Below are 57,671 nucleotides of genomic sequence, written 5' to 3' on the forward strand. Positions count from 1 at the left end.
AATAACTTCAGGCTTACATGAAAGTGCTATTGCAATCATAACCCTTTGCCGCATTCCTCCCGACAATTCATGTGGAAATTGTCTTGTTATACGTTCAGCATTTTTTATTCCAACGTGATTTAGCAGTTCAAGTACACGTTCTTCCCTTTCCTTTTTAGATAGTTTAGTATGATAAATCATCCCCTCTTCAATCTGATCTCCAATTCTCATAAGCGGATTAAGAGCTGACAATGGATCCTGAAATATCATCCCAATTTTATTTCCACGGATTTTATTATATTCCTCCTCTCCAAGTTTTAAAAGATTCTTACCCTCAAAATTTATTTCTCCCTCTAGCTTTGTATTATTCGGATTATGAAGCCCAATAATGGAAGTAGCAAGCGTGCTTTTCCCACATCCCGATTCTCCCACTATTGCCAGTATTTCATTTCTTCCAAGTTTCAATGAAACATTGTCAACAGCTGGAAAATATTCATCTTTTATCCGAAAACTTGTAACAAGATTGTTAATTTCTATTAACGTTTCTGCCTTTTCCATGCTCTTCTCCTTAAAAAAACTTTTTTAATTTATTTTATACCCATATTGTAGCATAAAATTAAATTTTTTACTCTTTTTTTTTAAATTTATAATTTCTATTTTGAATTTCTTATACAGTAAAACTGATTTAAAACCAAACTCAAAAACTATGAATATTTTACTCAAACCCTAAGTTTACATAATTTTTAATAATTCAATTTTAAACGGATTTGGGTATATTACTAATTTTCTTTTTTTAGCAGGGATACTTAGCTAGTCTACGACATTTTTAAATATTAATTGACATTTTTAAATTTTGAATGTATAATATTTTCAGGGTTCAATAATTTAAATTAAAAAAATTTTTAATATGCGAGTGTGGTGGAATTGGTAGACACGCTATCTTGAGGGGGTAGTGGCTTTTAGCCGTACGAGTTCAAGTCTCGTCATTCGCACCATTATAAAAAATTAATATCTTTTAGTATTTATAAGACATCCAATATTTTAATGCGAGTGTGATGGAATTGGTAGACATGCTATTTTCAGAGGGTAGTGGCAGAAGCCGTACGGGTTCGACTCCCGTCACTCGCACCATTAATACTCTCATTAAAAATATACATATCTAAAAATTATTTATACTAATATCATTTTTACTATTGATTGAAGAGAGCACTAATCAAGAAATTACAGTACTTCACTCAATACATAATCTAACTAAAAGTATACTTGAATTTAGAAAAGCTCTAACAGAAATGAGATATCTATTTTTTAATCAAAAAGATGAAATGATTGGAATCACATCTAAACCAAATAAAGTTACAAAAAAATAAAGTAATTTGAAGAAAGACTAGATACTGAAAATCCAAAAGTTGATAATTTAACTTACGAAGAAAAAAATTAAATTCTAAATAGTTAAATATAAATATAAAATTAAACAATTATAAAACGAAAAAAGAAAATTAAGTACATAAAATTTTGTTATCTAATCAAAATATTTTTTGAGTGCCACGATGGCACTCAACTTTTTTATTTCTCTAAGAAAGATTCTAGTACAATTATTTGGGATTTCCCACAAAATAGTTTTCGATTTTCTTTCAAGTTTTAATTCTTCCCCCATACTTCATCAGCAACTTCCTTAATGAATCTAAGTTTTGCCCATTGCTGTTCTTCTGTAAGGTGATTTCCCTCCTCTGTCGAAGCAAATCCACATTGTGGACTCAAATAAAGTCTGTCAAGCTGGACATATTTTGAAGCTTCTTTTATACGGGCAATCACAGCCTCTTTTTCCTCCAAAGTTGGATTTTTAGAAGTTATAAGCCCCAATACAACTTTTTTATCCCCAGAAACTTTTGCAAGTGATTCAAAAGTTCCTGCTCTTTCCGTATCAAATTCCAAATAATAAGCATTTACATCTTCTTTTCCAAAAAGTTCATCAGCAATTTTGTCATACCCACCTTGTCCAAACCAAGTTGACGCATAATTTCCACGGCAAACATGCGTATTAATTACCAAATCTTCTGGATTATTTTGAAATACTCTATTATTTATATTTAAAAATCTCTCTGCAAATTCACGCCTGATAACTTCCTTATCCCTGTCACTTTTTTCGATAAATGAAGCAATGAAATTGTCATCCACAAGACATCCCCAAGTGCAGTCATCAATCTGCAAAGTTCTAAGCCCTTCATTATACAATTCATTTATTACCGTTTTGTAAGCATTCACAATATCATCTTCCAATCCTTTGAAATCAGGATAAACTTTAAGAAGTGCCTTGACATGCTTATCTTCCCTTACCAATTCCGCATAAAACTGTGCTGGAGCTGGTATTGTAAATCTAGCTTCCACACCTTTTTTATTTCTTACCAAATCTCGCAAAAATGTGAAATGCTTTACAAATGGATGATTTTCCCCGCTAATTTTTCCAGTAACAATCGCAGTATCATCACGAGTTACAACTCCATTAAATTCATATCCCTTATCAGCATGAATATGCCCAATTCCATTAAATCCCCAGAAAAAGTCCAAATGCCAGTAACTACGTCTAAACTCTCCATCAGTAACACTTGTATATCCTAGCTCAATTTGCTTATCCACAATTTTTTTAATTTCTTCATTCTCAATTTTTGTCAATTCTTCCCTGTCAATTTTCCCTTTTTCAAAATCATTTCTAGCTTTCTTCAATCTTTCAGGTCTTAAAAAACTTCCTACTACGTCATGTCTATGAGGCGCATTTATTGTACACATATTTATCAGCTCCTTTATTTATTATTTATTTATAAATTTATTATATTTTTTGCATTTTTTTATTTTTTTTAATAATATTTCTATAATCTACTTTTCACAATTTTTGTAGCTTCAACAAGATTTTCCAAACTTTTTACAGTTTCTGTAATTCCTCTTGTCTTTAATCCGCAATCAGGATTTACCCATAATTTTTCTTTTCCAATTTTTTCAACCATTATTTCTAAAGCTGCTACAATTTCTTCAACTGAAGGTACTCTAGGAGAATGAATATCATAAACTCCAGGACCTACCTCTGTTTCAAAGTTATTTTCTTTTAGGAAATCAAGAATTGTCAATTTTGATCTCGAAGCTTCAAATGTTATAACGTCGGCATCCATATTGTCAATGTCTTTTATTATATCTTCAAACTGGCTGTAGCACATATGTGTATGAATCTGCGTATCCACTTTTACTCCGCTATGGCAAAGCCTAAATGCCTTCAATCCCCAATCAAGGTATTCTTTATGCCAATCTTCCTTTCTTAACGGCAATTTTTCCCTAAGTGCAGCTTCATCTATCTGAATTATTTTTATTCCTGCTTTTTCTAAATCCAATACTTCTTCTCGTATGGCAAGTCCAATTTGAAATGCCATTTCGCTTAATGAAATATCTTCTCTTGGGAATGACCAGTTTAGTATTGTTACAGGTCCTGTAAGCATTCCTTTAACAGGTTTTTCAGTTAATTTTTGAGCATATTCAGAATATAGAACTGAAATTGGTTTTGTTCTTTTCACATCTCCAAAAATTATTGGCGGTTTTACACATCTTGTTCCATAAGACTGAACCCACGCTTTTTCTGTAAATATATATCCTGCCAGATTTTCTCCAAAAAATTCAACCATGTCATTTCTTTCATACTCTCCATGCACAAGTACATCAAGTCCAATTTTTTCCTGCAATTCAATACATTCTTTTATGAAGTTAAATACATTTTTATCATATTCTTCTTTGCTAATTTCACCTTTTCTAAATTTGCTTCTATTTAGCTTCACTTCCTTTGTTTGCGGAAAAGAACCTATTGTAGTTGTTGCAAGTAAAGGAATATTCAACTCTTCCCTTTGAATTTTCTGTCTTTCCTTTCTTGCTCCCTCTCTTACAAAATCACTGTCTTTCAATTTTTTAACCGTATCTCTAACTTCCTTATCTTCCATTCCTTTTTCAGAAGTTATAATTTTTTGGTTTTTTACATAAAATTTATTTTCCTGTACTTTTTCCAGCGAATTTTCCCAAAGAACTTGACTCAATTCTCCCAACTCTTTTAATTCTGATAATTTTTCCTCAGCAAACGAGAAATGTCTTAATATATTTTCTGATAATTTTTTTTCATTTCTCAAAGTATAAGGCACATGAAGCAGTGAACAAGATGTCGTTATTACTACATTTTTAACCTTTTCCTTTAAATTATTCAATATATTTAAAACTTTTTTATAGTCACATTTCCAAATATTTTTCCCATTTACAACTCCTGCAAATAAGATTTTATCTTTTGGAAATCCCTTTTCAGTTATTAATTTCTCAGTTTGTCTTCCTTCAGCAAAATCAAGACCTATCCCATCAAAATTAAGCTCTGTTATTGTCTTGTAGCAATCTCTCACATCTCCAAAATATGTTTGAAGCAATACTTTTACATCTTTCTTATTCTTCAAAATTTCTGTATAAATTTCTTCAAACAATTTTATATCTTCTTCTGTCTGATCTGTTACTAATTGTGGTTCTTCAATTTGAATCCAATTGATATTTTTTTCATTACATTTTTTCAGTAATTCTACATAAACATTTACAACATCAGTTAAATATTCTTTTTTCTCTTTATTTCCTATTGTTTTAGCTAATTTATAAAATGTAAATGGTCCAATTACTGACGGATGAGTGTTCACTCCTAATTTTTTAGCTTCCTCAAGTTCATTAAATATCTTATCTGCATTTAATTTAATCTCTGCATAATCATCTAGTTCAGGAACCATATAATGATAATTGGTATTGTACCATTTTCTCATTGAAAGAGCTTTTACATCCCCTTTTTCCCCTTGATAACCTCTCGCAATTGCAAAATATGTATTCAGTTCATTCAATCCTAAATCTTTATAATGTTTTGGAATCGCATTCAATAAAATTATTGTATCCAGTATTCCATCATAAAATGAAAATGTATTTCCCGGAATAAATGAAATTTTTTCTTCCTTCTGTTTTAACCACTGGTCTTTTCTAAGCTTTTCCGCTATTTCCAAAAGTTCATTCTCTGTAATTTCATTTCTCCAATATTTTTCTATCGCAAATTTTAATTCTCTATTCTCCCCAATTCTAGGGTATCCAATAATCGCTGTTTTCATAATTTATCTCCTTTATCTATTTGTTACACTAGTAATATTTCTAATTATTTTTGATAAAATTATTATATACAAATATATTATTTCTGTAAAATACATTTATTTTTTAGTTTGTTATAACTATTAGTTATAGAATATTTCATAATATATTTGAATAAATCTAAATTTACAAAAACGTCCCTAAAAATTCTATCAACAGAGATTGGAATAAAAAAATATCGACTCATTAGTAAATTTCAACTCAATAAATCGATATTTTTTATTTTAATTAAAATAAATTTTAATCTTTCAGTAATTCCATCGCAGCTCTATAAATATGCTCCACAGTCAATTTATACTCATTCATTAGAAAGTCTAATGTTCCAACTTGCCCAAATCTTTCCTTTATTCCAATTCTTCTTAATTTTGCGTTTCCAGTTTCAGCAATTACTTCAGCAACTGCACTTCCTAAACCATTGTGAATACTGTGGTTTTCACAAGTTACTATTTTCCCTGTTTTTTGTGCATATTTTTTGATTGATTCCCTATCTATTGGATTTAAAGTAAACATATCTATTACAGCGGCATTTATTCCTTCATTTTCCAATTTTTCTGCTGTCTTCAAGGCTTCTGCTACCATAATTCCATTAGCGATTAAAGTAATATCCGAACCATCTTTTAATAAATTTCCTTTTCCAATTTCAAATGTTGAGCCTTTTTCATAAATTGTTGATGCATTTTTTCTGATTGTTCTAATCCAGTAGAAGCCATCTTTTGTGGCAACTTGTTCGAGGATATTTTCAAACATTGTGGCATCTGTCATTTCCATTACAACTGTATTGGCAAGTCCTCTCATTATTCCCATATCTTCAAAAGACATGTGAGTCCCTCCATTATGGGCGGAAGTTACTCCAGCGTCAGAGGCAATTACTTTTATGTTGTTTTTTTGATATGCTCCAGACATAAAGAGCTGATCAAAGCATCTTCGGCTTGCGAAAGCTGTAAAAGTGTGTGCAAATGGATATTTTCCAGCGATGGACATTCCAGCTGCAATACCTATCATATTTGCTTCCATTATTCCACAATTTATTACTCTTTCAGGATACTCTTTCTGTACTTTGTCCGTTGTAATTGCGTTCATTAAATCAGCTTCAAGAGCTACAATTTCATTGTGTTTTCCCATTAATTCACCAAGTTTGGAAGAATAAACTTTTCTCATTTCGATTTCATCTTTTTTTGGAGTTCCGTTATAAATTTTTATCATTTATTCCACCTCGCTTTCCAAATCCTTTATCGCCTTTTCAATTTCCTGCTTTAGTTCATCAGTTAATCTTAGATGATGAGAATTTTTCATTTTTTCGATGTATTTGACACCTTGCCCTTTTATAGTGTCAAGTATTACAAATAGTGGTTTTTCATTGCTTTTACGAGGCACTTTCAAAATATCGTACATTTTTTTAATATCATTTCCTTTTACAGTAACAACATCAAAGCCGAATGATTTCATTTTTTCCTCAAAAGAGAATGGCTTTATTATTTCATCCAAAGCACCGTCCAGCTGTTTTTTGTTGTAATCGAGGAATACCGTTAAATTATTTAAGTTATGATGAGCGATAAACTGAAATGCTTCCCAGCACTGTCCTTCGTTTATTTCCCCATCTCCAACAATGCAGAATACCCTATTAGACTTTTTATCCATTTGCAAGGCTTTTGCAATTCCTGTGGCAATTGAGATTCCTTGTCCCAGAGAGCCTGTTGTGGCGTCAACTCCTTTTGTTTTGAGTCTATCTGGATGGCTTGGCAAATTTGTTCCATTCTGATTTAATGCGTAAATTTCTTCAAGCGGGAAAAATCCTTTTAAAGCTAAAGTTGCATATAGTGCAGGACCTGCATGCCCTTTTGACAGCACAAAGTAATCTCTTTCTTCCCAATGTGGGTTTTTGGGATTGATATTCATGATGCCACCATACAGTACCGCCAATATTTCAACGATTGATAAACTTCCACCATAATGCCCAAAGCCTAGATTGGTAAGGGATTTTAATGTGTTTATTCTAATATTGGCAGCCAATTTTTTCATTTCTTTCACTTTTTCAATATAATCACTATTCATTTCTGGCTCCTTCCAAATGATAGTCAATTGTTATTCAGTTTTAACAATGATTTATTTTGATTTTTTTGAAGGTACAAATCCAAAGGCTACTAAAATAGCAGTTATTCCAACAATTATTCCAGAAATTACTACTGGAGATATATGTTTTGCCATATTTCCTAATACGATTCCTACTGTTACAAAATCTGCATCAGAGAATGTTGTATTTGCAAATCCTAGATTTCCTAATACTGGTAATAAAATTACAGGTAAGAATGTTAATAATAATCCATTTGCAAAGGCTCCGATTGAAGCTCCTCTTCTACCACCAGTGGCGTTTCCAAATACACCCGCTGTCGCTCCACAGAAGAAGTGAGGTACTACTCCTGGTAAGATAAGAGTCCATTTTAACATACCAAGCATAAATAATCCAACAATTCCTCCTAAAAAGCTGCATAAAAATCCAATTAATACGGCATTTGGCGCATAAGGGAATACGATTGGGCAATCTAACGCAGGTTTTGCATTTGGTACAAGCTTTTCAGAAAATCCTACAAAGGCTGGAACTATTTCTGCAAGGACAAGTCTAACACCTGATAAAATAATGTAAACTCCAGCTGCAAATGTTATAGCTTGAATAACTGCAAATACCAAATAATTATCTCCGCCGCTTAGTTCCTTTTCAACATAGCCTTTTCCTGCAACTAATGCCAAAATTAAGTAAATCATCATCATAGTCAATGAGATTGAAATAGAGCTGTCTCTTAAAAAACTCAAGTTTTTAGGCAATTTCATTTCTTCTGTTGATTTTGAACCTTTTCCAACTAGAGAACCGACAAATCCTGATAAAACATATCCTATTGTGCTGAAATGCCCAAATCCAACATCATCACTTCCAGTAATTTTTCTAACATAAGGTTGTGCCAACGCAGGAAATATCGCCATTACAAGTCCTAAAGTAAGTGAGCCGATGATTATTAATAAAGGTCCGTTAAATCCTCCAACTTTTAATATTATTCCAATCATACATGCCATATACAAAGTATGGTGCCCTGTAAGGAAAATATATTTTAATTTTGTAAATCTTGCAATAAATATGTTCCAGAACATTCCAAGAGCCATTATTAGTGCTGTTGCTGTACCATATTCTTTTAACGCCATTGACACAATTGCTTCGTTATTAGGAACGATTCCTTGAACGTGAAATCCTTGTTCAAACATACTACCCATAGGCCCTAATGAACTTACAACAAGTCCTGCTCCCCCACCTAATACCAAAAATCCTAAAATAGTTTTAATTGTACCTTTTACTATGTCTGTAAATGGTTTTTTCTGAACTAATAACCCAATCATTGCTATTAATCCAACTAAAATTGACGGGACTTTTAAAATGTCCACAATAAGAGTTAATAAGCCTTTCATTTTGCCCTCCTAAATTTTATATTTTATTTTTTGAAATAATCTGTTAATTTTTCTTCCAGTTCAGGCATACTTATAATGCTGTCTAAAACAATTAATTTATCAGCTGGAACTGTTGCGCTTTCTGCAATATCCTTTCCCATTACAAATACATCTGCCGCTCCAGGAAGTGCTGATGCCAAGTCAGAATGCTCAACTTCAGCTTCCACACCAATTTTTTTAAGAACCTTTTTAATGTTCATTTCCACCATAAAGCTGCTTCCTAATCCTGATCCACAAACTGCCATAATTTTCATAATAATCTCCTCCTAATTTTTTTATAAATTATTTTTATTTTTTTTAAGCAATATTTTTTATAATTTCTAATATTTCGTCATAATCTTTTGAATTTATTAATTTTTCAATACTTTCGTCATCTTGAAACAATTCCATTAATTGCATAAGTATTTCCATATGACTATCAGCATCTTTAGTTGCCAGCACAAATACCAGCTGTACTTTAGAATCGCCATAATATACTGGATTATTGAGTTTTAAAAGGCTCACTCCAGTTCCCAATGTACCATCTTCGGGCCTTGCATGCGGCATTGCCAGGTTTTCCCTTAAAATGACGTAAAAACCTAGTTTTTCAATGCTTTCTATCATAGCTGTTATATAATTTTCCGTTATTATATTTTTTTGTAGCAGAGGTTTTCCTGCGATTTTGATACTTTCTTTCCAGTCAGATACTGAATCTATTATTTGTATATTGCCATCAAGTATTTTTTCTAACATATGAGTTCCTTTCTGAAGTATTCTTCTAATTCTTCATATTTAGTTATTTTTGAGATTTTTTCAATAAAGTTATATTTTGTAATTAATTCAAATAAGTCATTTAAAATGCCTAGATGCTCTGTCTTGTTGGCAGTTGCAAAACTTAAAAATATGTTTGCGCCTTTTCCATTTGGAAATAGAACTTTTTCTTTTACAACTAATAATGAAATTCCCGTTTTTAATACATTTTCTGAAATTGGTGCGTGCGGAATTGCGATTCCTTCTTCAATAATGATATAAGCGCCGTGCTTTTCAATCATTTTTATCATTTCGCTTATATAGTCATGTCGTATAATTTCATTTTCTTCAAGTATATTTCCTGCCTTAGTTATCGCTTCTCTCCAATCTTTAACTTTATTTATAAACTGAAATTTGTTTTTGTTAAGCATTTTTTTTAAAATAATTCCAACTTCTAATAAATCATCATTAATTTTGTTTTCAAATTTGTTTTTTAGTTCATTCACAAGTTTATTTTTGTCTATTATAGTTGTATTATTTTTTATTATTTCCATCAGCTGTTTTAGTGAAATTTTTGTTATATTTTTTCGTATTCCGTATTTTGACAAAAGAATAAAATCTTCCTCTTTAAGCAATGGATTTATTTTTACAACAGGAATATCGTAGTTTTCTTCCAAGTCAATAGTAGACAAGATTAAATCAATATTCGCATAATTAGGCATTGAAGTTTTTATCAAGTAGTATGGCAAAACATCCACAATATCCAAGTCATAATTTTCCTTGAGGCTCTGCTCAAGCACCTTTGAACTGCCATAACCCAGTCCACAAATTAAAATTACTTTTTTAGTTTTTTCAGAAGTGTTTCTTTCAATGGAAGCCTTTATATGAAAGCCCATAAGAGCAATTTCATCTTCCGGAAACTTTACTTCAAAAAGTCCTTCAATTTCCTTTATAGCTTTATTTACTACTTCCAAAATAGGATCTTTTTCTAAAATTAATTCCTGAAAAACCGAATTTGTAATTTGAATATTATTTTTTATTCTATACATAGCAGGCTTTATATGGTATAAAAGCCCGTTATATAATATTTCATCACGTGTCAAGTCAGTTTTTACAATTTTGCTCACTTTAGAAATCATTTTTTTTATAATCAGTTCCTCATTTATCCAGTCTTCAAACGAATTATTTTTTAAACTGTTTATATTTATCCCCATTATTAAATCTGTTATTTCAATCAATATCTCAGTCTTTATTTCATTTTTATTCAAAATATTTTTTAAAATTTTTTCAATTTTTTTGTATTCTTCCGTATTAATTAAAAATTTCTTTGCGGTCAAATCATTGCTGTTTTCATAAATTTTCTCGAAATTTAATAAAATTAACACATAAGAAAATATTTTATTATAGCTTTCCTCATTTATATTTAAAAACATCACTTTTTCAATTTCTACAATAAATTTTTTCGTATTTTCAATATTTTTTTGTTTGATATATTTGAAGAAATAACGATAAACCTGTGCTTTTGCTACTTTTGAAGAATTTTTATCATTAAGGGAGTCAAATATTTTCTCCAAAAGTTCAATTTTTTTTATGAGAATGTCTCGAAAGTTACCATTAAGGCGATAACCATTAGCATTTTTATAAACTAGCTCAATTTTCTGCATTTTAAATTCTTTTGACATTAATTTCAAATCTTTTTTTATTGTCGTTCTGGAAATTTCAAGTTCCTCACATATTTTCGTAATATTAAGTCCTTTTTCATCAAAAAATAATATTAGTTTTAAAATACTTATCCTATCTTCCATAGATAATTTACGAATTTTTTCCAAAATCTCAAATAAATTTTTAAAATCCTGATTAGTGTCAAGAGAAATGCTATTTTTAGCCTTTTTAGTAATTTTATAGTCAAGTAACCGCAAAATGCTGTCGATGTTATTAATATAATATCTGGCCGCCCTGTCTGAAACTCCATATTTCTCAGATACTAATTTAAAATTATATTTTTTCCCTTTAATAAGGTTATTTAATATTTCAGTTTCCCTATAGTTTAACATAATATTCACCTTTCTATAATAAGGATACCTCTATAAATTAAAATAATCAATTTACATTACACTTCAAATATATTTGAAAAAATGTTACCATCTATTTTTATTTATACTTTTTCTTTCATAAAAAAATTACAAACTGTATAATATTTATACGTAAAATTACACAAATTAGTACGCATAATATTGTTTTCAAATTTTACAAAATTTCCGTATATTTCAAATGCTCCTTCAAAGCCTCAACATAAACTTTCCCATAAACACTAAGTTTGGTATTTTTCTGCATTATAATTCCAACTTTCATATACTCGTCAACTTCCAGCGGTCTTGCAATAATATTTTCTCCATTTAATTCCTTACTGATTATCCCAGTACTCACAGTATATCCGTTAAGCCCGACTGCTAAATTAAACAAAGTCGCTCTATCTCTAACTTTTATATTTTTATCCCTCTGAACCTCCCACTTCTTGCGTCGCAGGGTTCTTGGGTAGTAGTTGCTTTTTTTAGCCAACTAAATTTACCAAGCTATCCCCATAGTTCCTACGGTTCATATATTCTTATTTAAGCACTTATTTCTAATATCCTTAGTCCTTCTTTTAATATGTTTTTTGCTGCATTTATATCCCTATTATGTACAGCTCCACAGAATGTACAAGTCCATTCTCTTACGCTTAAATTCTTTACTTTTTCGTTCTTATATCCACAACAGTTACATATTTGACTACTTGCAAAAAACTTATCTACTCTTACTATTGTTCTTCCATACCACTTCGCTTTATATTCCAGTATTCTACAAAATTCACTCCATGATACATCTAGTATATTTCTTGCTAATTTATGGTTTCTACCATATTTTTTACTTGTAAATCTTCCATACAAATAATATCATATTTTCTTATTAGCTCTGTCGATAATTTCTGCAAAAAGTCTTTTCTTTGATTTGTTACTTTTTCATAGCATTTTGCCACTTTTATTCTAGCCTTATTTCTATTTGAACTGCCCTTTGGTTTTCGTGACAGTTCTCTTTGACATAAAGCTAATTTTTTCAAAGATTTCTGTAAATATTTTGGATTTTCTATTAAGGTTTCATCACTGGTAATCGCAAAGTCCTTTATACCTAAATCTATTCCAACATTCTTATTTGTGCTCTCTAGTTTTTTTACTTCTACATCTGTACAACATAGAGACACATAATATTTTCCACTAGGTGCTTGTGTTATTGTTGCATTTATTATTCTTCCTTGTGGCTTCATCTTATCTCTTATTTTTAGTTTTCCTAACTTAGGTACTTTTATCCATTTACCTAAAAACTCTATATTATTATTAGTATAACTAGTTCTGTATGATTTTCTATTATCTTTCTTAGATTTAAACTTTGGATAACCCTTTCCACTAAAAAAGTTCTTATAGGCTACATCTAAATCTTTTAAAGAATTTTGTAAAGAAAATTTATCTACATCTTTTAACCATTTATTTTTTTCTTTTAAAACTGTTAGCGCTTTACTACACTCACTATATGACATAGATTTTTTCTCTTTGTTATATAAGTCTTGTTTTAAACCTAAAAAATGATTATAGACGTATCTTACACAACCAAAAGCACAATTTAACTTTTCTATTTGAGTTTTAGTTGGATAAAATCTGAACTTGTATGCTTTTTCCATTTGATTTCACCTCCATTTACTTATACCTAAGTATAATATTTTTTATACTGTAAGTAAATGAAAAAGTAAAATTTTTCTAAATATATGAACCTAAAAACCGACTTAGTCGTTTTAGAGGTTGTCGTTCACATAAGTACGCTACCACTTATGCAGTTCTCTTATGAACTTCTTAATATTTCTATTAAGCACAGACTATATCTTATCCCACAGCTCTACCTGTTTGGGTCTACCCACTTCCACGAAGCTTTTCGTGTACTTCCCTCAGGAGGAATAGTCGTTGAACCTTACCTTGCGGTCTTGGCTGCTGATTGCCCATTATCTTAACACTTAGGGTTTAACCTTATGTCATCTAGTATATTTTTTCTGCTTTCGCAACGTTCACACTTGCCTCTCTCCTTAATTTGTTAAGGTGGAGTTGCTATGTTGTAGTTATACTAGCTTTAGGGGTTTCCAGCAATTCGAGCAGTATTGGGTAACTTCTTTTAAGTTGCTACCTCTACATACATATTTCTATATATGCTGACTATACTTAATGGTCTAACTCACTTCTTACGTCACAAGTGTGCGACCATATTTTTAATCAATCGTACTAAGTATTTCTTCCGAAAAATAAAACGAATTGTAATCCCCTTGCTCAAACGATAAATATGGATATTCCTTCAAGTCTTCAAGGCTAATACTTTCCTTTTTTGCCAAAGGATGATTAAAACTAATAAAAACATGCGGCTTTGCAGTAAATAATTCAATAAATTTCAGATTATTTCTTTTTATCATTTTCTCAATCACAGTTTTATTCGCTCCCGAAGTATACAAAATCCCAATTTCACTTTTTCTTTTGCTCACATCTTCAATAATTTCATTAGTCTGAGTTTCCCTAAGCGTAAAATCGTACTTATTTTCCCCAAACTTCTTAATCACATCCACAAAAGCATTTACTGCAAACGAATAATGCTGTGCAGACACTGAAAAATGTCGAGTTATCTTATTTCCTTTCTTATACTCTTTCTCCAATAAATCTGTCTGTTCTAAAACCTGCCTTGCATACCCTAAAAATCTATCTCCCTCAAGAGAAACAATCACTCCCTTATTTGTTCTGTTAAAAATTGATATATTCATTTCATCTTCCAATTCTTTTATAGCCTTAGTCAGTGCTGGTTGAGAAACAAAAAGCTCTTTTGCAGCATCACTCAATGTCCCTTTTTCAGCGACTGTAACTACATACTTTAATTGTTGTAATGTCATTTTACCCCTTTCTTTTTTTATTAAAATAATTGATAATTACTTTAAGCCCTGTTCTGTCGCCTTAGTCCGCATAACAAAAAAAGCTGATATTTCTACCAGCTTCCTCCACCTCCCCCGCCGGAACCTCCGCCAGAGAAACCTCCTCCACTAAAGAAGCCGCCTCCGCCTGAGCCACTCTTGGATGAACTAAATTTTTCACTCATAATTTTCGATTTTCCACTGCTATAACTTCTTGAAAATGCGTTCGTAAAACTATGATTACTATAAGCGTACATATGAGTGTGGCTATTTATATAAGATTCATTTATGTCGAAGTTGTATAATTTTATTGTTTTTTTCATTAATTTTATTGCCTCATTTTTTACTCCAAGCGCTACTGCAAAAGGCAAGATTCCATTAAAATATTCGATTAATTCCTTTACATTGTCAAATTTTCTTATCTGATTCTCTTCTGCCGTTTTTATATACATTTTCATACCTTTCAGGTATTCTTTTTTTCTCAAGCCTTCATTTGTATATTTCCCAATTAACTTTGAATACGTAATAAATAGTATTACAAAATATGTTACAAAAACAAAAATCTCAATTCCCTGATAAAAAGATACACCTAAAATCGCTATAATTATTAGCCCTGTTAACAGTTTTTTACTAACAGTTATCCAAATTCTATGAAAAAATGAGCCTAATGTTATAAGTATATACAGTATTATAAAAGGATTGAAAATCTCAAAATTTGTCTGTGAAAATATAAAAATTATAAAAACAGGAGCTGCACAATAAAATGGAACTAAAAAACTTCCATTATTTTTATAAATTATTTTATTATACTTATCCTTCAGGATTTCAATAATACTATTTGCCTTATTATAAATTCTTTTTTCACCACCAAAAATATTATTCTTTTCTGAAGAAAGAGCATCAAGCAGCATTCTTTCCTCTTCAGCCAGTTCAGTTTCCTGTGTATACACAGTTTTGAATCCCTTATTATATTTAATTTCACCATTAACTCTATTTGCTACTATAAACCCTTTTGTAAGTAATGTAAATATTCCTGCATTTAATATTTCCACTGTGTCTCTTTCACCATTTATATATGCCGCAAACATTGGAGAAATGTCTTTTGGCAAATTAAATTCTGGAATTACAGATTTTCCTTGCGGATCCCTTCCAAAAAAATTCCATGTTACGATTGAATAAATTGTAAGAAACAATAACAAAAATGGCAAAATTATAGTTGCAGGATTGGAAAGATATACAATTCTCAGCTTATCTGCCAAAGTTGGACTTATTTTATCTGTTTTCAAATTTAGCATAAATGTAAGCCCATTTTTGGGCTCCAGCTCTTTTGTTGCAATGTGTATTTCTACATCATTTTCTAAAATATCATAATTTTCACCTTTTTCTCCATAACTTCCAGTATAAACTTCCAATTTTTTAATTTCATTTTTTTTAATTTCCTGTCCATCAGAAAATCTTATAATGACGCTTGCCCGTTCAACAGGAACATTCCAGAACTGCCCAATCGCATTGTAATATACTTGATAAATTCCATCTTTTTCAAATACTGCATTATATATCACATAGTTAAACTCATATCTGTTTACGCCATTTTCCACAAATCTGTCTGCAGAACCTACTCTGTATCTTACTCCTTCATTAAAATTTTTCGTTGAATACTCTTCTGAAAGCCCATTTCTCTTTATCGAATTCATTTTTATGTAAGATTTGTAGATATCCACCCCATTTTTCTTTGAACGTAACGGAATATCCCTATAAATCCCATGCTTTGCCGCATCATCAAATTCATAGTCAATTACTTCATTTACTGTCAAAGTCCCATTTTTATTTATCTGAACTGTAACGTCATAATTTGTTATTTTTTCAGCAATTAACGATTTTGTATTTAAGAAAAATAACGTGAAAAATACAAAAATTATTGAAAAAATATTATTTAATTTTTGTTTGTTAAAACTTTTCATAACAATCCCCCTTCTAAAAATCCATTTAAACAAATTAAAATTTAACTTCTGGAACTTTTTCCGCCTCTTCCACAGCATTAAAGAACTCAGCCTTTTTGAATCCAAAAATTCCTCCAAAAATATTATTTGGAAAAGTTTCCACAAAAGTATTTCTATCTCTCGCTGTTCCATTGTAATATTTTCTTGAACTTTGAATTTCTGTTTCTATTTGAGTTAATTGGGATTGTAAGTTCAAAAAGTTTTCATTTGCCTTCAAGTCTGGATAATTTTCCTGTAGCATCATTATCGATCTTAACGTTTTTGTCATTTCATTTTCAAGTTTTTGAATTTTTTCAATATTATCAATATCCTTTGTATCAATTGACATCATCTGACTTCTCAATTTTACCACATTTTCCAGCGTTTCCTTTTCATGTGTTGCATAACCTTTAACAGTATTCACAAGATTTGGTATTAAATCCAGTCTTTTTTGCAAATATACGCCTATTCCGCTCCAACCTTCCTCATTCAAATTCTTCAATTTGATATATTTATTGTAAATCCCCATTGCCATCAGAACCAAAATTACCAAAATCCCTATCAAAACAAATACAATATTCATAATTCATTCTCCTCTTCTATTTTTTATTTTTATTTATTTTATTTAACATAAATCCAATTAATATTACCACAACAGCTCCTATAAAAACATTATAATAAACCGTGTAATCCCTTGGCTTTGAAACTTTCTTTCCATCTGCTTTTTCCAATTTTCCTACAAAAACTTCATCCCGTTCCTTTATTGAATCGACAAATTCTGCAATATCGTATTCTGGCTTATCTAAACTTTCATCTCCAAAGGTTATTTTATAATCTTCCCCTTCTGTAGCCCTAAACACAATTCTGTCTGGAACATAGTTTCCTGTTACTTCATTTATTTTGAGCGGTGAATTATCTCCATTCTGTATTTCAACGATTATTTCAGACAATTTTGGAACATTTTCTAAATTTATTATCAAATTTGACTTTTCCCCAACTTTAGAAATTATCCCTTCCGCATAAAAATTATCTCCGCTTCTCACGGTATAATTTCTCTGAAACTCATCATTTACATCTAGAACAATATTTTTTAATGGCAAAAACTTGCTCTTGATTTTCAAAATTGTACTTTTTCCTTCCTGCTCAACTTTATAATCCAATTTTTTCCTTATAGTTCTAAATTTCCCAGCCTCACTACTTGACAATTTCAAAATTGCTTCACTAAAAATATTCCCTTTATCTAACGGCGTTACAACTTTATAAAATTCATATCTTTTTTCCGAAAATTCTATTGTCAAGTTTGACTTATCAGGTGTCTTATAAATTTCTCCCGAAGCTATCTGTTCCCAATCTGTACCGTTATTACTTCCAAGCAAAGTATATTCGGTGTAAAAATTTTTGGAAGGAATCAGCGCAAGCCTATTTCCAATTATATCCTTTAACGAACTATCAGAATTAAATTTTACAATGAATTCCATCTTATCCTTTTTCGTCAATACTTCATCTATTTTTGCCCTTGCCACAATTTTTTCGCTGTGCTTTTCCTGCTCTTTTCCAGATTCAATAACATAAGGAACTTCTTTCCCGTTTTTATCAATTATCCGTATATCTCCAAGATTATTTTTACTATTCTCATAAATATCCTCTGTCAAAAAAAATTGCTTGTATGCAGACTTTCCTGTTATTTTTATAGTTTTAAAATACTGGCTGGAAAAAAGCTGAACAATTGCTATTAAAAATAAAAACAATATTATTTTATTTATTTTCTTCATTTTTCTCACCTTTTCCAAAATCCTTGTCACTCAAACTCTCTTTCACTTCCTGCTCCAATTTCTTCAAAGCCGTCTGATAAATATAAGAAGTTCCAATCAAAATAGCCCCCATACTAAAGTAAGCAATCAACTTATAGGAATTATCAAATCGTAAGAAATCCCATAAAAAACTTTTTGCCACAAAAAATATTCCTATTCCAAGCCCAATTCTTCTAACATTTCTATTTGGCACTCTAAATCCTTTCCAGACTAAATATCCACATAGTAGCAGCCCAACTATATCCAAAGCTAGTCCAGCTCCTAAAATTAATACACCTGAATGTTCATATATTCGTAAAATAATATTTGCTACACAAAGGAAATATATTGATTCTCCAAGTATCCACAATGGTTTTTTCTCATTTTTTCTGAAAAAGCATAAATGAATATCATTTTTAGCCACAATAAACAAATAAAGATTTACAAAAATTAATAAAATTAAAGATAGTAGATAACTTATTGGTATTTTCTCTTCTTGTACATTCCAGCTCCAACCAGAAATATATAAGATAAAATTAATCATATTTATGAATAGTAAATAAATTATTTCAATTATTACTAAAAATTTCAAGCTAAAACTATCCTGCAATTTCTTTATTTTATACGTTACCGTTCTTAAAATAAAAAGTGAAAATAATACGCCAAACAATACATCTTTACCATAATTTATCGCTTCAAATGAAGTGACTACATCAAAAACAACTTTATTTATAAAAAATATTGAATATGCAAAAATCAGATATTTAAATATTCCATTTAAAATCCTAACTTCTGTCTTATAACTTTTTTGTTTTATCAGGAAATAAAGCACAAATGAAAAAGATATAATCATCAAATCCTGAATATACACAAGCAAATATTTTTCTTCCCGCACAATTAAATTACTCACTAGCGAAACTAGATAAATCGCAATCGTTCCATATCGCATTTCCTTATTTTTATATTTTCTATAAAAGAAATATAATAGTGCAGTTTCAGCACCCCATGCAATCACAACAAATTTTTCTGGCACAATTAACGGGATAATCAGGATAAAACTTCCTAATGCCACGATATAAAAGATTTTTGCAACTTTGTTGTCCTTGAGCCTGTCGCCAAAAAATCCGTAAATTATTCCGACTGTTCCGACTAATACCACTTTTAGCCAACTTGGCGTTGTCTTGTCAAACAGGCTGTAAATCAATGAAAATTTTATAATTAGATTTAAACTTAGAAATATGTAGTCGATTATATTGCTTTGACGGTTTTCTTTCTTGTGTGAATTTAGGAAAATGAAACTGTATGCTGTTGTAAAAATTACGATGTAGAAAAATGCCGTGATCTTATCATGAACACTGTAATTTAAGTAATAAATCAGCCCCATCATATTTACTATACCCGTAACAAATCCAAAAATCTTGCTGTATATCCAGTCCTTTTTCCAAGAAACTCCAAGCACAATTCCCTGCAAAATCAAAGAATATGCCAAAACATAATAAATCTGAACATTGCTCTTATTCACCCAAATATACGCTCCGTAAGGCAAATATCCACCAATCAGCGACAATACTCCAATTATCTGGCTATCATATCGCAATGAAAGAATCACAACCAGCCCTGTCAGTATTACCGATATAAAAAGTCCCGCTGTCATTGGATAAAGTTTGAGATAAAGCGTGGAAAGAAGTGTAGTCAAATAAAGAATCCCAATTCCACCACCAATCAGCCCAACTGCAAAATGCTTCTTATTTTTCTGATAAAATTTTTCTCCAGCAAAAAGAAAAAACATCCCAAGCAAATACGAAGCCGAACTTTTCACATAATTATTTGCCAAAATTTTTGCAAACTGTGTCCGAAATACCAAAAAAACTCCCAAAAAGATTGATATTATCCCTAAAAAGTTAAAACCCTTCAAACCAATAAGTTTTTCAAATACAAATCTTTTTTTCTCTCTTTCAAAAAGAAATTCTCCTTCCTTCAAAGTCACTTCTTCCTTTATCTTATTATGAAACACCGAAGATTCCTCTTGTAGAAATACCTTATTTTCAAAAGTTTTCCTATTACTTTTCTCTAAAAAATCACCAATTTTTTCATTAATTTTTTTTAGCTCATCTCTTAAAGAATCAGCTTCATCTGAAAATTCGCCATCAAGATTTCTTTCCAGTATTTTGACTTTTCTCTTCATTTCCTCTGCATAATTAGAAAGTCTTCTAGTCACTCCACTTTCCAATTCCACATTTATCTTTTCAGCCAAAATATTCTGAAACTTATCAATCTCACCATTTCTCCTAATCTTTTTAGCTTCCTTCAATTCCTCAATAAGCACTGCATTACTATTTTTAAGCCTTCCAATTTCCTCTTCCCTATCTTTCATCTTTTCATGAAATGCCTTTAAATCTTTTGATAGCCTTTCATTCTCTTCCAAAAGTTCCTTTTCCCTGCTTATTCCAGCCTCATTTTTTATATTTGCAATTATTGATTCTATCTCTGAATTTATTTTCCGAATTTCCTTATACTTATTCTCAAGATTTTCCAATTCTTTTAGTTTGTCAATCATTGTAAAACCACCTCAAAAGTTTCAAAATAGAGAGTGTCCAAAATTTTGTATGAATCTCTGGACAAATCCAGTAACATAAGGATTTTTTATTTTATTCATACAAAAAATTTACACTCTCTCCAAATTTAGTTAATGAAACTAACTTTATTAGAATTTTCAATATTTTTTTACAAGTTCTTCAAATACTCAGAAAGCGAAGTAGCTTTACGCCCTAAAACCTTCTCAATGTCATTAGAAATCCCAGATTGTTCACCTTGAGCAATCGCAGTATAAGTCGAAACCCAAGAATCATATTCCCACTGTTCAGCTTTCCAAATTTTACGGCTTTCATAAGCTTCTTCCACAGTTTCATCAATATACTTAATTTCTTTACCAAAATGTTCACTCACAATTTTTACAATTTTATTCATTGTAAGTTCCTCAGGCCCTGTCATATTCAAAGTCTGATTTTCCCATTTTGTTGGATTTTCCAAAATTTTTGCAACAACTTCCGAAACATCTGAACGCACCACAACTGAAACTTTCCCGTTCCCAGCAGGTCCTTTTATTTCTCCGTATTCTCTGCACAAATTCACAAAAAAATCTGCATAAAAATTGTCTCTCAAAAATGTATATTTGAATCCATTTTCCTTAATACACTCTTCAGTCGCATAATGATCTCTTCCTAGTGTAAATACAGAGTTTTTTGAAGCATTGTAAAACGAAAGATAAATAATGTGCGAAACTTTTGCCATTTTAGCCGCATCAATAAAATCCTTATGCTGTTGAACACGATTAGGATTTTCCGAACCTGACACCATAAAAAGCACATCAATTCCCTCTAGCGATTTCACAGTATCTTCTGATTTATCATAACTCGACTTAAAAACATTATAAAATCCCATTTTTTTAGCTTTTTCCACATTTCTAGCCAAGTTTCTAACTTCTATTCCATTTTTCTTACACAATTTTGAAACAATTCCACCTAAGTGTCCTGTCACTCCAGTTACTGCTATTTTAGCCATTTTAATATTACCTCTTATCTTTTTTTGTTTTTATTCTTTTTATTTTACATTTTCCATTTAGAATCTATTGAAATTATTGAAGTTGGCATTCCTACAATTTGAATATCAAATTTTAAACTTGTTTCCACTTTAGAAGAAGCATTATGTATTCTAAATGTAAATTGCCAACCATTATTTAAATACAGTTCCAAAGTATTTAGACTACCTGGTTTAAAATCCAGACTAACTATTCTATTCGGTAAAAGAACAATCGGTATTTCTATTTTTCTTTTTTTATGTACTCCTTCTTGATTTAATGTACCATATAAGTTATAACTTTGCACTCTTGTAATTCTTTTAGTATCGATACTAATAACTTTATAAAAATCAAACTTTCCTAATAAGTATTTTAACATATTTTCTAATAATCCAATTTCTTCTTTATTTTGTTTTAAAATTTCTATTTTAAAAGCTTCCAACAATGGAAAATATACATCGTTATCTTTATTTAGTATTTCTTTCCAAAGAGTTTTCTTTCTTTTTTCTTCTTCTAAAAAATCAAAAATTGGTTTCACTTTTTTCCAGTATTCTTCTGAACAAGAAATATTGTACCATTTTTTTCCAAAATCTAATTTTTTAGATAATCTGCTGTGCTTTACAGCAAAATGATTATGTTTTAAACTTAACCCTATTTCCCAATTAATATTTTCTCTCATAATTATTATATCCCTTACATCCCCTTTTTTTCCGTTATCATCAGCTTGAATTTTTAGATTCAATGTATCATTATTTTTTTCAAGAATTAATGGTTCTAAATCTAAAACAGTATTTACTCCTGTTAAAGCACTTAACTTATATATTTCTTTTTCTTCTTCTGATAAAGTTTCCCAGGCTTTTTCAGAAGCTGAAAAACTACTATTCTTCTCAATCCAAACTTCCCTAATTTTAGATATTTCATCAAATAAAACATTTAAAAATATATATTCATATGCTCTTCCCTGATTATTGCTTTTACTACTCATTAATTTTACTTCTCTCTTTCTTTTCCAATACTTCTCTTATCTTTTTAGCAATTTCATAAGCAAGATTAATAGGTACAGCATTTCCAATCATTTTATAACCATCATTTATATTATCATAATAAAATAAAAAATCATCTGGAAATCCTTGTATCCTAGCACACTCTCTAACTGTCAATCTTCTATACAAGTGTTCGTAGCCTTTAGCAAAAATATTTTTATCTTTCTCTATTTTAGGCATTACAGGTGCTTGTGGATGTAATTGACATTGTCTTCCGGAAGCTTGAACAGTAAAAGCTTGTTCATCCCATTGCCGCACCCTATTTCTACTCATAAAAATTGTAGAATATGATCCTAAATAATATTCATGATTAGGATAAATACATTTTTCCTTATTCGCTTTATTTTTTTCCAAGGCTTTTATTGGCGTTTCTTTTAAATCATATATTACATCCTTTAAAGTCAATTTAAAATCATAAGGTTTCGGAAATTCAAAATTTACTTCTAATTCTTTTTTGAATCCAATATAAAAAACCCTTTTTCTATCCTGTGCCACCCCATAATCACTAGCATTTACTTGAAATATTTGAACATTATATCCTATTTTTTCAAATTTTCCTATTATTTCCTTAACTGCTTTATTATGCCTTTTTGCCATCATTCCACTTACATTTTCTGCTAAAAAAAATAATGGCTTTTTATCTTTTAAAATTCGTATATATTCGTAAAACAGTTTTCCTCTAGGGTCATCAATTCCTCTTAATGAACCTCCCACACTCCAAGATTGACAAGGCGGTCCTCCTATAATTCCTTCTATATTGTTAGGAAATTCATCTAAAGAAACTTTTGCAATATCTTTTTTTATCAAATGTGCTTTATGATTTTTTTCGTATGTCTCCCATATTGTCTTATCATACTCATTAGCTGCTAAAATATCAAATCCTGCTTTTTCAAATCCTAAATCTAAACCTCCAGCTCCTGAAAAAAGGCTTATCAAATTCATATTTTATTTTCTTCCTCCCTTTTATTTTTCACTATAAAAAACCTTTAACCTCCCTAATATTTCAAACTCCCCCTTCTATTTAAAAATATATTCTACCCTTTCACAACAACATTAACCAATTTATTAGGTACAACAATCACTTTCACAATTTCTTTCCCATCAATAAATTTCTTAGCCTTTTCTGATTCCAGCGCAAGTTTTTCAGCGTCATCTTTTGAAATTCCGATTTGAGCCGAAACCATATCTCTCACTTTTCCGTTTACTTGGATTACTAAATTGAAAGTATGGTCTTTTGTCAATTCTTCGTCATATTTTGGCCATTCTTCTTCAAAAGTAAATGTTTTATTTCCTAAATAAGCCCACAATTCATCAGCTACATGCGGTGCAAACGGTGCGATTAACAAGATTGTTTTTTCCAATACTTCACGCCATATTTTTTTACTTTCTGAAGAAATATTTTCTTTGTCAATCACTTCTTGCTTGTAAGTCGTCATATCATTCAACAATTCCATAACAGCTGCAATTGCGGTATTGAAATGGAAATCATCTTCGATACTTTCTGTAACTTTTTTAACTGTTTGATGCAATTTCTTTTGAATTTCTTCATCTTTTTGATTTCTCTTTTTCAATTCAACTCCATAATGATTTTCTGATTTCGCATTATGGTCAGAAAATTCTGCAGTTCCAGAAACTAACAAATACAATCTATTTATAAATCTGTATGCTCCTGCAAGTCCATTCATATTCCATTCCAATTCTTTTTCAGGCGGTGCAGCAAACAATGTAAACACTCTTGAAGAGTCAGCTCCGTATTCTTTCACGATTTCTTCAGGATCTACTCCATTATTTTTCGATTTACTCATTTTTTCTACTTTTGTAACTAATTCTTCCCCTGTTTCAATCGAAAACGCTTTCCCATCTTTAAATTCAGCTTCTCTTGGGAACAAATATCTTCTCTCATTTTGCGAATAGAATGAAGGTCCTAAAACCATTCCTTGCGTCAACAATTTTTTAAACGGCTCATTTGTATCAACATATCCCAAATCTCTAAGTGATTTATGGAAAAATCTAGCATAAAGCAAGTGCATTACCGCATGTTCAATTCCACCAATATATTGATTTACAGGTGTCCAAGCATCTGCATCCGCTTTTTCAAAAGGTTTTTCCACATTGTGAGAATCCAAATATCTCAAATAGTACCAAGACGAGTCAACGAAAGTATCCATCGTATCAGTTTCTCTTCTACCTTTTTTCCCATTCGGCAAAATCACATTCTTAAACTCTTCCGAAGTTTCAAGCGGATTCCCTTTCCCATTAAATTCAATATCAGTAGGAAGTTTCACAGGCAAGTTTTCTTCTTCTTCCAAGTAAATATTCCCATCTTCATCATAAATCACAGGAATTGGAGTTCCCCAATATCTTTGTCTACTAATCAACCAATCATGAAGTCTATAATTTACAGTTTTCTTACCAAATCCAATTTTTTCCAATTTTTCAGTAATTTTTTCTTTTGCTTCATTACTATTTAATCCGTTAAATTCTTCTGAATTTACCAATACTCCTGGAACTGTTAAAGCATTTTCCAATTTTTCAACAGAAACTTCTTCTAAATTTCCATTTTTATCAACAGGATTTACAACAATTTTCAAATCCAAGTTATATTTCTTAGCAAATTGAAAATCTCTTTCATCGTGTGCAGGCACCGCCATAACAGCTCCTGTCCCATAATCCATCAACACATAATTTGCAACCCACAATTGCACTTTTTCTCCATTTACAGGATTAATCACATAAAGTCCAGAAAATACTCCTTCTTTTTCCTTATCTTCTGCTGTACGAGCGATTTTATCCTCATTTCTCATCGCTTCAATCTTTTCTCTAATGCTAGGATTTTCCTTTAAAATAACTTCCTCAACCAACGGATGTTCTGGTGCAACAGTTGCATAAGTAACTCCATAAAGCGTGTCAGGTCTTGTCGTAAATACAGAGATTACAACTTCTCCCTTGTCATTCAATTTCAAATGCGTATGTCCATTATTTTCAAATTTATAATCTAAAATAAAGTCAACTTCAGACCCAATTGATTTTCCAATCCAGTTTTTTTGCATAGTCAATACTTGTTCAGGCCAATGTCCTCTAAGTTCTTCATGCCCTTGCAGCAATTCTTCAGCATAATCAGTTATTTTAAAGTACCATTGCGACAATTCCTTTTGAATAACATCAGTTTTACTATGTCTCCAGCATTTCCCATCTTCGACTTGTTCATTCGCCAAAACCGTATTACACTCAGGACACCAGTTTACAAAAGATTTTTTCTTGTAAACCAATCCTTTTTTATACATTTCAATAAAGAATTTTTGATTCCATTTGTAATACTCTGGAGTGTAAGTGCTAAATTCTCTATCCCAATCATAAGAAAGACCCATAAGTTTCAACTGTCTTCTCATATTGTCAATGTTCGCTTTAGTCCATTTTCCAGGATGAGCCCCATGGTCAATCGCCGCATTTTCCGCAGGTAACCCAAAACTATCCCATCCAAACGGATGCAGCACATTAAACCCTTTCATCTTCTTGTATCTTGCAATCGCATCTCCAATCGCATAATTTCTCAAATGCCCAACATGCAATTTCCCTGACGGATACGCAAACATCTCAAGCACATAATAATTCTCTTTCCCATCGGCTTTATTTTCAGACTTAAAAACATCTTTTTGGGCCCATTTGTCTTGCCATTTTTTCTCAATTTCATTAGGATTATATTCCTTAATCATTATTTTTTCTCCTTCATTTTTCAGTATTTATAAATTTTATTTTTTTATCCATTTTATAAATCTGTAGCTAAATTCTATTGTTTTAACAGTACATAATACAATTACTGCAATCTCAAGCCACTTCATAATTTCTCCTTCTAGATTATTAATAAATATAATGATTGTTTGAAATTTAAATCATTATATATTTTTTACTTAATAATTGTACTATATTTTGGAATTTTTGACAATTATTTTTCAATTTATACTAAAATATATTTTATATTTCTGCCTATTTACTTTTTAATATCTAAGAAATCCTCTATTCCTTCTATATCAAGTTTATTGTCTATAAAATATTTAATTTTTAAATTATTAGGTACTAAAAACATATATTTATTTGAACTTAAATAACCATCTACTATATTTATTTTTCCTAATTCTATAGATTTTTCTATATCTTTTTCAAGAAAATCTTCTATTTTTTCCCTATCTATTCCATTTATTGCAATTTCACTTATACTTTCTTCTATAACTTGACTATTTGATAAAATCATATCATTTAATTCTCTAAAATCTTTTAAATTTAAAAATATCAACAATAATATCATCAATGTTCTATCTATTTTCGTACTTCTAAATGTTTTTATTGATTTTTTATTTTTTTCTAAATAAAAATATATCTTTTGTTTTAAAATAATACTTTTAGAAATAACTTCTAGACCTTTTCTTATATCTTCAGAATAATTTCCCCATGTTTTACTATTAAATAAAATTTTTTTCATTTCTTTTCTTAATTCATCAGTAATTTCTCCAACTTCTCCCAAAAACATGGGAGGTTTTCCGTCTTTTGCTTTTTCTACAAATATTTTTTTTATTTCTTCTTCTACTTTTTTTATTTTCCAAATTCCAGCAGCTAAATATATATTATCATTTACATTTAATCTTATATCTAATGGTAACTCACCTATTTTACTTTGATTATTATATACTGAATACATCTCTTCTACTTTAAATTGAGTATAAAACTCTGCTTTTTTTAATAATTTTTCAAGATTAACTCCTGCAATGATGCTATTATCCAATATTTCAATATATTTCTCTTTTAAAAGATGATTACAAATATTTGAAAACTCTTCATATTCAATATTTTTCCAAGTTTGATATTTTTGAATAATTTTTTTAAACTCTGATAAATTTATTTCACTCTTTTCAACTATTAAAGATAATATTTGATGAGCCATTACATCATAAGGCTTCTTCACAACATCTATTTTGTCAACTTTTCCTTTTTTATAAATTGAAATCGCTGATAATCCTTGTAATAAATCCCATTTTTCATCTGAAATAAAATGTAAATTATTTATTCCTGTTCTTCTGCCACTTCTACCTAATCTTTGAGCTAAGGATGATACAGAATGAGGAGCATTGTATTGAACTATGCTATCAACTGCTCCTATATCTATCCCTAATTCAAGTGTTGATGTACAACATATTGTAAATAAATTTTTATTAGATTCTTTAGCAAAATTTTCTACCATTGTCCTGATGTTTTTGCTTACTGAAGCATGGTGAGAAAAATAACTTATATATTTTTTTTCTTTTTGAGATTTTTTCTTTAGATTAGCTGCTATCATTTCAACTTTTTGTCTTGTATTTGGAAAAACTAACATTGTTTCAGTTTTAGAATATTCATAAATCTTATTTAATGCTGCAATTTCATTAGAATAAAAATTACAATCTATTTTTAATTCATTTTTCCCTTTATCTCTAATAATTTTTGTTATTCTTTTATTTTGAAATATTTCTTTTAAATCTAAGTAATTTTCTTCTGATACCGTTGCAGACATTCCTATCATCCTAGGATTATTATTTTTTATATACAGGCTCATTCTTTCAAGTAAAGATTTAAGTTGAATTCCTCGATTAGAACCAATAAAACTATGAATCTCATCTACAATTATATTTTCAACATTGTAAAATAATTTCCTCACTCTATCTGATTTTGTTACAAATAATGCTTCCAGACTTTCAGGAGTTATTAACAATATCCCCTTGGGATTCTTTAAGATATCTCTCTTTTTACTTTGAGAAGCTTCTCCATGCCATCTAGTAACAGTTATTTCCATATATTTACATAATTCTGAAATCCGATTAAATTGATCATTAATTAATGCAATTAATGGTGAGATATAAACTATCTTAATACCTTCTTCCCAATTTTCAATACTATTAATTGCAGGTAAAAAAGCTGCTTCTGTTTTTCCTGAGGCCGTAGGTGCAATTAAAATTAAATTATCTTCGCTTTCACTATAAAGTTTTATAGAATGATCTTGTATTTTAGTAAATTGCTGCCATTTTTGATCATAGATATATCTTCTGATTTCTTTTTTTAACATATTATAAGTGTCCATTAAAATACCTCTATTTCATCATCAAGATTATTTTCATCCTTTTCCACTTTATTCATTTTTCCTAATTTTGCTTCTATTATTGCTATTATATTTTCATTTGGATTCTGTCTTATTAAATCTAAAATTTCAATATAATCCTTTATTACTGCTCTCGGTGTCAAAAATTCATCTGCTCCCGGAAGATTTAATTTTCCTTCCATGTATAATCTTATTTCATTTGCATCTAGTTCTATAGAAGTTTTATAATTTACATTGTAAATATCTCTCAGTCTTTCTAAAAGAATAAATATCTCTTCATTATTCAAAGGTTTTAATAATAATACAGATTTCTTCGTATTAATTAAATTTGATAAATTATCATTCTCTGTCCCTAATCTCCCTTTTAATGCTTCATAACTTGACATTCCTCTGCCTTTGTCATATACTGTTTTTTTAGTTGCGCCAAAATTTATAAACATTCCTCTTGCCTTATTAGATTTACATTCATTAAAAATATTTAATATCTTTTCATAATTTTTTTCTCTTGTTTGTGATTGAGGTATCTTATATAAATTAACTAATTCATCAAAATTAACTACAAAACCCGAGTATCCCATATCTAAAATTAATTCTCCAAATGTTTTCAAGGCCTCATACCAGTTATCATCATTGATTATTTTTCCAATTCCTAATTCCTTTTTTGCTTCAGTTTTAGTTTCAATATTTCCTCGTAACCATCTTAAAGCTTTCTCTTTCTTATCATAATCTTCTTCTAATATTCCTATATAATATTGAATAATTGCTTGACCAAATTCATAGGAGATTGATGATGTCGTAAACGAAGAAGTTAAATTTAATATTTCTTTTTCAATAAATTGTGGATTTTTATCCAGTTCTTCTGCTTTTAAATTTTTATTATTTATGATTTGATTCTTGACTTTTTCTATCCAGATTTCTATTATTGTATTTATAGCTCTTCCATTTTGAGCAGTTTGAACTACTATATTATCTATTATTTCACTGTAAAGAGCTTTTGATTTTCCATCTGTTGAATAAAATCTTCTTGTAGGATTCAAGTCAACTGTAGAAACAGCAAAATTCTTTTGTAAGGCAATGGATTCTATTGTCCTCAACATAAAACTTTTTCCTGAACCAAAATCTCCTACCCAAAATTTTATTTCACTATCTCCTTCAGTTATTTTATCTAATATTTTTACTATTTCCTGAACTTCATTGTTTCTTCCAACTAACAAATGCTGTATTCCTCTTCTGGGAGTTATCCCTCCCTCTATTGCTTTAATCACACTATCTGCTTCTTTGAGATTTATCTTAATCATTTTCTTTCAGCCACTCCTTTATATCGTCAATATAAAATTCATCTATTTTTACAGTATTATTTTCAAGAATTATTACCTGATCATTTACAATATCATATAACTCTTTATTTATAGAATCTATGTAAGCATTTAATGACATATTTTTTTCCTTAGCATAATTTTTCAAATCATTTTCGCCTATTTTTTGAGTTTCTATTATTACTTTCAATACTTCTTTTATTTTATTATCCTGAAAATTTTCTATTTTTTCTTGTTCTTTATTCTCAACAACTACATCTTTTTGTTCTTCATTACAAATTTTACTAATATCAGCTTCTTCATTTTCTTCTTTTAAATATTCTTCTAAAATATTAACTGTTTCAGCAAATTTCTCTTTTGTCACTTTCACTTTTTCTAAATTCAAATCTATTTTTTTCATTTTCTGAAACTTTAATAATTTTAATTCCTCGTATATTTTTTGAGTTATTTCATTATCTTTGTCTAATAGTTTTTTATAATCTTGAAATCTATTAGCAGATATTATTTTTTCTAACATTTTTACTTCAGTTTTTTTCAATTCTCTCTTTTTATTCAATAGAAATAAATAAAATAATTTATCGTCACTATTTTGTTCTTTTTTCAATAATTCTTTTATTATTTTTTCCAAATTCTCATCATTATTAAATCTTATTATTAAATTTATTTTTTCTCATTGAATAATTCTATATATCCTAATTTTAGTTTCCAATCTTTAGGATAGTTTTTATCTCATAATCTAAAATTGATTCAATTTTTCTTTGGATATCTTAAAATTTTCAATATTTTCTAATAATTCATTTGACATTGATTTAGGAAAAAATTTTTTATACTTTCTAATTCTTTTTCTGTTTCAAGTATTTTATAATTTGGTATAAAACTCCTAATTTTATTTTCAATCATTTTTAAAAGTGCATATATTCCCTCTATTTCATTATATTCAAAATAAACATGATCTTGTAAATTTAAAATAGCACTTATAATTTTTTTGCTTTTCTTTTTTAGTTTTTCTTCTGTTTTTACTCTTTCTTCTATAATCTTCCATTCATCTAAATATAAAAGAATCATTTGCTTCTTAGCCTCATAATTATTCCAAATTTTAGTTTGTCTAAAACTAGTTTTCTCCAATATTCTTTGTTCCAACTCTGAGAATTTATGTTCTTCTCTAAATTTCCCATTTTTATCCCAATATCTATATGGCAATCCATTTGGTGTTAAATTATAATACACCATAATTTCATTATTTAACTTAGGCAATTTTTCTAAATATTTATTTATTTCATCTATTACAACTTCACTCGCCTTTTTTTGTAAAATATTCCAAAAATCTTGAAAATAATAATAATTCCTTATGTTTTTTCTAATTCCATTGTACTTACTATTTATTATCCGTATTCCTCCATAAAAAATATTCTTAAAAGTTTCTCCTTTAAAAACATAATTTTCCTTTTCAAATTTTTCAATTTCTTTAATAAGTATTCTATTTTTATTTTTTAACTCAGTATCTGAAATTTCAAATATTTTATTATAAAGTTCTAAAATTTTTTCTCTCAAAAATGGAACTTTTAGTTCACTAAAATAATAATTATCTATATTGCCTAATTTAATTTCCCAATTATTAATAATTTTTGTATCATCTTCTTTAAATTTAGAATAGTCAATTTTTTCTTCTTTAAAGTTCGTAATATCTATTATATTATGTTCTTTATTATTATTTATCAAATTTTTTTGAAAATCTCTTTTTTCGACTCATGACTTTTATTTTCTAAAAGTTCTTTTTCTTTTATTTTTGATTTTTTTTGATTATTTTTACAATTTAAAATTTTAGTTATTTCCTTATTTACTTCTGCAAAAATTTCTCTTATCAACTCTGAAATATAATTTTTCATATTTTTACCTTTCAAGTAAAACTCTTCTTATAATTTTAATAATAAAACTGCCTTAAAAACAAACTTAAAAGTTACTACTACTTTACTCAAAAATTTAATTTTATATAATTTTTATAATCCTATTTTCTTTAATCTCACAACTTTTTTCAATTTTATCCCAGTTTTTTTTCTAATTTTCTTCAATAAACAAACTTGTAGTTAAAAATAATCTATTTCAACCTACTAATACCCAAAATCAGGATTCTCAATCACCCATTTCCCATTCTTCTTATTAGCTTCCAAAATTTCTTTTCTTCCTACATATTTCCCATTTTTTGTAATTTGTTCTAATTCTTGGTCCATCATTTCTAATTGAATTTCACCCATTATTTTAAAATATTTTTTCATAGCTTTTTCATCATTTTGTGAAATTGATTTTTGATATTCTTCCATTGTTTTTCCTGTTTTTTTCTTAAAAGATTCATTCATTTTTTTAGTCATTTCTCCAGATTTTTCAAACATTTTGTCTATGCTCATTTCATCTGTATTTACAGGAAATCCCAATTTAACTTTTACATATGCTTTTTCTCCATTGATATAATCTATTTTTTCTATATCAATCTTGTAATATTTATACATTGTATCCACCATTTTAGAAAAATAATCCTCTCCAAAAAAAGAACCCATCATTTCTTTCATCTGATTCGACCCATCTTTTTGACTTCCAGCAAAAACTCCATTCATCATTTTATTCATCATTCCAAACATTTCCTCTTTTGAATAAATTCTACTCACTTCTTTTTCAATTTGAGAATTGTAATCTGAAAGAATACTTTGATTAAGCTTTACTGCTGGTTCTACTTCCACTTGATATTTTTTTTCTGTAAAAGTTGATAAACTTAGTAATACAAATAAACTTAAAACTATTTTTTTCATATTTGCCTCCAAAAATAAATTTAAACTTCAAAGTTATAGTTATTCTACAGCTATTATACCTTAATTGCTCTAAAAATTAAAGAAAAATAATTTTAACTCAAAATTTTTTTAATATTTTTTTATTTCTGAGTACCACCGTAACACTCTATAATTGAATTATAGTAAAATTGTTTTCTATATTTGAAGTTTAGTTTTTACACACAAGAGTATTAAATAATATTTTTATTAGTAACTACAACTTTACTTAAAAATCCTCCATGTTGTTAATTTTTAAAGCAAAACTTAATCATGAATGCTGACATAAAAAGCTAGGTACATTTTATTTTATTTTAGTTTCTCTCAAATTTTTCTTTACATGAATATTTTCTTGATATACACTTTTTTTTCTATTATTTCAAAACTTCTCAAGAGATTATATTATGAAAAAAAATATTTTTTTAAATATATTTATAACAATTTTTGTTTCAAAATTGTAATAATTATATTTATAAAATAATTATAAAATATTTGTTGACAATTTATCTTATTTTTGATATAATCAAAATGTATTTGAGATAGAAATACAAATTATAATTTAGGGAGTGATAAATATGTCAAAAACAATTGAAAAATTAAATCTTTATTTAGCAAATTTAAACGTATTATACAGAAAAGTTCAAAATTACCACTGGAATATTGTTGGTGCAGGTTTCTTTTCTGTTCATGCAAAATTGGAAGAATACTATGATGCATTAAATGAACAAATTGATGATGTAGCTGAAAGAATCCTTTCAATCGGTGGTCGTCCTTTAGGAACACTAAAAGATTACTTAGCAGTTACTACTATTAAAGAAGCTGAAAACAAAGAAATATCTATTGCTGATGCAGTTGCTGACGTTAAAAAAGAATTTGAAGCAATGTTAAAATTAGTAAAAGAAGTTAAAGAAACTGCAGATTCAGAAAATGATTATGGAACATCTGCAATGGTTGATGAATATATCAGCACTTATGAAAAAGATTTATGGATGTTAAACGCATACTTAAAATAAATCTTTAAACAATAGACAAAACTTTACAGAATTATTAAAATTGCCTATTATATATACTTTTGGGAGAAAGTCTTTTTATAGATTTTCTCTTTTTTATTTTCATAGTTGCATTTTTTATTAAAAAATGTTATAATTAATTATTAACGAAAAATTAAAGGGTGGGAGTTATGGCAATAAGTTTATTTAGCTGCAGTTATTTGGGAGTCGATACCTATGTTGTAGAGGTGGAAGTTGACCTTTCCAGAGGACTGCCTGTTTTTAATATAGTTGGAATGGGAGATCAAGCCATTTCAGAAAGTAAGGAGCGAATTAGAAGCTGCTTTAAAAATGTGGGATTTGAGTTCCCAGTCAGGCGTGTGCTAGTAAATTTATCGCCTGCAAATATTAGAAAAAAAGGAAGCCATTTTGATTTAAGCATATTTTTAGGCATACTTGCCAACACAGGACATATTTCAAATATAGAAATATTAAAAAAATACCTAATTTTGGGAGAAATTTCCCTAAATGGAAAAATAAAATCAATAAATGGAGCAATAAATGCCACAATCTTAGCAAAGGAAACCGACTTTAAAGGAGTTATCGTTCCAATGGAAAATTATAACGAAGCAAAGCTGATTTCAGGAGCAGAAATTATTCCAGTTGATGAAATTAGCGAACTTCTGGACTTTCTAGATGGAAAAATTGATGTGGAAACTTTATGCAAAAAAGCCGTTGAAATGGATACTTCAAAAATTGAAAAGGATAAGAAGCCAGAAGAAGCCATTGATTTTTCAGATGTAAAAGGGCAGCTTATGGCAAAAAGGGCTTTAGAAATCGCAGCAGCCGGTGGACACAACGTGTTTTTAATAGGCGACCCAGGTTCAGGTAAATCAATGCTTGCTAAAAGATTTAATACAATTTTGCCTGACATGCTAGAAGAAGAAATAATCGAAACAACCAAAATTTACAGCATTTCAGGAATGCTTAGCCAAAAAGAACCAATAATCCGCAAAAGACCATTCAGAGCACCCCATTATTCAGCAACGCAAGTGGCACTTGTAGGCGGTGCAAACAGAGTCGGAGAAATAACATTAGCACTAAACGGAGTATTTTTTCTAGATGAAATTGGAGAATTTGAGGGAAAAACACTAGAAGCGCTACGGCAGCCTCTGGAAGATGGAAAAATCGTTATTTCCAGAGCAAATTTCAGTGTAACTTATCCTGTAAAAAATATCACGATAACGGCTTCAAATCCGACTCCAAGCGGCTACTTTTCCGATAATCCGCTATGCAGCGACAGTCTGAAAGAAATAAAACGTTATCAAAAAAAATTTTCAGGACCTCTTCTTGACCGAATGGATCTTTACGTTGAAATGCATCAGCTAAAAAAAGATGAAATTTTTGACGAATCTCTTTCAGAAAAATCAAAAGACATCCAAAAAAGAGTAATAAAAGCCAGAGAGATCCAAAAACAGCGATTTAATTCAAATACGCTAAACAGGGATATGAACAAAAAGCAATTAAACAAATATTGCAAAATTGACAAGGAAAGTCAAGAAATTATGAAAGCCGCCATCGACAATCTAAAATTGTCAGTCAGAATGTTCGACAAAATACTAAAAATTTCAAGAACAATAGCAGATTTAGATGGGCAGGAAAATATAAAAAAAGAGCATTTATTAGAAGCCCTAAATTATCGAAAAAAACAGTAATTTTTTATTTGGCAACAATTTATTAAAAAAATTGTAAAAAATTGTTATTCCTGATATTTTCCATTGATGTTACAGATTCATTATAAATCCTGCTTAATAAAAAACTAAATTCATATAATTTTTAGCAGTCTAATTTAAAATAGGTTTGAATATTTATGGAGATTACTTAATCATAATAAAAATAAGGGACTTAAAATCCCTTATAAAGATACAGTTTAAAAAAACTATTTTATTTACTTATTTAATTACAAGGGGCTTTGACCCCTTGTTAAAATAACTTTTGCTTTTTTGAAAATTAATTTGAAAATCAATAGAAATTTTTATTTTTTTTCATTAACTCTTTCTCCAATAAAATCAAGCAATTCTTTTCTTCCAGTATTTTTTAAGGAAGAATAAAAAAATACATCTTCATTTTTAAACACAAGTTTTTTCTTAATTTCCTTTAACTGCTTAAATTTTTCATTATTAGACAATTTATCAGCCTTTGTAAAAATTATATAATATTCAATTCCAAAATGTTCCAGCCACTTTAACATTTCCATATCCTCGCCTGTTGGGATTCTACGCAAATCCAGCAAAAGGAATACAACTTTTTCACGATCTGACATAAGATAGCCTTCTATTGTTTTTCCCCAGTTTTTCCTTACTGAATCAGGTACTTTCGCAAATCCATATCCTGGCAAGTCTACAAAATGAATTGCATTATTTATCAAAAAATAATTTATAAGCTGTGTTCTTCCTGGAGTTTTACTTGTTCTTGCAAGATTTTTTCTCTTTGTAAGAGAATTTATAAGCGAAGACTTTCCAACATTTGATCTTCCGATAAATGAAAACTCCACAACGTTGTTAAATTTTGGATAATCCTTTTCCATAACTGCCGATTTTACAAATTCTGACTTATTTATTTCCATATTTCACCTCTTTGTTTTAATTTTTAAATTCTTCCCTTGCTTGTTCCAGCGATGCCTCATCAGGCATAAAATACCAAATTCCATTTATCATCTTTCCATCTCCAGTAATTTCATACTGATCAATATTTGACTGATGCATAAGAAATGCTGGCAATACTGACAATGCTTTAATTGGATTTACTGCAATATCCATATGCTGTTTTGAATAATTATATACTTGTGGCACATATTTCCATCCAGATGGTGCAACTAATTTTTTGGCAATTCCTTGAATAACCTGTCTTTGTCGTTCATCACGTTTAAAAGCTGTGTCACTTTTTCTATGTCTTGTATATGCAAGCGCCATTCTTCCTTGTAAATTATAAACTTGCCCTTGATTAAAGTGAAATACTTCCTGATCGAAATAATCTTGATTAAATGTATGATTTGAAACAACGTCAACTCCACCAATCAAAGTTGTTATATTCATAACATCTTCAAATCGAAATCTTACATGATAATTAATTTTAGTATCAAGTAAATTTTCCACAGCATCAATAGTACATTGAACTCCTCCAAAATGGTGTGAATGTGTTATTTTATCCTGCTTATAATTTTCACAAGGAATTTCTGCATAAGTATCACGTGGAATCGAAATCATTTTCACCTGTGCCAAGTATGGAACAACCCTTATAACAATAAGTCCATCACTTCTAGATCCTTCTGTAGGCTGATTAGCATAAGCATCCACTCCTATTACAAGAATATTAAATGGTATAGAAAGCCATGCAATAAATGCTATCAGAAATACTCCCAATATTAAAAATATTTTTTTCATTTTTTTACCTCTCATGTATTTTAATTTTTTGAAATTGCTGTTGTTCTAAAATTTTTAAAAATTTATCAACTTCCCTATTTAAATCATCTATATTTCCATCATTTTCAATGACAAAATCACTTTTTCCCCTTTTTTCATCCAAGGACATCTGTGAATTTATAATATCCCAAGCCTCTTTTTCACTCCGTTTATCCCTTCCCAAAATACGCTTAACTTGCATGTCCCTTTTCGCAGCAACTAGCAAAATATAATCAAATTCCTCTTCCCATTGAACTTCAAAAAGCAGCTGAATTTCTACAAAAATGATTTTATTTTTTCCCTTTTCGTCTTTTTCTTTTTTTAATTTACATTCTAAAATTTTTTTACGCATAACTCTCAAAATTTCAGGATGCATAATGGAATTTAAAGTAAACCTTTTTTCTTTATCGGAAAAAATAATTTTTCCAAGCTTTTTACGTGAAACAATATAATTTTCAGCTTCATTATCTACCAAAACTTCTCTTCCAAAATTTTTTATAATTTTTTCCACAACTGACGGAAATTTAACAACTTCATGTGAAATCACATCCAAATCAATCACAGTAAATCCTCTATCCTTCAAAATTTGGCTAACAGTACTTTTCCCTGTTCCAATCCCACCTGTAAGTCCAATAACCATTATTTATTTCCCTTTCCAAAACTTTAAAACATATAATTTATTTTTATAAAAAAGATTTGGATATATTTTATACCTTTTTTCATTTATTTGCAACAATTTTTATTTATTTTTAAAAAAGAAAAAATTGAAAAAATGCTTATAATATGATAAAATTATATATGGAAATTTAAAAAAATTATAAAAAATTTATTGAAATAAATATTTGATAAAAAATAAGGAGGACTTATGGAACTTAAGGATATTCAAGAATTGATGAAAGTTCTGAAAAAAGAAGATATAGCAGAACTAAAAGTAAGATATGGAAAAATAAAACTTACTTTAACAAATTCTGAAAATACAAAAATTGTAAATACTGCAGCAGCATCACCTAAAATTATAAAAGAGAAAAAAAATATCAAAGCTGTATTGCCAGTTGAAGAAATTGTTAAATCAAGTAACGTGGGCAAAATAAAGCTAATAAGTTCAAAAAGTGGAACTTCAGTAAAAAAGGGTCAAATTCTTGCAAAAATTAACACAATGGGAATTGACAATGATGTAAAATCTACTGTAAATGGAATTTTAAAGGAAGTGCTTGTGGCAGATGGTTCAGCAGTTGATTTTGCAAAAGAATTATTTAAAATTGAAGTCAATTAAGATTAATAAAAATTAATTTAAAAAAATTTAGAATAGTTAATAATTTTTTTAGAAATAGAAAATCTTTTAGGAGGATAGAATATTAATGTTTAAAAAAATATTAATAGCAAATAGAGGGGAAATTGCTGTTAGGATAATCAGAGCAGCAAGAGAATTGGGAGTTGCAACAGTTGCAGTTTATTCAGAAGCTGATAAGGATTCACTTCACGTAAGATTGGCTGATGAAGCTATTTGTATTGGAACTGCCAACAGTGCAGATTCATATTTAAAAATACCAAATATTATTTCAGCGGCACAAATCACACAAAGTGAAGCAATCCATCCAGGATACGGTTTTCTATCTGAAAATCAAAGATTTGCCGAAATATGTGACAAAAATGGAATTGTATTTATCGGTCCAAAACCTGAATTAATAAATATGATGGGGGATAAGGCAACTGCAAGGGAAACTGCCATCAAACATAAAGTTCCAATAACAAAAGGATCAGACGGAATTGTGCCAACTCTGGAAGAAGCAAAAAAAGTTGCAGAATGGATAACTTATCCTGTTATGATAAAAGCTACTGCCGGTGGTGGTGGAAAAGGAATGAGAATTGCACGTGATGAAAAGGAATTAGCCGAAAATTATATTGTTGCACAAAACGAAGCAAAAGCAAATTTTGGAAATCCAGATGTTTATATTGAAAAATATGTTGAAGAACCAAGACATGTTGAAATTCAAATTATAGGAGATAAATTTGGAAATGTTGTCCATCTTGGTGAAAGAGATTGTACAATTCAAAGAAGACATCAAAAATTAATTGAAGAATCTCCATCAGCAGGAATTGATGCCAAAACACGTGAAAAAATGGGGAAATTTGCTGCAAAATTAGCAAAAGGTATCGGTTACGATAGTGTTGGAACATTAGAATTTCTTGTTGACAAAAGTATGAATTTCTATTTTATGGAAATGAATACAAGAATTCAAGTTGAACATACAGTAAGCGAAGAAATTACTGGAGTTGATCTAGTAAAAGAACAAATAAGAGTAGCTGCAGGAGAAAAATTAAGTATTTCTCAAAAAGATATACATATTAATGGACACGTAATTGAATGTAGAATAAATGCAGAAGATTCTGAAAATGGATTTTTACCATCTTCGGGAATTTTAGAAACATATATTCCATCTGGAGGAATTGGAGTAAGAATTGACTCACATTCCTATCAAAATTATGAAATTCCGCCCTATTATGATTCGATGATAGCAAAACTTATCGTAAAGGGAAAAGATCGGGAAGAAGCTATTTCACGTATGAAACGTGCCTTGAAGGAATTTATCATAGAAGGTGTAGATACAACTATTCCTTTCCATTTAAAAGTACTTGATAATGAAGACTTTAAAAAAGGAACTGTTTATACAAATTTTATTGAAACTCACTTTAAGGAAGCTCTTGGAAAGTAACAAACTTATTCAAATTTCTATAAGTTTAAATTATATTTAAATAATGTTATTTAATAAGGGACAAGGTCCCTTGCCATTAAATAAATAAATTAATTAAAAATTAGGAGGAATCGAAATGAACGAATTAGGAAATGTAAATATATCACAAGAAGTGGTAGCAACAATCGCAGAATCAGTAGTATCAGAAATCGAAGGAGTAAACAGCCTTGTTGGTGGAACTTCAAAAAATGAAATTGTTAAATTTTTCCAAAATGTATCTTCAGGTGGTAAAGGAATTGAAGTAGAAGTTGGCGAAACTGAATGTACATTAGATCTTTACATTGTAGCCAAAATGGGATATAAATTACCAGCATTAGCTGGAGAAATTCAAACAAAAGTAGTAAAAGCAATTACTGAAATGACAGGACTAAAAGTTCAAGAAGTTAATGTGTATATTCAAAAGATTGTAAAAGATGAAAAGAAAGATGTAGCCCCAGTTACTGTAGCAGAAACAGCAGAAATTGAAGAGTAAGAATAAAAAAAGAAAGGAGAAACTGACAAAGATACACCGTAGTTTATTTTAAATCTAAATATTTGTTATTAAATTTTAAAATCAAGAAAAAATAAATTTACTTAGAAAGTATATAAAAAAATTATAATAAAACGAATATTATGAAACAAAATATGGTGTATTTTTACCAGTTTGTATTAGTTTAAATGATTGCAATATTGGGATTTTTAGCAAGGTTATCTGTGATACTTGGATTTATCGGTATTGCATTTTCAAGTATATCAGACACTTTGTTTAGAACCGATTATTTAGGACAGCTTGATAATTTTATAGATTTAAGCAGTTTAAATTTCAAAATTTTAATCGGACTGTTATCAATAATTTATTTAGTCATATTTTTACTTTCTTACATTAACAAACTTACAAAATATTCTCAAAATAGAAAAGTAAAAAATAAAAATGGAGAAATCGAAGTTTCAATTAAAACAATAAATGAAACATCAAAAAGTTTTTTAAATTCAGTGGAAATTATAAAAAATTCAAAAGTAAAGTCATATCCAAAAGGAAGATCAGTTGTTATTGAAGCTACTGTTGATACCTACAATGTTGATAACTTAAATGAAAAATTAATAGAAATTCAAAACAAATTATCCGAATATATTTTCCATTCTACTGGAATTACTGTAAAAAAAAGTAAAGTTAAGTTAAAAAAAGTTTTAGGTGAAACAATTATTGAAAAAAAAATCATTGATTCTCCAGCTGTTCAAAAGGAAATTGAAAAAGGACAAGAAAAAGTAACGGAAAAATCAAAAGTTGAAATGAATAAAAACAATGATAAAACCGTAAAAAATGATAATACAAAAATTGAAACTTCCCCATCTGGAAAGGAAAATTAATGACACGAAGAGGAATTAGAGAAGAAATATTTAAATTACTTTTTGAATATGAGCTAATTGACAATAATATTGAAAAAAGAATAAATGACGTGATTGAAAAAGAAAATTTAAAAAAAGAAGATGAAATTGATTTTTTAAGAAGTTATGTAACTGACATAATTGCAAATGAAGATATTTTAATTGGAAGGATAAAAGATGTGTTAGAAGGTTGGACTTATGAACGTCTTGGAACGATCGAAAAGGTCTTGCTAAAAATATCTTTTTATGAAATCACTATAAAAAAAATTGGATATGAAATTGCGATTAACGAAGTTTTAGAAATTTCCAAAAAGTATTCCTACAACGATACAAAAGATTTTTTGAATGGAATTTTAGCAAAATTAATAAAAAATATTAAAGAAGGAAAAAGTAACTTCTAAGTTCATTTTCAAAGCAAGTTTTATATAAAGAACTTCTGTATTTTTAAATATGGAGGTTTTTTTTAAATAATTTAGTGAAATTTTTATTTAAGACAACTTCTCTAAAAAAATAAATCAGAAAGGAAAATAAACTAATGAAAAAAATAGGAATAATTATTGGAAAATTTTTCCCGCTTCACATTGGACACGTAAATTTCATTCAGAGAGCCAGCGGTATTGTAGACAAATTATATATTGTCATCTCGTATTCTGACGATGCTGATGACCTACTTACATCCAATTCCCGTTTTGTAAAAGAAATCACTCCAAAGGATAGATTACGTTTTGTAAAACAAACATTTAAAAATCAGCCAAATATTTCATCTTTTTTACTTGATGAAAATCATTTTTCCCAACAAGGCGAAAACTGGGAAGAATGGGCTGACACTTTAAAAAATGAAATTGAAAAAAGAGAAAAACTAGAAAACGAAATAAAAATAGACTGGAAAAACGATGTTATTTTCATAAGCAATCGTGATGAAGATAAGGAATACAATTTAAAACATTTTGGCTCAAAAACAAGATCCATAGACAAAAATTATATTGAATACAATGTCAATTCCAAACAAATACGTGAAAATCCAAGTAAATACTGGGATTTTTTGCCACGCGAAGTAAGAGAACATTTAATCCCAATTATTACAATTTGTGGCGGTGAAAGTAGTGGAAAAAGTGTAATGATTGATAAACTTGCAAACGTGTTTAATACGACTTCAGCTTGGGAATATGGACGTGAATATGTATTTGAAAAACTAGGTGGTGATGAAGAAGCACTTCAATATTCTGATTATGAAAAAATTGTCTTTGGACATCAGTCAAATGTACTCTATGCCGCAAGAAATGCCAATAAATTTGCCCTAATTGACACAGATTACATCACTACTCTAGCTTTTTGCCTAACCTACGAAAAAAAAGACAATCCAATTGTTCGTGAATTTGTTCAAAATTATAGATTTGACTTGACAATTTTACTGAAAAATAATGTAAAATGGGTAAATGACGGGCTTCGTTCGATCGGAGACAATGAAAGACGGGAAAAATTTCAAAATTTATTAAAACAGCTGTACAAAGAATATAATATTTCCTATATTACAGTAAAATCCGACAGTTATGAAAAAAGATATTTAGCTTGTAAACATATTATAAAGGCTTATTTAGATGGTGCTGACAATTCTCGCTTGCAAGAAATTGCAGACAGTTTTATATAGTTTGAAAATATTTATACTATTTTCTATTTAAACAGCGGACTGGTTAAAAATTTCTTTGCAAATAATATAGATATATCAAGACACCTTGCTAAATAAAATTTTTAATAAATCCATTACTCTAATGGAAAGTAGTATATAAGTTCTAATAATTTTGATGAATAAAAAAAATAAAAACCTATTTACTAAATATAAAAAACTTTAGTAATAGGTTCTTTTTTAGAACTAAATTTTATGTGCTTTTTTTGGAAAACAGCTAAATACTTTTACCGTGCCCTCCCAAATCGTGCATACCTAGCCATTTCTAAAAAACCACTTTATTATCTTATTTAATTATATAAATATAAAATTACTTATTCTCTCGTTCCCATTTCTTTATCTAACAGGTAAAGTGTTGCACTATTATTATCAACATCTAAAGAAACTATTTTGTCAATTATTTTTTGAACCTGTTCTTCTTCTTCCTCTTGTTCTGAAGCAAAATCATTTAAAAATACCTCAGCTCCATAATCTTCCAATTCTCTTGCAAGTTTATGAATATTTTCAATTGATGCAGTTACTGCTTCTTCATGTGCAAGTGTAGCTTCAAATACTTCCTTTATTGAGTTAAAATTCATTTTAGGTTTATCTAATGCAAAAAACTCTATTTTTCCATTTCTTTTTAATACGTAGTTATAAAATTTATTTGAATGTTCAACTTCTTCTTTTGATTGTTCACTCATCCACTTTGAAAAACCTTCCAATGCTCTTTCATCAAAATATGCAGCCATAGCTTGATACTGATAAGAAGCAGCAAGTTCCATATTTATTTGTTTATTTAATAATATTTCTAATTCCTTATTTAATTTCATTTTTTCTCCAATCTATATTTTTAATTATGTTTTTCTAAACATTTTTCACAAACACCTTTTATATAAAAGTGTATCTCATCAATTTCAACATTACCCAGCTTCGATAAATCAAATTTTGATAAATCCACATCGAAGTCCATGATTTCTCCACAAGACTTACATTTGAAATGTCCGTGATTTTCCGTCACTACATCATATCTCACTTCATTTTCTTCGATTATTATCTCTTGAATAATGTTACTTCTGACGAATGTATTTAAGGTGTTATATACTGTAGTTTTGGACAAAGTAGGCATTTCAGGAGATAAATTCTGAAAAATATCATCGACTGTTGGATGTGTATGATTATCCATTAAATATTGAAATATTCTCATTCTTTGTATTGATGGCTTAATCCCATTTTTTTTCAAATATTCACCAACGTTTTCTATATGCATTTTTCCTCCTATTCCTATTAAAATATTTATATTTGCTTTTCCTTGTATCCATTACAATTTTATACCTTTTTCTAGATTTTGTCAATACTTTTATTTTATTTTTATTATCAAAGTTTATTTTTTCAATACAATACAGTAATAAATCTATTTTAAAATTAACACTAAAATTTCTTTTTCTAAAAATCCACTAATAGTAATTTACAAAAGTCTAAAAAACTAATAAATATAATATTTTCAGATTTTTATATTTTTAAATAAAGAATGTTAAACATTTACGGGAAAAATTTATAATGACTTTATTTTTAGAATGAAAAATACTTAAAATAACAGCAATATTTTATTTGCTTATCAATTCCATCATCAAAAATCTTTTTCTCCTCTATTATTCTATTTAAATCAAAAATAATATCATTCGCTAAAAGGAATCAAAAAAGTAAAAACCGTTTGCACATCTGGTTCGCTTTCCGCCAAAATTTCAATATTATGCCGTATCGCAATTTCCTTTGCAATTGCAAGACCTAGCCCCATTCCATTCTTATTTTCTTCTGTATTTGACTTATGATAACGATTAAAAATTTCTCCAATATTTTTAGGATCTATTCCTTTTCCGTAATCACAAATTTTAAGTTCGTATTTTTTATTTACTTTTCTTAAATAAATGTCAATTTTCTGGTTTTCACTTGAAAATTTTATTGCATTATCCAAGATAATTATTATCATTTGCCTAATTCTCTGATAATCTCCAGTAAAAAGATAATTTTCCATTTTCTGGTTGACTTTATTTCCAAAAAAATTAATTTTTATATTCTTTTTGGTTGAAATCTGCTTCATGCTTCTAACCGCATCATTCACAATTTCAGATAAATCAATTATACTTTTATCAATGGAAAAATCCGTGTTCTGAAGTTTTGTCAAATCGATCAGATCATTGACTAGCCTTTGTAAATGAATACTATCTGATAAAATCTGCCTATTATATTCTTTTAACTGCTCAGGATCACTAATAATCCCATCACAAATGGCTTCCATCGAACCTCGAATCACAGTAATCGGTGTCCGCAGCTCATGAGAAATATTCGCAATAAAATTTTGTCTCATTTTTTCAAACCGCTCACTTTCCTTAGAACTTTTATCAAGCTGAACTGCCAATTTATCAATACTTTCTGCAAGTTCTCCAATTTCATCCCCTTGATCCACATCTGTTGTCACCTCATAATCTCCCTGTGCCAATTTAAGCGTAGCATTTCTAATCTTGTTAAGTGGCCTTGTAAAACTTATAGAAAGCCATATTGCACTAATACTTGCTATTGCAAGAGCTGCTAAAATACTAAAAATAAGCGTATAGATTCCGCTTTTCAAGGCAGATGACATATATTTTACTGGAGAATGAAGCAAAACTGCTCCTTCGATGATTTTACCATTTTTTATTGGAACTGCCACAGTAATTGAATTTTCATTTAAATATTCATTAAAATTTTCTGTTGTAGTTGTCTCTCCAGCGAGTGCCCTTTTTATAGTATTTTCAGCATTTGGCGGCAACTTTAAATAAGACAGCGACTGGTTTCTCTCACTTCTTCCTTGGACAATATTTCCTGTTTTCGCATCAACTATCCAAACTTCTCCCATCGCAAGATTTTCAATCATTCTCATACTTCTAAAAATTTTAACATTGTTATCTTTTTCATCTACAATTCTATGCCTATGAAAACGTCTTTCTTCAGGTGGAATATTATCTTTTTCATCTTCTATATTTCTATTATCTTCTCTTTTTCTCAATTTGTTTTCTAAAATTTTATGTCTTTCTTCAGGCTTTCTTTCATCTTCATCTTTTCGTATATCTTCAATAATATTATTTTCAAAAATTTTTCCCTTTATATTTCCTACAATTTTAGCATTTTCTCTATGCGGAAATTTATTTCTATCTTCTTCAGAATTTCCAGTTCTTCTTTTTCCATCCGCACGCAAATCCCTATCTAGACTTTTTTCATTCCTATTTTTATTCTCAAACCATACTTTAGACAAAGTTTCTGAAATTTTACAAGCCCTTTCTTCTAAATCTTTTTTATGCATTGCAACTGTATTCTGAATATAGATATACCCAAAAATACTTCCAATTACAATTGAAAATAAAAAAAGTGATACTCCAAAATACGACAGCAACTTTATAGCTATTTTATTCCTAAATCTAATATTTTTCGCTTTTTTAATCAATTTCGCCTTACTTTCCTTCTGCCACAACTTTATCTATCCATCCAAACAATTCTGTCAAATCATAATCCCCCGAATGTGGTGTTGCCCAAGGTGATGCAAAATCAACTTTTTTCCCAAGATTTTCCAATTTTATGGCAAGTATTGCAGGTATTGCAAGTGAAGTATCTTTATCAATTGCACCGTGTCTTATTCTCCAATATTTCACTTTTGAACTTCCAATATAATTCATCGGATTCATCATTTTTATTATCTTTTTATCAGCAATCGTTCCATTTACTGTCGAATGTTCCAGCATATATTCTGTAAAATGCTTATTATTTGTAGTTTCATCTCCAAATTCATTATTTTCTCCAGTCGACAAATCCACATTATCAAAGGCTCCTGGCGTTTTCTGTCTACCCATATAAGCGATATATTTATTATAATCTAAATCTACAACTTTTCCATTTTTTATTGTTAAAAAGTCAAATTCTGATAAATCAGTTCCTTTTTTTAAAGCCGCATTTGCAGAATCAATATAATACTTCTTAATCTGATTTTTAAAGCTTCCATTTCCATCTTTATCCAACGTTAAAAGTTTACCGTTTTTGTCCTTCAATTTTAAACTATTCACATAATCAGGAAACATTTTTTTCAAATCATTTGAACGTAAAATTTCATTATCAGTCAACGTACCCTCAGTGTATTTTCTTTCCACATTGTAATCTAGCATTGAAATTTCTATCTTTTTATATGTTTTCACATCGTTAAACATCCACTCGTAAGCCGTATTTGCATTTTCTAAATTAGTTATTGGACAATAAGCTGAAACTGCGTAAATATCATCTCTGGCCTTCAATGCTCCAATTTTCTTCAAATAAGGCTCGTAATCCTTGCTATTTCCAGTTGCACCTAACAGAGCTGAAACCGCTCCTCCAGCACTTGTCCCATTAGAAATAATTCTGTCAGCTCTACCAGGCATTTTATTATCATTATAACGCAAATATCTGACAGCTGCTTTCAAATCTACAATTACAGCAGGTGCTTTTCCTGTATATTTCCCATCCTTTTCCAAAGTTCTACCTCTAGCTCCAGGACTTGCCACAACATATCCATTTGGCAATGCGACTAATGAAGCATCAGGTTTTTCATCTCTTCCATTTCCAGGCACTCCAGCCGCTCCAGGCATATATCCTCCAACTGTATTTGGAAAAAATATTGGTGCGCTTTTTGCATTGTATTTTCCAACTGATTTATTTTTAAAATATTCTTCTGGAATATAGATATTTATAGTTTGATAAGCAATGTCAACTGGTTTTGCTACATAAACTATATTTTCATAGGCACGATAAGTAATGGTTTTTCCATTAACAGTTGCTGTTTTTATCGTATAATTTTTATTTGCATCAAAATTTAAATTGTAACCATTTTCTGTTTTATTCGTTATCATATCTTCGGTTATTGCTTTTTTATTCATAGGTGCTCCCATTTTTGGCTTTTTATCTTCATTCTTATTTACTTCAGCATTTTTCTGATATTTACTGGAATCTGCTAACCCTCTTTCATTGTCCGTAGCCATTGAAAAAGCTGAAATTAATAAACTCATTACAATCAATTTTTTATTCATAGTTGATCTCCTTTTATTTTTATGAAATAGATATGTTCGATAACCTAAGTTTTTTATCTCTACAAGGAGTTAAGACCCCTTGCTTCAGGATATTTATTTTATTAAATTCTGAGTTTATATAATTATCGAACAGGTTTAATATTAACAAAATCCTCTGAATCTATCACGATTGAAGTCGTAAATATTCTGATATAATTAATAAAAATTAGTATAAAAAAAAGGACATAAGCAACAAAACCTATGCCTTTTAGTTATTTATAAATACTATACTAATTCAATAATTGCCAATTCAGCTGAATCTCCACGTCTTACAGCAGTTTTAATGATTCTTGTATATCCGCCATTTCTTTCTGTATATTTAGGTGCAATTTCATTAAAGATTTTAGCAACTGCTTCTTCATTTCTTAAAAATGCAAAAGCCTGTCTTCTTAAATGTATTCTTCTTGCTGTATCAGTTGAATTATTGTATTTTTTCCCTAAAGTAATTGCTTTTTCAGCAAATTTTCTTAATTCTTTAGCACGAGTTACAGTTGTTTCGATTTGCTCATGTTTCACTAAAGAAATTGTCATATTTTTAAGCATAGCTAATCTATGGTCTGTTCTTCTACCTAATTTTCTGTATGATTTATTATGATTCATTTTCCCTCCTCGTTTAAGATTTTATTCTATATTCTAGTTTAATTTTTTTATGATTACTCTTCACTGCCTACATTATCGCCTAAATCGTAACCAAGTTCTTTCATTTTATCGATAATTTCATTTAGTGATTTTTTCCCTAAATTCTTAATTTTCAATAATTCATTATAAGTCATTGAAGTTAAGTCTGAAATTGTATTTACTCCTGCCTTCTTCAAGCAGTTATATGAACGTACTGTAAAGTCAAGTTCTTCAATTTTCATATCTTCAATGTTATTTTCGTTTTCTTCTTCAGTTTCTGTCAATTCTTCTTCACTATCTCTGTATTTACTCATACTGTTCCCAATATTTGTAAATGGTTCCAAATGCCAAGTTAGTAATTCTACCGCATAAGACAAGGCATCTTTAATTTCGATACTTCCATCTGTTGCAATTTCCAAAATTAACTTGTCATAATTTGTAACACGTCCAACCATAGTATCTTCAACACTATAATTTACTCTTTTGATAGGCGTATAAATCGCATCAACTGCTAAATATCCTATTGGCCATCCATCAGTATTAATTTCATCAGAAATTACAAATCCTTCCCCTGAATCCACAAGAAATTCAATATCAACTTGTCTGTCAGTCGTAACTGTCATAATGACTTGTTCTGGATTTATAACTTTTAGTCCTGGTTCTACGTGAATATCTGCTGCTGTAATTACAGCTGGTCCTTTTACTGAAAGTGTCATTTTCTTTTCACCAGGTTCATCAGCTTCAACTACTATTTCTTTAATATTCAAAATAATATCTGTAACTGCTTCTTTTACACCTTCAATTGTAGAAAATTCATTTAATACACCTTCAATTTTGATTCCCTTTATTGCAGTTCCTGGAATTGATGATAATAATATTCTTCTAAGTGAATTTCCAATAGTATTCCCATACCCTCTATATAAAGGCTCTAATGTATATTTTGCTGTATAATTATCTTCTTTTTCTTCAGTCAATCTTACATTTTTAGCTATTTTTTCAATATTTAACAAGCTAATTCATCTCCTCTGATTAAAATATTATTATCTAGAGTAGAACTCGATAATCATCGCTTCGTCAACCTCAAAGTCAACTGCGTCTCTTCCTGGATTTTCAAGTACTTGAGCTTTTAAAGTGTTTTCTTCAAGTGACAACCACCCTGGAATTGCTTTTTGCCCGACAGATTCTTTAATTAAAGCTAATTCTTTAGAATCTTCCTTAACTGTAATTACATCACCTTGTTTTACTCTATATGATGCAATGTTTACTCTTTTTCCATTTATTAAAATATGTCCATGACTTACGATTTGTCTTGCTTGTCTTCTAGTAGCTCCAAATCCTAATCTGTAAATTACGTTATCTAATCTTCTTTCAAGATATTGAAGTAAAAGTTCCCCTGTTACTCCTTCTTTTCTTGTTGCTTCTTCATATAGTTTATAGAATTGTTTTTCCATTACTCCATAAACAAATTTTACTTTTTGTTTTTCTCTTTGTTGTGTTCCATATTCAGTTAATTTTCTATTTGCGTTTGGTCTAATATTTCTGTTTGATTTTTTGTTTACCCCTAAAACAATAGGATCTAAACCAAGATTTCTACATCTTTTTAACACAGGCTGTCTATCTCTTGCCATTTATCTTTTTCCTCCTTAGTTTATAAAATTACGGTCTTCTCTTTTTAGGTGGTCTTGCACCATTATGAGGTACTGGAGTTATGTCAACTATTCTTGTTACTTCTAATCCAGTAGCCTGTATTGATCTTATAGAAGCTTCTCTTCCAGATCCAGGTCCTTTTATTTTGATTTCGATTTGTTTCATACCATTTTCGATTGCAACTTGAGCTGCTTGTTCAGCTGCTATTTGAGCTGCGAATGGAGTTCCTTTTTTAGTTCCTTTGAACCCTGAAGTTCCTCCTGATTTCCAGATTACTACTTTACCTTCTGAATCTGTTATAGTAACAACAGTATTGTTAAAAGTAGAATGTATATATGCGATTCCATTAGGAATATTTTTTAATTTTTTCTTTTTTGAAGTTGCTGGTCTTTTTGCCACTTACGGTTTCCTCCTTTAACTTATATAGTCTATTATTTTTTCTTAGCGATTGCCATTCTAACTGGCCCTTTTCTGGTTCTTGCATTTGTTTTAGTTTTTTGTCCTCTTACAGGCAATCCATTTCTATGTCTTAATCCTCTGTAACTCTTGATGTCAAGCAGACGTTTGATGTTAAGTCTGATTTCTTTTCTTAACTCTCCTTCAATTTTGTACTCTTCTACAGCAGCTCTTAATTGTGCTACTTGTTCTTCTGTTAAATCTTTTACTTTAGTATCCTTGTCGATACCAGTTACTCCTAAAATTTTGTTTGAAGTACTTCTACCGATTCCAAAAATATAAGTTAATGAAATTTCTACTCTTTTATTTCTTGGAATATCTACTCCTGCTATTCTAGCCAAATTGTTTCCTCCTCGTTATTTGATATTTTTAATCTTCTTCAATATGCCCTCACATACATAATATAAGGAATAAGCTCTACAGCCAAACATACCTTTACAATCTTTATTTCAATATCCATAGTAATCTTATATTTCCTTTAATCTATATATATTTTAATAAAAATCTTTTTCAGGTTTATTAATCTGTTTTTTAAAATAAAAAATATTTTAAAACTATCCTTGTATTTGTTTATGTTTAGGGTTTTCGCATATTACTCTTACTTTTCCGTGACGTTTAACGATTTTACATTTGTCACAAATAGGTTTTACTGAAGCTTTTACTTTCACTAAAAACCCTCCTTCCAACTATTATTTTTTTCTATATACAATTCTACCTCTTGACAAATCATACGGAGAAACTTCCACTGTAACTTTATCTCCTGGTAAAATTTTTATATAGTTCATTCTCATTTTTCCTGAGATATGCCCTAAAACTTCGTGTCCATTTTCAAGCCTTACTTGAAACATCGCATTAGGCAATGCCTCGATTATTTCACCTTCCAGCTCAAGAACATCCTGTTTTGCCATAAATAATCACCTCGGATCCTTTTTATTATAACAAAAAAATAAATAAATGTCCAGTTTTTTTCAATATTTAATTTTTATAAAATCTCAAAAAACAATTTACATTTTTTATTTACTCTATCATAATACAGTATTTATCACATTTTGTCAATTATTTTTATTTTACAGCAAATCTTTTATTTTTTAACACTTCTAAAAATCCTGTACCCAGCATCAATTTCCAGCGTTTCACAATTCCCAAAAATCTCCTCCAGTTTTTTCTGTGTACTTTTTGCCCCATGTTTCGTCTGAATCACACAATAAAATTCCCCATTTTCATTCAAATGTAAAAAACTCTTTTCATAAATCTGAAAAATAGTCTGCTTTCCAGCTCGAATAGGCGGATTGGACAAAATCACATCAAACTTTTCAAAAATATTATCAAATACAAAAGATTTTATCACTCTAAAGTCACCATTTTTAAAATCGCCATTTTCAGAATTATTATTTTTTACAACTCCATTTTTAAAAAGATTTTCCCTCGTAAGCTCCAAAGCCCGCTGGTTCACATCTGATGAAACAGTTCTCGAATTTTTAAAAAAAGATTTTACAACAACCGATACAACTCCATATCCACAGCCAATATCCAGCACATCAAATTTTTGATTTTTTTTATTTGAATTTTCCCGTAAAAACACCTTCAACATAACATCTGTCCCAAAATCCACCTTTGCCTTTGAAAATATCCCATTATCTGTTATAAATTCAAAATTTCTATTTTCTATCTCGTATCTTATTATTTTTCTGTCTGATTTCACTTCCTGCTTTTCTGAAAAATAATGACTCATTCTATTTCACCTCTTAAATTTTTGTTTTCTATAATTTTTTAATTTCATACCATTATACCATATTTTACCGCTCATACCACATATTTATTTTTTTGCACATACAAAATTCCTTGCATTTTATCCAATTTTTTTATATAATATTTTTGACACAAAATAATTTTGTGCCCTAATAAAAATAAATTTTTATGGAGGTCTTTAAAATGATTAAAAAACTTATTGAAATAGAAGGACTGCATTGTGAAAACTGTGCAAAAAAAGTGAAAAATGCTTTATTCGGACTGCCAGAAGTGGAAGATGTGGAAGTAAATCTTTCTGATAAAAATGCAAAAGTTACTTTAAATGAAGAAGTTGACGATTTACTGATAGCAGATGTGGTAAATGCGGCTGGACATTATAAAGTGAAGGATGTTACAGAAATTTCTTGATTTTTTTATTAACTATTTATTTATAAAAAATTAAAAAAATTATTTTGAATTGAGTTGTTTTTTTTATTATAAAATGTTATAATAAGAATGTAAAAGAATAAAAATTCTCGTTGTAGTGTTACAAATCAAAAGAGAGCTAACCCCCAAAGTAAGCTCTCTTTTTTAGTTATTTCCAAAATTCTTGAATTAAAATTATTACTATTTGTAATAAAATTACAACTAAGATTTTTTATCAATAACACTCTCATTATAGTATTACCTCCTTTCTCAAGAATTGCTAAAATTATAACATTTTTTATTATATTTGTATATCATTTTTTTATTTTTTTAATGAATATAAAATTTTTTTACAAAAAAAAGACGATATTGAACAATTTTACTGCTCTTTATCATCTCTTCTAAAAATAACTCTTTATTATAAATACCTTAATTGTAATACATATTTTTATTGTACCCTGTAATTTGGAAAATCTCTCATTGCAATTTGTTTAGCTTCTTGAGAATTTTTTGCTTCAATCCAAACAACTCTTTTCTCATTAGTTTGTCTATCTCTTAGTGTAACTTGAAACTTAGCCATAATTTATCTCTCCTCCTTCCCACATTGTTAATAATGTACTTAATAACTTTAGAAATTGTAAAATCAAATAAAATTAATATCTTAAAAACTTCTAATTTAAGGTATAATTATAATAAAATATTTATTAATTTTATTTCAATAAATTTTACAATTATTCGTTGCTTCCAAAATTTTAATTACTTGTTCAGTATAACAAAAAATACTATTATTAAACCTTTAAATTTCCCTTATTCTATCTTTTTTTTTTTTTTTTTTATTAGAGTTAATATTTTCTGTAAAAAATATGAATTTGATTTCCTTATAAACAAGAAAGTCTATATTTAAAATAAAAAAGCCCAATAGATTTTTTTCTATCAGACTTTTTCATAAATTTATATTATTTTTCTTACTATTCCCTTATTTGCCCTTCCCCTCTAATCACATACTTCGTCGTAGTCAATTCCCTAATTCCCATAGGCCCACGAGCGTGAAGTTTTTGTGTGGAAATTCCAATTTCTCCACCAAAGCCAAATTCCTCTCCGTCAGAAAATCTTGTTGAAGCGTTTAAATAAACGTTGGCTGAATCTACTTCGTTTAGGAATTTTTCTGCATTTTCTATAGATTTTGTCAAGATTGAGTCGGAATGGTGCGTTCCATGATTATTTATGTATTCTATTGCTTCATCTATGTTTTTAACTAATTTTAGAGACATTATCAAATCCAAATATTCTGCTCCAAAATCTTCTTCTGTTGCCAATTTTACATCCGATCTATTTCCTACTATTTCCAATGCTTCCTTACTATATCTTAACTCTACTCCGTCCTTCAAAAGCATTTCTGTCAATTCAGGCAAAATTTCTTTTGCAATATTTTCATGAATCAATGTTGTTTCGATGGCATTACAAACGCTTGGACGTTGAACTTTAGCATTTTCAATAATTGGCAGTGCTTGTTTTATATCAGCTGTTTCATCTACAAAAATATGACAAATTCCCGCACCAGTTTCTATCATTGGAATTGTTGCATTTTCAATGATAAATCTTTTTAGCCCTTTTCCACCTCTCGGGATAATTACATCAATATACTTGTCTGCACGAATTAAATCCTTTACCAATTCTCTATCTGGCTTTTCCACAAGCTGAACTGTATTTTTTGGCAATCCATGAGCATCTGCAACTCTATTTAATAAATTATTTAAATAAATATTTGAATTTAAGGCATCTTCTGAACCACGTAAAATTATCGCATTTGAAGATTTTATTGCAAGTCCTGCCGCATCGACTGTAACATTTGGACGTGATTCGTAAATCATTCCGATTACTCCAAGAGGAACTCTCTTTTTAGCAATGCTCATTCCATTTTTATGATTCCATCCTGTAACGACTTCTCCAATCGGATCTGGGAACGCAGCCATTTCTCGTAAACTCTGGGCCATCCCTTCAATTCTGCTATCAGTCAATGTCATTCTATCTAGCAAAGCAAAAGAAATTCCATTTTTTTCCCCTTTTTCCAAATCTATTTTATTCGCAGCTTTTATTCCTTCTTTTTTATTTATAAGCTCATCTGCAATTGCAAGCAAAACATCATTTTTAGTTTTAGTTCCAATTTTCAAAAGTTCTCTTGACGCAATTTTTGCTTTTTCTCCAAGTTCTTCTATATAATTCATATTTTCCCTCATTTCTCATTTTTTACTTTATATATAAATATTTTATTTTTTTACTACAACATTGTCAATATGAATCACCGCATCATCATATTTATAACCTAAAATTTCTTCAATATTTTCACTTTTAACACCTTTTATAAGATTAATTTCCTCTGCCGAATAATTTGAAATTCCTGTTGCAATTACTTTTCCTTCCAAATTTTCAATTTCGATAACCGCTCCTTTGTCAAAACTTCCTTCTACAGATTTTATTCCAACAGACAATAAACTTTTACCATTTTTCAATGCTGTTTTTGCACCATCATCAATTGTCAATGCACCTTCTTTGTTAGGTCCGTATGCAAGCCAGTATTTTTTCAAGCTAATTTTTTTATTTTTCTTCACAAAAAGTGTTCCAATATTTTCTTTTTCAACAATTCTAGTTATATTTCTAGGGTCGTCTCCACTTGCAATAACTAAACTTGTTCCGATTTTTGTTACCATTTCCGCAGCAATAATTTTTGTAATCATTCCACCAGTTCCAAATTTTGAACCTTCTGAACCTGCCATATTTTTTATATCCTCGTTGATATCTCCAACAATATGGATTAAATTAGCATCCTCATATTTTCTAGGATTTTTGTTATAAAGCCCATCAATATCTGACAAAATAATTAATAAATCAGCATCAATCAATCCTGAAACGAGTGCAGACATAGTATCATTATCGCCAACCTTTATTTTTAGAGCATTTGATACAATTGCATCATTTTCATTTATAATTGGAATAATTTTTCTTTTCAAAAAGGCATTACAGACGTTTCTCATGTTCAAATATCTTTTTCTATTTGAAAATTCCTCTTTTGTCAATAAAAGTTGCCCAATTATTTTATTGTGCTCTTTAAAAAGTGTCTGATAAATCTGCATAAGCGAAACTTGTCCAACAGCTGATAACATCTGTTTTTCAGCCAAAGTTTTAGGTTTTTCATTTATGTTAAGAAGCCCCATTCCAGCACCAACCGCTCCGGAACTCACAAGAATCACATCATACCCCTTATTCTGTAAATTACTTAATTCCATTACAATTTTTTTTATCTTATCAATATTTAAACGTCCATCTTCAGTTGTAAGTGTTGATGTTCCTACTTTTACAACAATTCTTTGGACATTTCCTAATATTTCTTCTCTATTATTAATAGTTTTCATCTCTTTTATTTCCCTTTTCTCTAATAATTTGTAGAATTTTTTTATTACTAAACTTCAATAAAAAGATGAAGCGATATTTTTAGCAATAATTTCCAACTCTAAAAGTAAATAATGTTTTAAGACAATATTTCTATTTTTTCAATCTATTACAAAGACTTGTATTTACACAAGTATATCCTCCTGCAACAGCTCCAGCTCCCAATGCTAATGCTGTACAAGAACTCAAGCTCATCATTAACACAATTATTGCTCCTATAATTTTAATTTTTCTCATTTTTCCTACCTCTCAATCTGGTTTTTAAATTAACCTAAAAAATTTACTATATTTTAACTTTTTTAATTTATTTATTTCTTTATAATAATAAATAATTTTGGTATTTTAATCTTAACTTTTTCGTATCCATACAGAAATTTTTTCACTTCCAACTTTAAAACGGGCATTTCCTTCCTCATTTATTACAACATCTTCATATCCACTGCCTGTGACTTCCTGCCAAACCTGACCAGTCCGTTCCTTTCCAACTTCTATCTGAATTTCACCTTCCTCATCAGAATTTGAAAGTACGGCTACACAGCCAGTCCATTCGTCTCTTCCTGTTCTTTGAATTGCAATTATATTTGGATCTTCAAAATGATTTATCTGCTCTCCATAAGCATACAGTCTTCGGACTTCCAGAAGTTTATCAATTATCCATTGATGTGGACTCTTTTCTCCGCCTACACCGTAATAATCTCCATAAAATAAGCAAGGATAACCATCTTTTGATAATAGAATTATAGCATAAGAATGTGGAATAAACCAGCTTTCCACTTTTGATTCCAAGGCACTTCCCTTTTGAGAATCGTGATTATCCACAAATGTTACTGCTTCCATAGGATTTTCTGCAACTATTGTATGCTCAAAAATTTCCCGCAAGTCATAACCTTTTTTCTTTTTAGAAGCATCATACATGTTAAAGTGAAGCCCTACATCAAATAAATCAGTTTTATAACCAACATTATCCAAATATTCCTTCAATTTT

55 protein-coding genes, 2 tRNA genes and 1 pseudogene (2 of these 58 only partly in view) are annotated in these 57,671 nt (G+C 29.2%); 11 read left to right on the forward strand and 47 right to left on the reverse strand.

Features of this window, described 5'->3' with window-relative positions; genetic code table 11:
• Positions 1–537, reverse strand: the 5' portion of a protein-coding gene (locus FVE73_RS07300; RefSeq protein ID WP_018499084.1) for an ABC transporter ATP-binding protein. It extends 456 nt beyond the left edge of the window; 537 of the gene's 993 nt are visible here — the first part of the coding sequence; it begins with the start codon at positions 535–537; the stop codon falls past the left edge of the window.
• A 351-nt stretch (positions 538–888) separates the two neighbouring features.
• Here FVE73_RS07300 and FVE73_RS07305 point away from each other — a divergent pair.
• Together FVE73_RS07305 and FVE73_RS07310 are read left to right on the forward strand one after the other, a co-directional pair.
• Positions 889–974 (forward strand) — tRNA-Leu (locus FVE73_RS07305).
• A gap of 51 nt (positions 975–1,025) precedes the next feature.
• Positions 1,026–1,110: transfer RNA gene (locus tag FVE73_RS07310), tRNA-Leu, on the forward strand.
• A 388-nt stretch (positions 1,111–1,498) separates the two neighbouring features.
• On the opposite strand, the gene FVE73_RS11065 is transcribed toward FVE73_RS07310, so the two are convergent.
• From FVE73_RS11065 to FVE73_RS07435, 26 genes and pseudogenes are all read right to left on the reverse strand, one after another.
• A complete protein-coding gene (locus FVE73_RS11065; RefSeq protein ID WP_018499083.1) occupies positions 1,499–1,633 on the reverse strand; it encodes a hypothetical protein in 135 nt (44 codons plus the stop codon).
• Positions 1,618–2,763, reverse strand: a complete 1,146-nt coding sequence (locus FVE73_RS07315; protein ID WP_018499082.1) for a 5-methyltetrahydropteroyltriglutamate--homocysteine S-methyltransferase — start codon at positions 2,761–2,763, stop codon at positions 1,618–1,620. The genes FVE73_RS11065 and FVE73_RS07315 overlap by 16 nt, the downstream gene beginning before the upstream one ends.
• 80 nt (positions 2,764–2,843) lie before the next feature.
• Entirely contained in the window at positions 2,844–5,132 is a 2,289-nt protein-coding gene (gene metE, locus FVE73_RS07320; protein ID WP_018499081.1) for a 5-methyltetrahydropteroyltriglutamate--homocysteine S-methyltransferase, read from the reverse strand.
• A 277-nt stretch (positions 5,133–5,409) separates the two neighbouring features.
• Positions 5,410–6,372, reverse strand: a complete 963-nt coding sequence (locus FVE73_RS07325) for a transketolase family protein (RefSeq protein WP_018499080.1) — start codon at positions 6,370–6,372, stop codon at positions 5,410–5,412.
• Positions 6,373–7,221 carry a transketolase gene (locus tag FVE73_RS07330; protein ID WP_018499079.1) on the reverse strand — a complete coding sequence of 283 codons (849 nt, stop codon included), beginning with the start codon at positions 7,219–7,221 and terminating at the stop codon, positions 6,373–6,375.
• 51 nt (positions 7,222–7,272) lie between these two features.
• On the reverse strand, positions 7,273–8,622 hold the full coding sequence (locus tag FVE73_RS07335; RefSeq protein ID WP_018499078.1) for a PTS ascorbate transporter subunit IIC: 1,350 nt from the start codon (positions 8,620–8,622) through the stop codon (positions 7,273–7,275).
• Between the two features lie 23 nt (positions 8,623–8,645).
• Entirely contained in the window at positions 8,646–8,915 is a 270-nt protein-coding gene (locus FVE73_RS07340) for a PTS sugar transporter subunit IIB (protein WP_006803591.1), read from the reverse strand.
• A gap of 43 nt (positions 8,916–8,958) precedes the next feature.
• Positions 8,959–9,393, reverse strand: a complete 435-nt coding sequence (locus FVE73_RS07345; RefSeq protein WP_018499077.1) for a PTS sugar transporter subunit IIA — start codon at positions 9,391–9,393, stop codon at positions 8,959–8,961.
• A complete protein-coding gene (locus FVE73_RS07350) occupies positions 9,387–11,444 on the reverse strand; it encodes a BglG family transcription antiterminator (RefSeq protein WP_018499076.1) in 2,058 nt (685 codons plus the stop codon). Before FVE73_RS07350 ends, FVE73_RS07345 begins: the two co-directional genes overlap by 7 nt.
• A gap of 193 nt (positions 11,445–11,637) precedes the next feature.
• Complete coding sequence (locus FVE73_RS07355) at positions 11,638–11,949, reverse strand: hypothetical protein (RefSeq protein ID WP_232052722.1); 312 nt, start codon at positions 11,947–11,949, stop codon at positions 11,638–11,640.
• Positions 11,950–11,999: 50 nt separating this feature from the next.
• A pseudogene (gene tnpB / locus FVE73_RS07360) lies at positions 12,000–13,102 on the reverse strand (IS200/IS605 family element RNA-guided endonuclease TnpB).
• A gap of 576 nt (positions 13,103–13,678) precedes the next feature.
• The gene (locus FVE73_RS07365) at positions 13,679–14,344 is read right to left on the reverse strand and encodes a LysR family transcriptional regulator (RefSeq protein WP_018499074.1); all 666 of its coding nucleotides are present in this window, start codon (positions 14,342–14,344) and stop codon (positions 13,679–13,681) included.
• 92 nt (positions 14,345–14,436) lie between these two features.
• Positions 14,437–16,323 (reverse strand): DUF2207 domain-containing protein, encoded by a 1,887-nt coding sequence (locus FVE73_RS07370; protein WP_018499073.1) that lies wholly within the window; start codon positions 16,321–16,323, stop codon positions 14,437–14,439.
• 34 nt (positions 16,324–16,357) lie between these two features.
• The gene (locus FVE73_RS07375; protein ID WP_018499072.1) at positions 16,358–16,924 is read right to left on the reverse strand and encodes a LemA family protein; all 567 of its coding nucleotides are present in this window, start codon (positions 16,922–16,924) and stop codon (positions 16,358–16,360) included.
• A gap of 16 nt (positions 16,925–16,940) precedes the next feature.
• Complete coding sequence (locus tag FVE73_RS07380; RefSeq protein ID WP_026239085.1) at positions 16,941–18,113, reverse strand: hypothetical protein; 1,173 nt, start codon at positions 18,111–18,113, stop codon at positions 16,941–16,943.
• Positions 18,097–20,688, reverse strand: a complete 2,592-nt coding sequence (locus FVE73_RS07385; protein WP_018499070.1) for a DUF2339 domain-containing protein — start codon at positions 20,686–20,688, stop codon at positions 18,097–18,099. The genes FVE73_RS07380 and FVE73_RS07385 overlap by 17 nt, the downstream gene beginning before the upstream one ends.
• Before the next feature lie 167 nt (positions 20,689–20,855).
• Positions 20,856–21,692 (reverse strand): SDR family oxidoreductase, encoded by an 837-nt coding sequence (locus tag FVE73_RS07390; RefSeq protein ID WP_018499069.1) that lies wholly within the window; start codon positions 21,690–21,692, stop codon positions 20,856–20,858.
• Positions 21,693–21,736: 44 nt separating this feature from the next.
• Positions 21,737–22,693: a HaeIII family restriction endonuclease gene (locus FVE73_RS07395; RefSeq protein WP_018499068.1), complete on the reverse strand. Its 957-nt coding sequence runs from the start codon at positions 22,691–22,693 to the stop codon at positions 21,737–21,739.
• Positions 22,686–23,693, reverse strand: coding sequence for a DNA cytosine methyltransferase (locus tag FVE73_RS07400; protein ID WP_018499067.1), 1,008 nt, complete (start codon positions 23,691–23,693; stop codon positions 22,686–22,688). The genes FVE73_RS07395 and FVE73_RS07400 overlap by 8 nt, the downstream gene beginning before the upstream one ends.
• A gap of 92 nt (positions 23,694–23,785) precedes the next feature.
• On the reverse strand, positions 23,786–26,464 hold the full coding sequence (leuS, locus tag FVE73_RS07405) for a leucine--tRNA ligase (protein WP_018499066.1): 2,679 nt from the start codon (positions 26,462–26,464) through the stop codon (positions 23,786–23,788).
• A 275-nt stretch (positions 26,465–26,739) separates the two neighbouring features.
• Positions 26,740–28,857: a DEAD/DEAH box helicase gene (locus FVE73_RS07410; protein ID WP_018499064.1), complete on the reverse strand. Its 2,118-nt coding sequence runs from the start codon at positions 28,855–28,857 to the stop codon at positions 26,740–26,742.
• Positions 28,857–30,173, reverse strand: coding sequence for a BREX system ATP-binding domain-containing protein (locus FVE73_RS07415; RefSeq protein ID WP_018499063.1), 1,317 nt, complete (start codon positions 30,171–30,173; stop codon positions 28,857–28,859). The genes FVE73_RS07410 and FVE73_RS07415 overlap by 1 nt, the downstream gene beginning before the upstream one ends.
• On the reverse strand, positions 30,166–30,819 hold the full coding sequence (locus tag FVE73_RS07420) for a tellurite resistance TerB C-terminal domain-containing protein (protein ID WP_175284485.1): 654 nt from the start codon (positions 30,817–30,819) through the stop codon (positions 30,166–30,168). Before FVE73_RS07420 ends, FVE73_RS07415 begins: the two co-directional genes overlap by 8 nt.
• A gap of 158 nt (positions 30,820–30,977) precedes the next feature.
• On the reverse strand, positions 30,978–31,910 hold the full coding sequence (locus tag FVE73_RS07425) for a hypothetical protein (RefSeq protein ID WP_175284486.1): 933 nt from the start codon (positions 31,908–31,910) through the stop codon (positions 30,978–30,980).
• Entirely contained in the window at positions 31,907–32,077 is a 171-nt protein-coding gene (locus FVE73_RS07430; RefSeq protein ID WP_175284487.1) for a hypothetical protein, read from the reverse strand. Before FVE73_RS07430 ends, FVE73_RS07425 begins: the two co-directional genes overlap by 4 nt.
• 222 nt (positions 32,078–32,299) lie before the next feature.
• Positions 32,300–32,992 carry a hypothetical protein gene (locus FVE73_RS07435; RefSeq protein ID WP_018499061.1) on the reverse strand — a complete coding sequence of 231 codons (693 nt, stop codon included), beginning with the start codon at positions 32,990–32,992 and terminating at the stop codon, positions 32,300–32,302.
• A gap of 590 nt (positions 32,993–33,582) precedes the next feature.
• Between FVE73_RS07435 and FVE73_RS07440 the strand changes: the two genes are divergently transcribed.
• Positions 33,583–34,020: a Dps family protein gene (locus FVE73_RS07440; RefSeq protein ID WP_018499060.1), complete on the forward strand. Its 438-nt coding sequence runs from the start codon at positions 33,583–33,585 to the stop codon at positions 34,018–34,020.
• A 167-nt stretch (positions 34,021–34,187) separates the two neighbouring features.
• A complete protein-coding gene (locus FVE73_RS07445; protein ID WP_018499059.1) occupies positions 34,188–35,711 on the forward strand; it encodes a YifB family Mg chelatase-like AAA ATPase in 1,524 nt (507 codons plus the stop codon).
• A 320-nt stretch (positions 35,712–36,031) separates the two neighbouring features.
• On the opposite strand, the gene yihA is transcribed toward FVE73_RS07445, so the two are convergent.
• The 3 genes from yihA to coaE are packed head-to-tail and all read right to left on the reverse strand — an operon-like array spanning position 36,032 to position 38,097.
• The gene (gene yihA / locus FVE73_RS07450) at positions 36,032–36,622 is read right to left on the reverse strand and encodes a ribosome biogenesis GTP-binding protein YihA/YsxC (RefSeq protein WP_018499058.1); all 591 of its coding nucleotides are present in this window, start codon (positions 36,620–36,622) and stop codon (positions 36,032–36,034) included.
• Between the two features lie 16 nt (positions 36,623–36,638).
• Positions 36,639–37,439: an LCP family protein gene (locus FVE73_RS07455; protein ID WP_018499057.1), complete on the reverse strand. Its 801-nt coding sequence runs from the start codon at positions 37,437–37,439 to the stop codon at positions 36,639–36,641.
• Positions 37,440–37,443: 4 nt separating this feature from the next.
• Positions 37,444–38,097 (reverse strand): dephospho-CoA kinase, encoded by a 654-nt coding sequence (gene coaE, locus FVE73_RS07460; protein ID WP_018499056.1) that lies wholly within the window; start codon positions 38,095–38,097, stop codon positions 37,444–37,446.
• Positions 38,098–38,322: 225 nt separating this feature from the next.
• On the opposite strand from coaE, the gene FVE73_RS07465 reads away from it, so the two are divergent.
• The 6 genes from FVE73_RS07465 to nadR all read left to right on the forward strand — a co-directional run bounded on the left by FVE73_RS07465 (position 38,323) and on the right by nadR (position 43,223).
• Positions 38,323–38,730 carry an acetyl-CoA carboxylase biotin carboxyl carrier protein gene (locus FVE73_RS07465; RefSeq protein WP_018499055.1) on the forward strand — a complete coding sequence of 136 codons (408 nt, stop codon included), beginning with the start codon at positions 38,323–38,325 and terminating at the stop codon, positions 38,728–38,730.
• A gap of 85 nt (positions 38,731–38,815) precedes the next feature.
• Positions 38,816–40,171 carry an acetyl-CoA carboxylase biotin carboxylase subunit gene (accC, locus tag FVE73_RS07470; protein WP_018499054.1) on the forward strand — a complete coding sequence of 452 codons (1,356 nt, stop codon included), beginning with the start codon at positions 38,816–38,818 and terminating at the stop codon, positions 40,169–40,171.
• A 115-nt stretch (positions 40,172–40,286) separates the two neighbouring features.
• Positions 40,287–40,682 carry an Asp23/Gls24 family envelope stress response protein gene (locus FVE73_RS07475; RefSeq protein WP_018499053.1) on the forward strand — a complete coding sequence of 132 codons (396 nt, stop codon included), beginning with the start codon at positions 40,287–40,289 and terminating at the stop codon, positions 40,680–40,682.
• 185 nt (positions 40,683–40,867) lie between these two features.
• Positions 40,868–41,557, forward strand: coding sequence for an alkaline shock response membrane anchor protein AmaP (gene amaP, locus FVE73_RS07480; protein ID WP_018499052.1), 690 nt, complete (start codon positions 40,868–40,870; stop codon positions 41,555–41,557).
• On the forward strand, positions 41,557–41,976 hold the full coding sequence (gene nusB / locus FVE73_RS07485; RefSeq protein WP_018499051.1) for a transcription antitermination factor NusB: 420 nt from the start codon (positions 41,557–41,559) through the stop codon (positions 41,974–41,976). The genes amaP and nusB overlap by 1 nt, the downstream gene beginning before the upstream one ends.
• A gap of 134 nt (positions 41,977–42,110) precedes the next feature.
• Positions 42,111–43,223: a multifunctional transcriptional regulator/nicotinamide-nucleotide adenylyltransferase/ribosylnicotinamide kinase NadR gene (nadR, locus tag FVE73_RS07490; RefSeq protein WP_018499050.1), complete on the forward strand. Its 1,113-nt coding sequence runs from the start codon at positions 42,111–42,113 to the stop codon at positions 43,221–43,223.
• A 350-nt stretch (positions 43,224–43,573) separates the two neighbouring features.
• Here nadR and FVE73_RS07495 read toward each other — a convergent pair whose 3' ends face one another.
• The 12 genes from FVE73_RS07495 to FVE73_RS07550 all read right to left on the reverse strand — a co-directional run bounded on the left by FVE73_RS07495 (position 43,574) and on the right by FVE73_RS07550 (position 52,817).
• Entirely contained in the window at positions 43,574–44,071 is a 498-nt protein-coding gene (locus FVE73_RS07495) for a ferritin (RefSeq protein WP_018499049.1), read from the reverse strand.
• A 20-nt stretch (positions 44,072–44,091) separates the two neighbouring features.
• The gene (locus FVE73_RS07500) at positions 44,092–44,508 is read right to left on the reverse strand and encodes a Fur family transcriptional regulator (protein WP_018499048.1); all 417 of its coding nucleotides are present in this window, start codon (positions 44,506–44,508) and stop codon (positions 44,092–44,094) included.
• A gap of 408 nt (positions 44,509–44,916) precedes the next feature.
• A complete protein-coding gene (locus tag FVE73_RS07505) occupies positions 44,917–46,719 on the reverse strand; it encodes a sensor histidine kinase (protein WP_146997850.1) in 1,803 nt (600 codons plus the stop codon).
• Between the two features lie 7 nt (positions 46,720–46,726).
• Complete coding sequence (locus tag FVE73_RS07510) at positions 46,727–48,325, reverse strand: subtype B tannase (RefSeq protein ID WP_018499046.1); 1,599 nt, start codon at positions 48,323–48,325, stop codon at positions 46,727–46,729.
• A gap of 264 nt (positions 48,326–48,589) precedes the next feature.
• Positions 48,590–48,964: a 50S ribosomal protein L17 gene (gene rplQ, locus FVE73_RS07515; RefSeq protein WP_018499045.1), complete on the reverse strand. Its 375-nt coding sequence runs from the start codon at positions 48,962–48,964 to the stop codon at positions 48,590–48,592.
• A gap of 53 nt (positions 48,965–49,017) precedes the next feature.
• On the reverse strand, positions 49,018–49,992 hold the full coding sequence (locus FVE73_RS07520) for a DNA-directed RNA polymerase subunit alpha (protein ID WP_018499044.1): 975 nt from the start codon (positions 49,990–49,992) through the stop codon (positions 49,018–49,020).
• Positions 49,993–50,022: 30 nt separating this feature from the next.
• Positions 50,023–50,610, reverse strand: coding sequence for a 30S ribosomal protein S4 (gene rpsD / locus FVE73_RS07525; RefSeq protein ID WP_018451246.1), 588 nt, complete (start codon positions 50,608–50,610; stop codon positions 50,023–50,025).
• A gap of 28 nt (positions 50,611–50,638) precedes the next feature.
• Positions 50,639–51,028 (reverse strand): 30S ribosomal protein S11, encoded by a 390-nt coding sequence (rpsK, locus tag FVE73_RS07530; RefSeq protein WP_015770205.1) that lies wholly within the window; start codon positions 51,026–51,028, stop codon positions 50,639–50,641.
• Positions 51,029–51,060: 32 nt separating this feature from the next.
• The gene (gene rpsM, locus FVE73_RS07535) at positions 51,061–51,426 is read right to left on the reverse strand and encodes a 30S ribosomal protein S13 (protein ID WP_018499043.1); all 366 of its coding nucleotides are present in this window, start codon (positions 51,424–51,426) and stop codon (positions 51,061–51,063) included.
• A gap of 213 nt (positions 51,427–51,639) precedes the next feature.
• The gene (gene rpmJ, locus FVE73_RS07540) at positions 51,640–51,753 is read right to left on the reverse strand and encodes a 50S ribosomal protein L36 (protein WP_015770204.1); all 114 of its coding nucleotides are present in this window, start codon (positions 51,751–51,753) and stop codon (positions 51,640–51,642) included.
• Between the two features lie 21 nt (positions 51,754–51,774).
• On the reverse strand, positions 51,775–51,993 hold the full coding sequence (gene infA / locus FVE73_RS07545; RefSeq protein WP_006805851.1) for a translation initiation factor IF-1: 219 nt from the start codon (positions 51,991–51,993) through the stop codon (positions 51,775–51,777).
• A gap of 173 nt (positions 51,994–52,166) precedes the next feature.
• A complete protein-coding gene (locus FVE73_RS07550; RefSeq protein WP_018499042.1) occupies positions 52,167–52,817 on the reverse strand; it encodes a class I SAM-dependent methyltransferase in 651 nt (216 codons plus the stop codon).
• A 200-nt stretch (positions 52,818–53,017) separates the two neighbouring features.
• Here FVE73_RS07550 and FVE73_RS07555 point away from each other — a divergent pair, with 200 nt between their 5' ends.
• Positions 53,018–53,242: a heavy-metal-associated domain-containing protein gene (locus tag FVE73_RS07555; RefSeq protein WP_018499041.1), complete on the forward strand. Its 225-nt coding sequence runs from the start codon at positions 53,018–53,020 to the stop codon at positions 53,240–53,242.
• 445 nt (positions 53,243–53,687) lie between these two features.
• On the opposite strand, the gene FVE73_RS11070 is transcribed toward FVE73_RS07555, so the two are convergent.
• The 5 genes from FVE73_RS11070 to FVE73_RS07575 form a co-directional block, all read right to left on the reverse strand.
• Entirely contained in the window at positions 53,688–53,819 is a 132-nt protein-coding gene (locus tag FVE73_RS11070; RefSeq protein WP_018499039.1) for a hypothetical protein, read from the reverse strand.
• Positions 53,820–54,207: 388 nt separating this feature from the next.
• Entirely contained in the window at positions 54,208–55,464 is a 1,257-nt protein-coding gene (locus FVE73_RS07560) for a glutamate-5-semialdehyde dehydrogenase (RefSeq protein WP_018499038.1), read from the reverse strand.
• A 42-nt stretch (positions 55,465–55,506) separates the two neighbouring features.
• The gene (gene proB, locus FVE73_RS07565; RefSeq protein ID WP_018499037.1) at positions 55,507–56,649 is read right to left on the reverse strand and encodes a glutamate 5-kinase; all 1,143 of its coding nucleotides are present in this window, start codon (positions 56,647–56,649) and stop codon (positions 55,507–55,509) included.
• Between the two features lie 130 nt (positions 56,650–56,779).
• Complete coding sequence (locus FVE73_RS07570) at positions 56,780–56,923, reverse strand: hypothetical protein (RefSeq protein WP_018499036.1); 144 nt, start codon at positions 56,921–56,923, stop codon at positions 56,780–56,782.
• 111 nt (positions 56,924–57,034) lie between these two features.
• A protein-coding gene (locus FVE73_RS07575; protein WP_018499035.1) for an alpha-amylase crosses the window boundary here: on the reverse strand, positions 57,035–57,671 show its end. Its footprint extends 806 nt past the window's final position; 637 of the gene's 1,443 nt are visible here — the last part of the coding sequence; its start codon lies off the right edge, out of view; it ends in the stop codon at positions 57,035–57,037.

Source organism: Leptotrichia wadei (genome assembly GCF_007990545.2).
GTDB lineage: Bacteria > Fusobacteriota > Fusobacteriia > Fusobacteriales > Leptotrichiaceae > Leptotrichia > Leptotrichia wadei.

What these genes read in the sequence shown, in the direction of transcription:
- FVE73_RS11065 (WP_018499083.1), bottom strand. Translation starts at nt 1,633, where the DNA reads ATGGGGGAAGAATTAAAACTTGAAAGAAAATCGAAAACTATTTTGTGG.
- FVE73_RS07315 (WP_018499082.1), bottom strand. Translation starts at nt 2,763, where the DNA reads ATGTGTACAATAAATGCGCCTCATAGACATGACGTAGTAGGAAGTTTT.
- metE (WP_018499081.1), bottom strand. Translation starts at nt 5,132, where the DNA reads ATGAAAACAGCGATTATTGGATACCCTAGAATTGGGGAGAATAGAGAA.
- FVE73_RS07325 (WP_018499080.1), bottom strand. Translation starts at nt 6,372, where the DNA reads ATGATAAAAATTTATAACGGAACTCCAAAAAAAGATGAAATCGAAATG.
- FVE73_RS07330 (WP_018499079.1), bottom strand. Translation starts at nt 7,221, where the DNA reads ATGAATAGTGATTATATTGAAAAAGTGAAAGAAATGAAAAAATTGGCT.
- FVE73_RS07335 (WP_018499078.1), bottom strand. Translation starts at nt 8,622, where the DNA reads ATGAAAGGCTTATTAACTCTTATTGTGGACATTTTAAAAGTCCCGTCA.
- FVE73_RS07340 (WP_006803591.1), bottom strand. Translation starts at nt 8,915, where the DNA reads ATGAAAATTATGGCAGTTTGTGGATCAGGATTAGGAAGCAGCTTTATG.
- FVE73_RS07345 (WP_018499077.1), bottom strand. Translation starts at nt 9,393, where the DNA reads ATGTTAGAAAAAATACTTGATGGCAATATACAAATAATAGATTCAGTA.
- FVE73_RS07350 (WP_018499076.1), bottom strand. Translation starts at nt 11,444, where the DNA reads ATGTTAAACTATAGGGAAACTGAAATATTAAATAACCTTATTAAAGGG.
- FVE73_RS07365 (WP_018499074.1), bottom strand. Translation starts at nt 14,344, where the DNA reads ATGACATTACAACAATTAAAGTATGTAGTTACAGTCGCTGAAAAAGGG.
- FVE73_RS07370 (WP_018499073.1), bottom strand. Translation starts at nt 16,323, where the DNA reads ATGAAAAGTTTTAACAAACAAAAATTAAATAATATTTTTTCAATAATT.
- FVE73_RS07375 (WP_018499072.1), bottom strand. Translation starts at nt 16,924, where the DNA reads ATGAATATTGTATTTGTTTTGATAGGGATTTTGGTAATTTTGGTTCTG.
- FVE73_RS07380 (WP_026239085.1), bottom strand. Translation starts at nt 18,113, where the DNA reads ATGAAGAAAATAAATAAAATAATATTGTTTTTATTTTTAATAGCAATT.
- FVE73_RS07385 (WP_018499070.1), bottom strand. Translation starts at nt 20,688, where the DNA reads ATGATTGACAAACTAAAAGAATTGGAAAATCTTGAGAATAAGTATAAG.
- FVE73_RS07390 (WP_018499069.1), bottom strand. Translation starts at nt 21,692, where the DNA reads ATGGCTAAAATAGCAGTAACTGGAGTGACAGGACACTTAGGTGGAATT.
- FVE73_RS07395 (WP_018499068.1), bottom strand. Translation starts at nt 22,693, where the DNA reads ATGAGTAGTAAAAGCAATAATCAGGGAAGAGCATATGAATATATATTT.
- FVE73_RS07400 (WP_018499067.1), bottom strand. Translation starts at nt 23,693, where the DNA reads ATGAATTTGATAAGCCTTTTTTCAGGAGCTGGAGGTTTAGATTTAGGA.
- leuS (WP_018499066.1), bottom strand. Translation starts at nt 26,464, where the DNA reads ATGATTAAGGAATATAATCCTAATGAAATTGAGAAAAAATGGCAAGAC.
- FVE73_RS07410 (WP_018499064.1), bottom strand. Translation starts at nt 28,857, where the DNA reads ATGGACACTTATAATATGTTAAAAAAAGAAATCAGAAGATATATCTAT.
- FVE73_RS07415 (WP_018499063.1), bottom strand. Translation starts at nt 30,173, where the DNA reads ATGATTAAGATAAATCTCAAAGAAGCAGATAGTGTGATTAAAGCAATA.
- FVE73_RS07430 (WP_175284487.1), bottom strand. Translation starts at nt 32,077, where the DNA reads ATGAAAAATTATATTTCAGAGTTGATAAGAGAAATTTTTGCAGAAGTA.
- FVE73_RS07435 (WP_018499061.1), bottom strand. Translation starts at nt 32,992, where the DNA reads ATGAAAAAAATAGTTTTAAGTTTATTTGTATTACTAAGTTTATCAACT.
- FVE73_RS07440 (WP_018499060.1), top strand. Translation starts at nt 33,583, where the DNA reads ATGTCAAAAACAATTGAAAAATTAAATCTTTATTTAGCAAATTTAAAC.
- FVE73_RS07445 (WP_018499059.1), top strand. Translation starts at nt 34,188, where the DNA reads ATGGCAATAAGTTTATTTAGCTGCAGTTATTTGGGAGTCGATACCTAT.
- yihA (WP_018499058.1), bottom strand. Translation starts at nt 36,622, where the DNA reads ATGGAAATAAATAAGTCAGAATTTGTAAAATCGGCAGTTATGGAAAAG.
- FVE73_RS07455 (WP_018499057.1), bottom strand. Translation starts at nt 37,439, where the DNA reads ATGAAAAAAATATTTTTAATATTGGGAGTATTTCTGATAGCATTTATT.
- coaE (WP_018499056.1), bottom strand. Translation starts at nt 38,097, where the DNA reads ATGGTTATTGGACTTACAGGTGGGATTGGAACAGGGAAAAGTACTGTT.
- FVE73_RS07465 (WP_018499055.1), top strand. Translation starts at nt 38,323, where the DNA reads ATGGAACTTAAGGATATTCAAGAATTGATGAAAGTTCTGAAAAAAGAA.
- accC (WP_018499054.1), top strand. Translation starts at nt 38,816, where the DNA reads ATGTTTAAAAAAATATTAATAGCAAATAGAGGGGAAATTGCTGTTAGG.
- FVE73_RS07475 (WP_018499053.1), top strand. Translation starts at nt 40,287, where the DNA reads ATGAACGAATTAGGAAATGTAAATATATCACAAGAAGTGGTAGCAACA.
- amaP (WP_018499052.1), top strand. Translation starts at nt 40,868, where the DNA reads ATGATTGCAATATTGGGATTTTTAGCAAGGTTATCTGTGATACTTGGA.
- nusB (WP_018499051.1), top strand. Translation starts at nt 41,557, where the DNA reads ATGACACGAAGAGGAATTAGAGAAGAAATATTTAAATTACTTTTTGAA.
- nadR (WP_018499050.1), top strand. Translation starts at nt 42,111, where the DNA reads ATGAAAAAAATAGGAATAATTATTGGAAAATTTTTCCCGCTTCACATT.
- FVE73_RS07495 (WP_018499049.1), bottom strand. Translation starts at nt 44,071, where the DNA reads ATGAAATTAAATAAGGAATTAGAAATATTATTAAATAAACAAATAAAT.
- FVE73_RS07500 (WP_018499048.1), bottom strand. Translation starts at nt 44,508, where the DNA reads ATGCATATAGAAAACGTTGGTGAATATTTGAAAAAAAATGGGATTAAG.
- FVE73_RS07510 (WP_018499046.1), bottom strand. Translation starts at nt 48,325, where the DNA reads ATGAATAAAAAATTGATTGTAATGAGTTTATTAATTTCAGCTTTTTCA.
- rplQ (WP_018499045.1), bottom strand. Translation starts at nt 48,964, where the DNA reads ATGAATCATAATAAATCATACAGAAAATTAGGTAGAAGAACAGACCAT.
- rpsD (WP_018451246.1), bottom strand. Translation starts at nt 50,610, where the DNA reads ATGGCAAGAGATAGACAGCCTGTGTTAAAAAGATGTAGAAATCTTGGT.
- infA (WP_006805851.1), bottom strand. Translation starts at nt 51,993, where the DNA reads ATGGCAAAACAGGATGTTCTTGAGCTGGAAGGTGAAATAATCGAGGCA.
- FVE73_RS07550 (WP_018499042.1), bottom strand. Translation starts at nt 52,817, where the DNA reads ATGAGTCATTATTTTTCAGAAAAGCAGGAAGTGAAATCAGACAGAAAA.
- FVE73_RS07555 (WP_018499041.1), top strand. Translation starts at nt 53,018, where the DNA reads ATGATTAAAAAACTTATTGAAATAGAAGGACTGCATTGTGAAAACTGT.
- FVE73_RS11070 (WP_018499039.1), bottom strand. Translation starts at nt 53,819, where the DNA reads ATGGCTAAGTTTCAAGTTACACTAAGAGATAGACAAACTAATGAGAAA.
- FVE73_RS07560 (WP_018499038.1), bottom strand. Translation starts at nt 55,464, where the DNA reads ATGAATTATATAGAAGAACTTGGAGAAAAAGCAAAAATTGCGTCAAGA.
- proB (WP_018499037.1), bottom strand. Translation starts at nt 56,649, where the DNA reads ATGAAAACTATTAATAATAGAGAAGAAATATTAGGAAATGTCCAAAGA.
- FVE73_RS07570 (WP_018499036.1), bottom strand. Translation starts at nt 56,923, where the DNA reads ATGAGAAAAATTAAAATTATAGGAGCAATAATTGTGTTAATGATGAGC.